This is a genomic window from Salinigranum sp., assembly GCF_041641895.1.
GTDB lineage: Archaea > Halobacteriota > Halobacteria > Halobacteriales > Haloferacaceae > Salinigranum.
In genome coordinates this window covers 1-54271 of record NZ_JBEPXO010000010.1, presented here as the reverse complement: position 1 = coordinate 54271, position 54271 = coordinate 1, and the positions used below count along the sequence as shown (strand labels likewise).

63 protein-coding genes (1 of these 63 cut by a window edge) are annotated in these 54271 nt (G+C 70.1%); 38 read left to right on the top strand and 25 right to left on the bottom strand.

The annotated features are described in order from the left end of the window. The 5 genes from ftsZ to ACESK5_RS03665 form a co-directional block, all read left to right on the top strand. A protein-coding gene (ftsZ, locus tag ACESK5_RS03685; protein ID WP_372910198.1) for a cell division protein FtsZ crosses the window boundary here: on the top strand, positions 1–305 show its 3' end. 829 nt of this gene lie to the left of the window's left edge; only the last 305 of its 1134 coding nucleotides appear in the window; the start codon falls outside the window, past its left edge; it ends in the stop codon at positions 303–305. Between the two features lie 99 nt (positions 306–404). Further along, positions 405–623: a DUF2892 domain-containing protein gene (locus tag ACESK5_RS03680; protein ID WP_372910197.1), complete on the top strand. Its 219-nt coding sequence runs from the start codon at positions 405–407 to the stop codon at positions 621–623. A gap of 174 nt (positions 624–797) precedes the next feature. Continuing rightward, on the top strand, positions 798–971 hold the full coding sequence (locus ACESK5_RS03675; protein ID WP_372910196.1) for a protein translocase SEC61 complex subunit gamma: 174 nt from the start codon (positions 798–800) through the stop codon (positions 969–971). Positions 972–973: 2 nt separating this feature from the next. Then, positions 974–1426: a transcription elongation factor Spt5 gene (locus tag ACESK5_RS03670; protein ID WP_372910195.1), complete on the top strand. Its 453-nt coding sequence runs from the start codon at positions 974–976 to the stop codon at positions 1424–1426. Positions 1427–1704: 278 nt separating this feature from the next. Then, complete coding sequence (locus tag ACESK5_RS03665; protein ID WP_372910194.1) at positions 1705–2043, top strand: hypothetical protein; 339 nt, start codon at positions 1705–1707, stop codon at positions 2041–2043. Positions 2044–2100: 57 nt separating this feature from the next. Here ACESK5_RS03665 and ACESK5_RS03660 read toward each other — a convergent pair whose 3' ends face one another. Beyond that, positions 2101–2403, bottom strand: coding sequence for a hypothetical protein (locus tag ACESK5_RS03660; RefSeq protein WP_372910193.1), 303 nt, complete (start codon positions 2401–2403; stop codon positions 2101–2103). A gap of 222 nt (positions 2404–2625) precedes the next feature. Between ACESK5_RS03660 and ACESK5_RS03655 the strand changes: the two genes are divergently transcribed. Further along, positions 2626–3360 carry a PHP-associated domain-containing protein gene (locus ACESK5_RS03655; protein WP_372910192.1) on the top strand — a complete coding sequence of 245 codons (735 nt, stop codon included), beginning with the start codon at positions 2626–2628 and terminating at the stop codon, positions 3358–3360. A gap of 16 nt (positions 3361–3376) precedes the next feature. Here ACESK5_RS03655 and ACESK5_RS03650 read toward each other — a convergent pair whose 3' ends face one another. Further along, complete coding sequence (locus tag ACESK5_RS03650; RefSeq protein ID WP_372910191.1) at positions 3377–3919, bottom strand: metal-dependent hydrolase; 543 nt, start codon at positions 3917–3919, stop codon at positions 3377–3379. A 466-nt stretch (positions 3920–4385) separates the two neighbouring features. Between ACESK5_RS03650 and ACESK5_RS03645 the strand changes: the two genes are divergently transcribed. Together ACESK5_RS03645 and ACESK5_RS03640 are read left to right on the top strand one after the other, a co-directional pair. After that, positions 4386–5486: a pyridoxal phosphate-dependent aminotransferase gene (locus tag ACESK5_RS03645; protein ID WP_372910190.1), complete on the top strand. Its 1101-nt coding sequence runs from the start codon at positions 4386–4388 to the stop codon at positions 5484–5486. Positions 5487–5541: 55 nt separating this feature from the next. Next, positions 5542–6828 (top strand): ArsA family ATPase, encoded by a 1287-nt coding sequence (locus tag ACESK5_RS03640; RefSeq protein WP_372910189.1) that lies wholly within the window; start codon positions 5542–5544, stop codon positions 6826–6828. A 17-nt stretch (positions 6829–6845) separates the two neighbouring features. Here ACESK5_RS03640 and ACESK5_RS03635 read toward each other — a convergent pair whose 3' ends face one another. The 5 genes from ACESK5_RS03635 to ACESK5_RS03615 all read right to left on the bottom strand — a co-directional run bounded on the left by ACESK5_RS03635 (position 6846) and on the right by ACESK5_RS03615 (position 11450). Next, positions 6846–7676: an SDR family oxidoreductase gene (locus ACESK5_RS03635; RefSeq protein WP_372910188.1), complete on the bottom strand. Its 831-nt coding sequence runs from the start codon at positions 7674–7676 to the stop codon at positions 6846–6848. Between the two features lie 70 nt (positions 7677–7746). Further along, on the bottom strand, positions 7747–8550 hold the full coding sequence (locus ACESK5_RS03630; RefSeq protein WP_372910187.1) for an endonuclease V: 804 nt from the start codon (positions 8548–8550) through the stop codon (positions 7747–7749). Between the two features lie 3 nt (positions 8551–8553). Continuing rightward, positions 8554–9474 carry a rhomboid family intramembrane serine protease gene (locus ACESK5_RS03625; protein ID WP_372910186.1) on the bottom strand — a complete coding sequence of 307 codons (921 nt, stop codon included), beginning with the start codon at positions 9472–9474 and terminating at the stop codon, positions 8554–8556. 360 nt (positions 9475–9834) lie between these two features. Continuing rightward, positions 9835–10839 carry an NAD(P)H-dependent flavin oxidoreductase gene (locus tag ACESK5_RS03620; RefSeq protein WP_372910185.1) on the bottom strand — a complete coding sequence of 335 codons (1005 nt, stop codon included), beginning with the start codon at positions 10837–10839 and terminating at the stop codon, positions 9835–9837. Between the two features lie 77 nt (positions 10840–10916). Continuing rightward, the gene (locus ACESK5_RS03615; protein ID WP_372910184.1) at positions 10917–11450 is read right to left on the bottom strand and encodes an inorganic diphosphatase; all 534 of its coding nucleotides are present in this window, start codon (positions 11448–11450) and stop codon (positions 10917–10919) included. A gap of 267 nt (positions 11451–11717) precedes the next feature. Here ACESK5_RS03615 and ACESK5_RS03610 point away from each other — a divergent pair, with 267 nt between their 5' ends. After that, positions 11718–12077, top strand: coding sequence for a PadR family transcriptional regulator (locus ACESK5_RS03610; RefSeq protein WP_372910183.1), 360 nt, complete (start codon positions 11718–11720; stop codon positions 12075–12077). On the opposite strand, the gene ACESK5_RS03605 is transcribed toward ACESK5_RS03610, so the two are convergent. Continuing rightward, a complete protein-coding gene (locus tag ACESK5_RS03605; RefSeq protein WP_372910182.1) occupies positions 12068–12622 on the bottom strand; it encodes a rnhA operon protein in 555 nt (184 codons plus the stop codon). The genes ACESK5_RS03610 and ACESK5_RS03605 overlap by 10 nt on opposite strands. Next, positions 12615–13208 (bottom strand): ribonuclease HI, encoded by a 594-nt coding sequence (gene rnhA, locus ACESK5_RS03600; RefSeq protein WP_372910181.1) that lies wholly within the window; start codon positions 13206–13208, stop codon positions 12615–12617. The genes ACESK5_RS03605 and rnhA overlap by 8 nt, the downstream gene beginning before the upstream one ends. A gap of 124 nt (positions 13209–13332) precedes the next feature. Between rnhA and ACESK5_RS03595 the strand changes: the two genes are divergently transcribed. The 4 genes from ACESK5_RS03595 to ACESK5_RS03580 all read left to right on the top strand — a co-directional run bounded on the left by ACESK5_RS03595 (position 13333) and on the right by ACESK5_RS03580 (position 16470). Next, positions 13333–14325 carry a transcription initiation factor IIB family protein gene (locus tag ACESK5_RS03595; protein ID WP_372910180.1) on the top strand — a complete coding sequence of 331 codons (993 nt, stop codon included), beginning with the start codon at positions 13333–13335 and terminating at the stop codon, positions 14323–14325. 88 nt (positions 14326–14413) lie between these two features. Continuing rightward, complete coding sequence (locus ACESK5_RS03590) at positions 14414–14800, top strand: hypothetical protein (protein WP_372910179.1); 387 nt, start codon at positions 14414–14416, stop codon at positions 14798–14800. A gap of 84 nt (positions 14801–14884) precedes the next feature. Further along, entirely contained in the window at positions 14885–16153 is a 1269-nt protein-coding gene (nreA, locus tag ACESK5_RS03585) for a DNA repair protein NreA (RefSeq protein WP_372910178.1), read from the top strand. Positions 16154–16221: 68 nt separating this feature from the next. After that, positions 16222–16470: a preprotein translocase subunit TatA gene (locus tag ACESK5_RS03580; RefSeq protein ID WP_372910177.1), complete on the top strand. Its 249-nt coding sequence runs from the start codon at positions 16222–16224 to the stop codon at positions 16468–16470. A gap of 30 nt (positions 16471–16500) precedes the next feature. On the opposite strand, the gene ACESK5_RS03575 is transcribed toward ACESK5_RS03580, so the two are convergent. The 3 genes from ACESK5_RS03575 to ACESK5_RS03565 form a co-directional block, all read right to left on the bottom strand. Beyond that, on the bottom strand, positions 16501–16971 hold the full coding sequence (locus tag ACESK5_RS03575) for a DUF302 domain-containing protein (protein ID WP_372910176.1): 471 nt from the start codon (positions 16969–16971) through the stop codon (positions 16501–16503). Between the two features lie 123 nt (positions 16972–17094). Continuing rightward, on the bottom strand, positions 17095–17658 hold the full coding sequence (locus ACESK5_RS03570) for a type II CAAX prenyl endopeptidase Rce1 family protein (RefSeq protein ID WP_372910203.1): 564 nt from the start codon (positions 17656–17658) through the stop codon (positions 17095–17097). Positions 17659–17790: 132 nt separating this feature from the next. Beyond that, complete coding sequence (locus ACESK5_RS03565) at positions 17791–18075, bottom strand: DUF5789 family protein (RefSeq protein WP_372910175.1); 285 nt, start codon at positions 18073–18075, stop codon at positions 17791–17793. 177 nt (positions 18076–18252) lie between these two features. Here ACESK5_RS03565 and ACESK5_RS03560 point away from each other — a divergent pair, with 177 nt between their 5' ends. Both ACESK5_RS03560 and ACESK5_RS03555 read left to right on the top strand, forming a co-directional pair. After that, on the top strand, positions 18253–19221 hold the full coding sequence (locus ACESK5_RS03560) for a ribonuclease BN (RefSeq protein ID WP_372910174.1): 969 nt from the start codon (positions 18253–18255) through the stop codon (positions 19219–19221). 111 nt (positions 19222–19332) lie between these two features. Next, positions 19333–19716, top strand: coding sequence for a hypothetical protein (locus ACESK5_RS03555; protein WP_372910173.1), 384 nt, complete (start codon positions 19333–19335; stop codon positions 19714–19716). 16 nt (positions 19717–19732) lie between these two features. Here the strand turns inward: ACESK5_RS03555 and ACESK5_RS03550 are convergent, their stop codons facing one another. The 3 genes from ACESK5_RS03550 to ACESK5_RS03540 are packed head-to-tail and all read right to left on the bottom strand — an operon-like array spanning position 19733 to position 22453. After that, a complete protein-coding gene (locus tag ACESK5_RS03550; RefSeq protein ID WP_372910172.1) occupies positions 19733–20263 on the bottom strand; it encodes a Mut7-C RNAse domain-containing protein in 531 nt (176 codons plus the stop codon). 4 nt (positions 20264–20267) lie between these two features. Continuing rightward, the gene (gene polX, locus ACESK5_RS03545) at positions 20268–22019 is read right to left on the bottom strand and encodes a DNA polymerase/3'-5' exonuclease PolX (RefSeq protein WP_372910171.1); all 1752 of its coding nucleotides are present in this window, start codon (positions 22017–22019) and stop codon (positions 20268–20270) included. Beyond that, positions 22016–22453, bottom strand: a complete 438-nt coding sequence (locus tag ACESK5_RS03540; protein WP_372910170.1) for a DUF5788 family protein — start codon at positions 22451–22453, stop codon at positions 22016–22018. The genes polX and ACESK5_RS03540 overlap by 4 nt, the downstream gene beginning before the upstream one ends. A 467-nt stretch (positions 22454–22920) precedes the next feature. Here ACESK5_RS03540 and ACESK5_RS03535 point away from each other — a divergent pair, with 467 nt between their 5' ends. Beyond that, on the top strand, positions 22921–24306 hold the full coding sequence (locus ACESK5_RS03535; RefSeq protein WP_372910169.1) for an alkaline phosphatase family protein: 1386 nt from the start codon (positions 22921–22923) through the stop codon (positions 24304–24306). A 47-nt stretch (positions 24307–24353) separates the two neighbouring features. Here ACESK5_RS03535 and ACESK5_RS03530 read toward each other — a convergent pair whose 3' ends face one another. Next, positions 24354–25463, bottom strand: coding sequence for a tubulin/FtsZ family protein (locus ACESK5_RS03530; RefSeq protein ID WP_372910168.1), 1110 nt, complete (start codon positions 25461–25463; stop codon positions 24354–24356). A 90-nt stretch (positions 25464–25553) separates the two neighbouring features. Between ACESK5_RS03530 and ACESK5_RS03525 the strand changes: the two genes are divergently transcribed. The 12 genes from ACESK5_RS03525 (at position 25554) to ACESK5_RS03470 (ending at position 39272) form a co-directional block, all read left to right on the top strand. Next, positions 25554–26078, top strand: coding sequence for a hypothetical protein (locus ACESK5_RS03525; RefSeq protein ID WP_372910167.1), 525 nt, complete (start codon positions 25554–25556; stop codon positions 26076–26078). Beyond that, a complete protein-coding gene (locus tag ACESK5_RS03520; protein ID WP_372910166.1) occupies positions 26075–26602 on the top strand; it encodes a hypothetical protein in 528 nt (175 codons plus the stop codon). The genes ACESK5_RS03525 and ACESK5_RS03520 overlap by 4 nt, the downstream gene beginning before the upstream one ends. 42 nt (positions 26603–26644) lie before the next feature. Further along, positions 26645–28642, top strand: coding sequence for an ATPase, T2SS/T4P/T4SS family (locus tag ACESK5_RS03515; RefSeq protein WP_372910165.1), 1998 nt, complete (start codon positions 26645–26647; stop codon positions 28640–28642). A 1-nt stretch (position 28643) separates the two neighbouring features. Continuing rightward, on the top strand, positions 28644–30356 hold the full coding sequence (locus ACESK5_RS03510) for a type II secretion system protein (protein WP_372910164.1): 1713 nt from the start codon (positions 28644–28646) through the stop codon (positions 30354–30356). Positions 30357–30389: 33 nt separating this feature from the next. Beyond that, complete coding sequence (locus ACESK5_RS03505; protein ID WP_372910163.1) at positions 30390–30881, top strand: hypothetical protein; 492 nt, start codon at positions 30390–30392, stop codon at positions 30879–30881. A gap of 2 nt (positions 30882–30883) precedes the next feature. Next, the gene (locus ACESK5_RS03500; protein ID WP_372910162.1) at positions 30884–31264 is read left to right on the top strand and encodes a hypothetical protein; all 381 of its coding nucleotides are present in this window, start codon (positions 30884–30886) and stop codon (positions 31262–31264) included. Continuing rightward, entirely contained in the window at positions 31261–32106 is an 846-nt protein-coding gene (locus tag ACESK5_RS03495; RefSeq protein ID WP_372910161.1) for a hypothetical protein, read from the top strand. The genes ACESK5_RS03500 and ACESK5_RS03495 overlap by 4 nt, the downstream gene beginning before the upstream one ends. Next, positions 32106–35168, top strand: a complete 3063-nt coding sequence (locus ACESK5_RS03490; RefSeq protein ID WP_372910160.1) for a hypothetical protein — start codon at positions 32106–32108, stop codon at positions 35166–35168. Before ACESK5_RS03495 ends, ACESK5_RS03490 begins: the two co-directional genes overlap by 1 nt. A 35-nt stretch (positions 35169–35203) precedes the next feature. Further along, a complete protein-coding gene (locus tag ACESK5_RS03485) occupies positions 35204–35632 on the top strand; it encodes a DUF5791 family protein (protein ID WP_372910159.1) in 429 nt (142 codons plus the stop codon). Positions 35633–35634: 2 nt separating this feature from the next. Continuing rightward, complete coding sequence (locus tag ACESK5_RS03480; protein WP_372910158.1) at positions 35635–36510, top strand: SDR family oxidoreductase; 876 nt, start codon at positions 35635–35637, stop codon at positions 36508–36510. Positions 36511–36580: 70 nt separating this feature from the next. Continuing rightward, the gene (locus ACESK5_RS03475; protein ID WP_372910157.1) at positions 36581–37777 is read left to right on the top strand and encodes a bifunctional oligoribonuclease/PAP phosphatase NrnA; all 1197 of its coding nucleotides are present in this window, start codon (positions 36581–36583) and stop codon (positions 37775–37777) included. A gap of 409 nt (positions 37778–38186) precedes the next feature. Next, positions 38187–39272 carry an aldo/keto reductase gene (locus tag ACESK5_RS03470; protein ID WP_372910156.1) on the top strand — a complete coding sequence of 362 codons (1086 nt, stop codon included), beginning with the start codon at positions 38187–38189 and terminating at the stop codon, positions 39270–39272. A gap of 16 nt (positions 39273–39288) precedes the next feature. Here the strand turns inward: ACESK5_RS03470 and ACESK5_RS03465 are convergent, their stop codons facing one another. Beyond that, entirely contained in the window at positions 39289–39459 is a 171-nt protein-coding gene (locus ACESK5_RS03465) for an HVO_0758 family zinc finger protein (protein ID WP_372910155.1), read from the bottom strand. 243 nt (positions 39460–39702) lie between these two features. On the opposite strand from ACESK5_RS03465, the gene ACESK5_RS03460 reads away from it, so the two are divergent. The 5 genes from ACESK5_RS03460 (at position 39703) to ACESK5_RS03440 (ending at position 43780) form a co-directional block, all read left to right on the top strand. Continuing rightward, positions 39703–40881: an MFS transporter gene (locus tag ACESK5_RS03460; RefSeq protein ID WP_372910202.1), complete on the top strand. Its 1179-nt coding sequence runs from the start codon at positions 39703–39705 to the stop codon at positions 40879–40881. A 51-nt stretch (positions 40882–40932) separates the two neighbouring features. Beyond that, positions 40933–42027 (top strand): glycosyl transferase family 2, encoded by a 1095-nt coding sequence (locus ACESK5_RS03455; protein ID WP_372910154.1) that lies wholly within the window; start codon positions 40933–40935, stop codon positions 42025–42027. Continuing rightward, positions 42024–42617, top strand: coding sequence for a hypothetical protein (locus tag ACESK5_RS03450; RefSeq protein ID WP_372910153.1), 594 nt, complete (start codon positions 42024–42026; stop codon positions 42615–42617). Before ACESK5_RS03455 ends, ACESK5_RS03450 begins: the two co-directional genes overlap by 4 nt. Before the next feature lie 84 nt (positions 42618–42701). Beyond that, positions 42702–43301, top strand: coding sequence for a CoA pyrophosphatase (locus tag ACESK5_RS03445; RefSeq protein WP_372910152.1), 600 nt, complete (start codon positions 42702–42704; stop codon positions 43299–43301). 65 nt (positions 43302–43366) lie between these two features. Beyond that, positions 43367–43780, top strand: coding sequence for a VOC family protein (locus ACESK5_RS03440; protein WP_372910151.1), 414 nt, complete (start codon positions 43367–43369; stop codon positions 43778–43780). 179 nt (positions 43781–43959) lie between these two features. Here the strand turns inward: ACESK5_RS03440 and ACESK5_RS03435 are convergent, their stop codons facing one another. Continuing rightward, positions 43960–44493, bottom strand: a complete 534-nt coding sequence (locus ACESK5_RS03435; protein ID WP_372910150.1) for a quinol oxidase — start codon at positions 44491–44493, stop codon at positions 43960–43962. A 285-nt stretch (positions 44494–44778) separates the two neighbouring features. Between ACESK5_RS03435 and ACESK5_RS03430 the strand changes: the two genes are divergently transcribed. Then, positions 44779–45561: a luciferase gene (locus ACESK5_RS03430; protein ID WP_372910149.1), complete on the top strand. Its 783-nt coding sequence runs from the start codon at positions 44779–44781 to the stop codon at positions 45559–45561. 71 nt (positions 45562–45632) lie between these two features. Beyond that, positions 45633–46406 carry a creatininase family protein gene (locus tag ACESK5_RS03425; protein ID WP_372910148.1) on the top strand — a complete coding sequence of 258 codons (774 nt, stop codon included), beginning with the start codon at positions 45633–45635 and terminating at the stop codon, positions 46404–46406. A gap of 85 nt (positions 46407–46491) precedes the next feature. Here the strand turns inward: ACESK5_RS03425 and ACESK5_RS03420 are convergent, their stop codons facing one another. Both ACESK5_RS03420 and ACESK5_RS03415 read right to left on the bottom strand, forming a co-directional pair. Beyond that, on the bottom strand, positions 46492–46965 hold the full coding sequence (locus ACESK5_RS03420; RefSeq protein ID WP_372910147.1) for an Hsp20/alpha crystallin family protein: 474 nt from the start codon (positions 46963–46965) through the stop codon (positions 46492–46494). A 56-nt stretch (positions 46966–47021) separates the two neighbouring features. Continuing rightward, positions 47022–47180, bottom strand: a complete 159-nt coding sequence (locus ACESK5_RS03415) for a hypothetical protein (RefSeq protein WP_372910146.1) — start codon at positions 47178–47180, stop codon at positions 47022–47024. Positions 47181–47282: 102 nt separating this feature from the next. On the opposite strand from ACESK5_RS03415, the gene ACESK5_RS03410 reads away from it, so the two are divergent. Next, complete coding sequence (locus ACESK5_RS03410; RefSeq protein ID WP_372910145.1) at positions 47283–49034, top strand: radical SAM protein; 1752 nt, start codon at positions 47283–47285, stop codon at positions 49032–49034. Positions 49035–49121: 87 nt separating this feature from the next. On the opposite strand, the gene ACESK5_RS03405 is transcribed toward ACESK5_RS03410, so the two are convergent. The 4 genes from ACESK5_RS03405 to ACESK5_RS03390 form a co-directional block, all read right to left on the bottom strand. Continuing rightward, the gene (locus ACESK5_RS03405; protein WP_372910144.1) at positions 49122–49520 is read right to left on the bottom strand and encodes a TRAM domain-containing protein; all 399 of its coding nucleotides are present in this window, start codon (positions 49518–49520) and stop codon (positions 49122–49124) included. 162 nt (positions 49521–49682) lie between these two features. Further along, positions 49683–50417, bottom strand: a complete 735-nt coding sequence (locus tag ACESK5_RS03400; RefSeq protein WP_372910143.1) for a YkgJ family cysteine cluster protein — start codon at positions 50415–50417, stop codon at positions 49683–49685. A 23-nt stretch (positions 50418–50440) separates the two neighbouring features. Continuing rightward, on the bottom strand, positions 50441–51262 hold the full coding sequence (locus tag ACESK5_RS03395) for an MBL fold metallo-hydrolase (protein ID WP_372910142.1): 822 nt from the start codon (positions 51260–51262) through the stop codon (positions 50441–50443). 76 nt (positions 51263–51338) lie between these two features. Further along, on the bottom strand, positions 51339–51611 hold the full coding sequence (locus ACESK5_RS03390) for a MarR family transcriptional regulator (protein ID WP_372910141.1): 273 nt from the start codon (positions 51609–51611) through the stop codon (positions 51339–51341). Between the two features lie 244 nt (positions 51612–51855). Between ACESK5_RS03390 and ACESK5_RS03385 the strand changes: the two genes are divergently transcribed. Together ACESK5_RS03385 and ACESK5_RS03380 are read left to right on the top strand one after the other, a co-directional pair. Then, positions 51856–52614 (top strand): class I SAM-dependent methyltransferase, encoded by a 759-nt coding sequence (locus ACESK5_RS03385; protein ID WP_372910140.1) that lies wholly within the window; start codon positions 51856–51858, stop codon positions 52612–52614. A gap of 45 nt (positions 52615–52659) precedes the next feature. Further along, positions 52660–53583, top strand: a complete 924-nt coding sequence (locus tag ACESK5_RS03380; protein ID WP_372910139.1) for a glycosyltransferase family 2 protein — start codon at positions 52660–52662, stop codon at positions 53581–53583. An 18-nt stretch (positions 53584–53601) separates the two neighbouring features. Here the strand turns inward: ACESK5_RS03380 and ACESK5_RS03375 are convergent. Beyond that, positions 53602–54271: amidohydrolase family protein (locus tag ACESK5_RS03375; protein WP_372910138.1), on the bottom strand; the 670-nt coding region annotated here is incomplete at its 5' end.

Genomic DNA, 54271 nt, shown 5'->3' with positions numbered 1-54271 from the left:
CCGTCAAGAGCGCGCTCCGCTCGCCGCTCCTGGACGTGGACATCTCCGGCGCGAACTCCGCGCTGGTGAACGTCACCGGCGGGTCGGACATGAGCATCGAGGAGGCCGAGGGCGTCGTCGAGGAGATTTACGAGCGTATCGACCCCGAGGCACGCATCATCTGGGGCACCTCCATCGACGAGGAACTCGACGGCTCGATGCGGACGATGATCGTCGTCACCGGCGTGGACTCCCCGCAGATATACGGCCGCACCGACGTCCAGCCGCAGGCGGGCGACGTCGACGACATCGACTTCGTCGAGTAGTCGGCCGGTTCGCGCCTCGCCGTCTCCCCGGTTCCGTCGACTCCCCGGTCCGAGCGCCGGGCACACCGTTTTTCACGTGCTGCACCGTCGTCGAACGGTATGGCCCTCCGCCAGAACATGTCCACAGCCGACCGGGTCGTTCGCGGCGTCGCGGGTATCTGGTTGCTCGCGATGGCCGCCGGTGCCACACTCGGCCGCAGAGGAACCGTGGCCGCCATCACCGGAATCACGGGACTGGGTCTGTTGTCGAACTCGCTGACCGGGCACTGTGGTGGTAACGCGCTGCTCGGCATCGACACCTCCTCCAGCGAATCGTGACGGCGAGTTCGGGACGTACGTTCACGCCCCGGTACTCTCCGGTCACCCGTGGTCGCCCACCGGCCCCTGACCGCCGGCCGCCGGCCGCCGTTCTCGCCCCCTCACGACCGCTGTCGCGTCGACACAGTCATCAATAGATAGAAAAAGCCCGACACCCTAGCGCCGACAACAACCATGGACGTCAAATACGACCTCACCAGCTACGTTCGGGTGTTGAAGCTCGCGTCGACCCCGTCGTGGAACGAGTTCTCACAGATCTCGAAAATCGCCGGCGCGGGCATCTTCCTCGTCGGGTTCCTCGGCTTCGTCATCTTCGCGGTGATGAGCTTCCTCCCCGGAGGCGTGTAGCGATGCCCATCTTCGCCGTCAAGACCACCGCGAGCCAGGAACGCACCGTCGCGGACATGATAGCCAACCGCGAGGAGCCGGAGATTCACGCCGTGCTCGCCCCGGACTCGCTGACCTCGTACGTGATGGTCGAAGCGGACAACAACGCGGTCATCGAACGCGTCCTCGAGGAGATTCCGCACGCTCGCGGCCTCGTCTCCTCGGGCGGACAGGTGGGCCGGTCGTCGATGGCCGAGGTCGAACACTTCCTCTCCCCGACGCCCGACGTCGAGGGCATCGCCGAGGGCGACATCGTCGAACTCGTCTCCGGGCCGTTCAAGGGCGAGAAGGCCCGCGTCCAGCGCATCGACGAGGGCAAGGACCAGGTCACCGTCGAACTGTACGAGGCGACCGTCCCGATCCCCGTGACGGTTCGCGGCGACCAGATCCGCGTGCTCGACAGTGAGGAACGATAGCTCTCGGACCGTACGCGCGGCGCTCCGCGCCCCGACGAGACGACGAGACGACGAGATGACGAGATGACGAGGCTCCTTCGAAACCTTCGAAACGTTCGCCGCCGATGCGAGTCGCTCCCGGAGAGGCGTCGCTCCAGTCCACCTCGTCGACCTGCTCGCCGGCTTCGACCGTAGTGAGCCGCGTCCACCGAGGGCTCAGTTCGAAGCGGTCACCGGACCGGTTTGCGACTGAAGGCCGTCCGTTCACCGGCCGGACCCCGGTACCGAGTCCACAGAGGATGACGAACTACGACGTGCACGAGCCCGGATACTCGGGAACAACGACCGAGGAGTGGGACGCACCGCAGATGGCCGACTTCGACACGGACGACCTCTCCGCGATTGCCGACCACTTCGTCCTCTCGACGACGGGCTTCCCACCGGACGACTTCACCGACCTGAAGTTGTCGGTCGTCGACCCGGACGGCGACCTCACCGAGAACGCCCTGCAGACGGCAGACGGTGGGGCGCACAGCGTCGACGCCAGCGACGGTATCGACGACGAGACACGAGCGGAGGTCGAGGAGCGTCTGGAGACGCTCTCCCGAGAGGAGTTCGACTCGGAACTCGGCGAGTGAGGCGAGCACACCCACCACTGGAACGGGGGCGTACCACCCGCGGCACACCACACCCGCTCAGAGCTGTTCGTCGGTGTCGAGCCGTTCGGCCACCTTCGACACGTCGACCGTCGACTCGACTGCCGTCCGGACCGACTCCCGCTCGCGGATGTCGTCGGGTCCGGCGTCGTACGCCCGGACGTACTCGGCACGGCTGTGCTCCTCGAGGGCGTGGCGGATGGCGAAGTAGCCCTCGGGGACCTCCGCCGAACAGATGCGACAGGTGTGGTAGTCGTGCTCCGTCGCCTGGTGGACGAGCGCGTCCTCGGCGTCGGGGAACTGCGCTCCGCACCCGCGAATCGCACACTGCCAGGGGGACATGGCAGGTGGTTGCGGGCGGACGACAAAACGGTTTCGCGGGGTTGAGGCCGTGACGGAGACGACGCTCGCCCGCAGACCCCGTCACACCTCCCGGCTACACGACGCGGCCTCGAACCCGCGCAGTGACTCGATTCGCGGCGAATAGCAACCACTAACTTACGGCTCGCTCTCTCCTCGCGTGTGACGCGTGAGGTGCCGTCCGTCGACGAGACTCGGGTCGACATGCACGTGAAGGTACTCGACGACCGTGTCGTCGAACGGGCGAAGGCCCGCGGCCTCGACGTCCTCGTCTACGCGCCGCACTTCACCCGCCTCCCCGACGCTCGCGCCCGCGCCCGAGAGTACACCGACGACGAACTCCTCGTCGTCCCCGCCCGCGAAGTGTTCACGGGGTCGTGGCGTGACCGCAGACACATCCTCGTCGTCGGCCTCACCGACCCCGTCCCCGACTTCATCACGCTCGACGCTGCCCTCGCCGAGTGCGACCGGCAGGACGCGGCCGTGCTCGTCCCTCACCCCGGACTCCTGAACGTGAGCCTCGGCCTCGACGACGTCGTCCGCCACCGGAACCACATCGTCGGCGTCGAACGCTACAACGCCAAGTGCTTCCCGTGGCAGAACGCGGCGATGGGCCGCGTCGTCCGGGAGACATCGCTCCCGGCGTTCGGGTCCTCGTACGCCCACCTCCGGTCGACCGTGGGCGAGGCGTGGACGGCGTTCGAGACGGCCATCGACGACGAGACGGACCTCGTGCGCGCGCTGAAGACGGCAGCACCGCGTCGCGTGATGCACCGTTCGGGCCTCTCGCATCGCCTCCGCGGGGCGGTCGAGTTCGCGCACCTCGGCTACGAGAACTCCTGGGGGAAGGTCGACCGCCTCCTCCTCTCGGGGATGGAACCCACCCACCCCGACCACATCGCCTACCGGGGGCGGTTCGAGGACAGCGCGGTGTACTGAGCCGTCCCAAGCGAGGTCAGACGAGGAGACCGAGCCACGCCATCGACGCCGTCACGAGTTCCTGGACGCCCGTGACCCCTGCGTCGAGCGGGAACGCCAGGTAGTGGACCCCACCGAGGACGACCAGTTCGAGGACGGTAATGACGAGGGTGACGGCGTCGGCGTGTTTCGAACTGGTGGTCACGCCCGTCGGGAGGCCGTACTCGGTCTTCGAGAGCGGGTAGAAGAGCGCGATGCCCCGCCGGCTCCCGACGACGTCGAGGAGGTAGTGGGTCGCCACGCCGATCCAGACGAACTGGAGGTTCCCGAAGACGAACGGGAACGCGAGGAACACGCCGAGCATCGGGAGGTTGTGGAGCGTCTTGCGGTGCTTGCCGAAGGCCGTGTCGACGTCGGGGAAGAGCGCCCCGAGCGTCACGGGGACGGAGAGTTCGACGATCCGCGTGAGCCCCTCGACGACGACGGCCGTCGTCGGTTGCGTCGTCGGGTCGACGGTGAGAATGAGTCCGAGTCCGACACCGAGAAGTACCGCGTTCAGCACGTGTCCCTTCTTGTTCACGAGTCCCCGTGCAGGCGCGGGGGACTCAAGCGTTTCGCCCGACGCCGCGGTGGTCGTCGACGGTTCGGCCGCTCCGCGACTCCCGTCGCCCGGGGTCCCTCGGTCGCACACCGTCCGGAGTCGAGACGCCTGGTCGCCAGGGCGGTGTGGCCACGTCCTTCCCAGCCGACTCGGACACCCACTCCTGCGGTCGCTCGCGCCTCGTCCCTCGCGCGGTGTCGGGTGCGGACGGAGCCGCACCAGGCACGCGCCACCGCCCCGTCTCGGCGGGCGGCGTGCGACGGTGAGTGAGCGGCGCGACCGAGTGACTCGTGCCAGGGCCTCGTCCGGGTCCTCTCCCGGGGCGACCGGCCGGCACCGAGGAGGCTTCACTGGTCCGTGTACTGCGCGTCGCGTCCTCACTCGGTCGATTCCCGCGCCGCGGACAGGACGAAAACGCCAACACCCTCCTGTGCTATCCAGGGGTATGGACTACGACGAGCCACTGTTCTTCCACGTCATCCAGTACGCCAAGCGTGCGGACCGGGACGTCGTCGACATGGTGAGCGGTAACCCCGACTGGGACCCGCCCGCCGCCCTCCGGGAGGGGCTACACGAGTACGCCGACGCGCCCACCGCGGCGTTCCAGTACCCGCCGAGCGACGGACTCCGCGAACTCCGCGAGGAGATCGGCGAACGCCGGAACGTCGACCCCGCGCGCGTCATCGTCACCATCGGCGGGGGCGAGGCGAACTACCTCGCGATGGCCCGGGCGATGGAACGCGACGCCGGGGACGAGTTCGTCCTCACCGACCCCGTCTACCCCTACTACCCGGGGAAGGCACAGATGCTCGGCGGGCGCACGCGGATGGTCCCGGTCCACGAGAACGGCCAACTCGACATGGACGCGATGCGCGCGGCCGTCACGGACGAGACGGCCTGCATCGTGGTCAACACGCCGAACAACCCCACCGGAGCGGTGTACCCACGCGAGGACGTTGAGGAACTCGTCTCGCTCGCGGAGGCACACGACGCGCTGCTCCTCGTCGACGAGGTGTACGACCACTTCGACTTCTCCGGCTCGTTCGAGTCGGCGCTGACCATCGACTCCGACCACCGCGTCGTCACCTCGTCGTACTCGAAGACGTTCGCCATCACGGGCTTCCGGGTCGGCTACTCGGTGTTCCCCGAGTCGCTGGTCGAACAGGCCCGGACGCGACACATGCTCGTCAACGTCACCGGCGCGCGGCCGTCGCAGGCGGCGGTGCTCGCGGCCCTGCGGAGTGCGGGCCCCGACTACTACGAGGACGTCCGCGACTCCCTGCGGACGCGCATCGACGCGTTCTGCGACGCGCTCGACGCGGCCGGCGCGGACTACACCCGCCCCGACGGTGCCTTCTACGTGCTCGCGCGCTTCGAGGGGTTCCCGGGGACGATGGAGAACGTCAAGACGCTCGTCGACGAGGCGGGTGTGGCAGGGATGCCCGGCGAGGCGTTCGGCGAGGCGCGCGACGAGTGGATTCGCTTCGCGCTGTGTACGCCCCGCGCCCAGGAGGCCGCGACACGGCTGGCGGACTACTTCGCCTGAGCCGCGAGTGCCCGAGACCGACGGGTACACAAGGCTCGACGGACGAGAGCGAGGTATGAGCGACATCGACGTCGAGGCGGTCGACTCCGTGGACGACGAGGACGACGACGCCCACGTTCACGGCTCCGCCGGGGCGGACGACGGCCAGGGCGGCACCATCGACGTGGAGACCGGTCCCATCGAGGACGCCGAGGCGGACGTCCCCGTCGGTGTCGACGCGCCCGAGTACGTCCTCTACGGCGGGAAGGGTGGCGTCGGCAAGACGACGATGGCGGCGGCGACGGCGCTCGCCTCCGCCGCCGACGGCACGGCCACGCTCGTCGTCTCGACGGACCCGGCGCACTCGCTCTCCGACACGCTCGAAGTCGACGTCCCGCCGCGACCGACGCAGGTTCGCGACGACGTCCCCCTGTTCGCGGCCGAAATCGACCCCGAGGCGGCCGCGCAGGGCCCGTTCGCGGGCGGCGAGTTCGACCCCGGGTTCGGCGCGTCCGAGAGCGACGACGGTCCCGCGGGGGCGACGGCCGGGCCGGGTGGTGCCGCCGGCAGCGACGAGAACCCGTTCACGGGCGACGCGGGGGCCGGCGCGACCGACAACCCGTTCACCGGCGGTGCGGGGGGTGCCGGCGACGACCCGATGGGGATGGGCGGCCTCGGTGACCTCTTCGGCGGCGACTCGCCGCTGAGCGGCCCGATGCCCGGCGCGGACGAGGCGGCGGCGATGCAGCAACTCCTCGAGTACCTCGACGACCCCCGGTTCGAGCGGGTCGTCGTCGACACCGCCCCGACGGGACACACCCTCCGCCTGCTGGAACTCCCCGAGGTGATGGACTCGATGGCGGGTCGCCTGCTCAAGATGCGCGAGCAGTTCTCGGGGCTGATGGACGGCATCAAGGGGATGTTCGGCGCCGGGTCGGGGTCGGAAAAGCCGATGGCCGAACTGGAGGACCTCGCCGAGCGCATCGAGCGCCTCCGGGCGGTCCTCCGGGACCCGGCGAAGACGGACTTCCGCGTCGTGATGGTGCCGGAGAAGATGAGCGTCCTCGAATCAGAGCGCCTCATCCGGCAGCTGGACGAGTTCGGCATCCCGGTCCAGACCGTCGTGGTGAACCAGGTGATGGAGGACTTAGCGGAGGTCACGAGCGACGTCGACCCCGAGTGGGTCGTCTCGCCGGACCTCGAGCACTGTGAGTTCTGCAAGCGGCGCTGGAAAGTCCAGCAGGCCGCCCTCTCGGAGGCGATGGACCTCTTCCGGGGCCACGATGTCAAGCGCGTCCCCCTCCTGGCAGACGAGGTCCAGGGGGAGGCGGCGCTGAAAGTCGTCGCGGCGTGTCTGCAGTAGGGGTGTCGGCGGGAGCGTCAGGACAGCTTTCGAAGGAGACCGAAGGCGCTGTCCCGCAGCGAGTCGGGGACGAACCGGCCCAGGACGGCGAGCGACGCGACGGTCCCGACCGGGTAGCGCGCGGCGGGTTTCGTCGCCGACGCCGCGTTGACGATGTCCTCCGCGACCCGTTCGGGGGACTCCTCCCAGAACCCTCCGTCACCGACCGCCTGCGCGTCGTCGAACGCCTTGTAGAACGAGGCGTACGCCTCGGAGCGGTCGATCTCGCTCTCGTCGACCTCCTCGGCGGCCCGCTGGTCGAACCGCGTGTCGACCGGCCCGGGTTCGACGAGGACGACGTCGATTCCCTCGTCTTCGACCTCGACGCGGAGCGCGTCGCTCATCGCTTCGAGGGCGAACTTCGAACCGCAGTAGACGCCGCCGCCGGGGAAGGAGAGGCGGCCGGCGACGCTGGAGACGTTGACGATGGTGCCCGACTCCTGTGCGCGCATGTGTGGGAGGACGGCGCGGGTGAGGCGGTGCGGGCCGTAGACGTTGACGTCGAACTGCTCGTGGACCTTCCGGGTCGGGACGTCCTCGATGGGGCCGAACTGCGCGTAGCCCGCGTTGTTGACGAGACAGTCGATACGACCGTGCTCGTCGACGATGCGGGAGACGACGCGCTCGACGTCGTCCTCCTCGGTGACGTCCAGTGTGGAGATGTCACAGCCACGCTCGCCCAGCGTCTCGATGTCGGCGGGGTTCCGGGCCGTGGCGTACACCTCCCACTCCTCGTCGAGGAACGCGAGCGCCGTCGCGCGGCCGATTCCTGACGAACAACCGGTGATGAGGACCGTCTTGGGGTGCACGCCGGTACGTCGGAACGCGGACAGTTAAGTGCCACCGATTGCGGAGGTTCCGACGGCTTCTCCGTGCGGTTCAGGCGCTCTCGGTGTACTCGGCCTTCACCTCGTCCGCGTACGCGTCCGCGAGTCGCGTCGGCTCCGGCAGTTTGTACCCGTCACAGCAGCGGAGGACGAGGTCGACGGCCGTCTCGGCCGACACGCGATGGCCGGGGCTGACGTACAGCGGGTTGATCTTCCGAGACGAGTCGTACTGTCTCGACTGGACGGCGTAGCCGATGACGCGGCCGTCGGCGACGTCCACGTCGCTGTTCGCGAGAATCGGCGTCCGCCACCCCTCGGGGCGGCCGTCGACCGACTCCCGGGGGCGGCCGCAGAGGAGCGACTTCGCGACGCCCACGCTCGGGCAGTCGAAGACGACGCCCATGTGCGTCGCGAGGCCGGCCTGTCGGTAGTGGATGCGGCCGCTCCCGTCGAAGAGGAGGAGGTCCGGGTCGGCCTCTACCCGTTCGAGGGCGTCGACGATAGGGCCGCCCTCCCGGAACGAGAGCAACCCGGGCACGTACGGAATCGACAGCTCCGAGACGGCGTACGCGCGTTCGACGACCTCTCCGCCCTGCAGGCAGACGACGGCGCTGACGGCAGCGTCGTCGAGGAACGCCTGGTCGACGCCGGCGACGACGGGGGCGTCCGGAGCGAGTCGGTCCCGCCCTCGGTCGGCGCCGAGCGTCGTCTGCTCGTCGGCCCGGCCGACGCGGATCGGGTCGAAGGTGAACTCGTCGGTGAAGGAGGCCGCCTCGGCGACCCGGCGCTGGAGGGCCTCCATCTCCTCGCGCGTCGCCGAGGGGTCGGGGAGGTACTGGGGGTAGCGCGGCTCCATCGCTCAGAACCGACCGCGACCCGGGCCGCCGGCCCCGCCGCCACCCCCACCGCCACCGAACTGGAGCGACTGCGGCACACCGACCCGCCCCTTCACGCGGCCGCCGTACGCCAGACCGACGAGGAGGCCGACCAGGTGCGCGAAGTGAGCGACGTTCCCGCCGAGGGCGCCGACGCCGCCGGCGACGCCGAAGCCCGCGACGAGGCTGAACGCCGCGAAGCCGAAGGTGAGCACCCACAGCGGCATCGGGATGATGAAGTAGAGGTACACCTTCAGGTTCGGGTTCAACACGGTGAGCACGCCGAGGACGCCCATGATGGCGCCCGACGCCCCGACCACCCCGGGACCGAACGCCCCCTCGGTGAGGAGCGTCGTCCCCACCTGTGCGAGGCCCGCGAGGATGCCGGCGCCGAAGAACAGCGCCGTGAACCGCCTCGTGTTGAGGTAGCGCTCGACGACGGGGCCGAAGAAGTACAGCGCGATGCTGTTGAACGCGATGTGGGTGAAGCCGCCGTGGGCGAAGATGGAGGTGACCCAGGTCCAGACGTACTCGATGTTGCCGGGGGTGAGGACGAAGACGGCCCGGTAGAGCGACGGGCTGAGTCCGAGGAGCTGGAACAGGAGTTGGAGGGCGAACGTGACCCACATCAGGCCGAGGAACAGGTAGCTCATGTTCCCCCGGAAGTAGCCGAGCGGTCCGCCCGTCGACGTCATCCGTTCGAGGACACCCTTCGAACGACCACCTCGGTTCTGCACCGAGTCGTCGAAGTCGCTCTCGAAGACGCCTGCGGGGTCGTTCCAGTCGTTCAGCCCGGGACAGTCGTGGTTCTCGGGGAGGCGGTGTTCCCCGCAGAACGTCCGTCCACAGCGCCGACACTGGTACGGCAAGTTCTCGTGCTTGCCGCACGCGTCACACTTCGCCATTATCCACGCTTAACGTCGTGGTGGTAAAAGGGATTGCCCTCTCCTACACGGCGGCGCACAGACGACAGACCGCCCCGGGGAGCGGCCGCCGACGGGTGAGAGGCGTCCTCGACCCCCGGACGGGGCACCGGGTGTCGACGCCGCTCAGGACGCCTCGTCGTCGACCGGGTCGGGCGTCGACTGCCCGTCCTCGTCTGCCGCCGGTGCGGGCACGACGGTCAGGTGGTCGATGCCGACGCGGGGACGTGTCGAACTCATCTCGGTTCCAGATACGCCTCCCGCCGTGAAAAGATTACCCATGCGCATAATTCATCGCGGGACTGTCCGGAATAACCGTGGCACATGACCGACCTCGTCGACTCACCGGGAGCAGTCTTCGATGGTCGCTCGGGCCGTCGCCGTCAGTCGGTCGACCACTTCACCCGCCGGTGGTGCGTCGGCGACGACGCCGCTGCTCTGTCCCGCGTACAGGGGGAGTTCCTCGACGTCCCCGGTCGCGTCGGGCGTCGCCAGCGAGTCCTCGTAGCGACCGACCGCCGCTCCGTCGACCCGCGCGACGGTGTCGTCCTCGCCCGGTCGTTCCCCACGCGGGGGGCGGCCTGCCGACTCCCACGTCTCGACCGTCTCGTTCCGGACGACGCGGTGGGGGACGTCCGGCCAGCCACGGTCGTACGGCGTCCCGGAGGCGGTGTCCGTCTCGGCCGCCTCGACGACCCGCCGGCGGTAGCGCTCGTGGACGCGAGCCTCCTGTGTCGCGACGAAGCGCGTTCCGAGCCACCCGGCGTCGGCACCGAGCACGAGGACGGCCGCGAGGCCGCGCCCGTCACCGATACCGCCGGCAGCGACGACCGGGCAGTCGACGACGTCGACGACGCGGGGGACGAGCGCCATCGTCGAGACGTCGCTCTGGAGGTGACCGCCCGCCTCGACGCCCTGGACGACGACGGCGTCGACGCCAGCGTCGGCGGCCGCACGTGCCTCGGCCGCGCTCCCGACGGTCTGCCACACGTCGACGCCGGCGTCGTGCGCCCAGTCGACGTACGGTGCGGCGTCGCCGAACGAGAGCGAGAGGACGTCGACGTCGGCGTCGAGGCACGCGTGGACCAGGGCGTCCGTCGGCGTGTCGGTGGCGCCGGGGTCGACGACCACGTTCGCGCCGACGGGGCCGTCGGTTCGCCGCCGCGTCGACGCGACAGTCGCGGGTATCTCGCCGGGGTCTCGCCAGGTCACCGCGAGCGTTCCGAGGCCGCCCGCTTCGGACACGGCAGCGGCGAGTTCGGGACACGTCGCACTCCCGATGGGTGCCTGTACGACCGGTGCGTCGATGCCGAGGCGTCGAGTGAGTGGGGTCTGGAGGGAGGGCACGACTCGTCCCTCGCCGAACAGCAGGAAAAATCCAGTGTGTCCTCGGTCGACCCGTCGTCCGTCGGTCGGGAACGCAGTTAGGCGATGTTCTCCTCGTAGAGGTCCATCGCGTGCTCGATGGCGTCCTTCGCGGCCTGGGCGTCCTCCCAGCCGAGCGTCTCGACCTCTTTGCCCTCCTCGAGGTTCTTGTAGGTCTCGAAGAACTCCGAGATTTCGGCCTTCGTCTGGTCGGTGAGGTCGTCGACGTCGGTGACGTGGTCGTACCGGGGGTCCTCCGTCGGGACGGCGACGACCTTGTCGTCCTTCTCGCCGTCGTCGTCCATCCCCATCAGGGCGACGGGGCGAGCCTCGATGACACAGCCGGGGAAGGTCTGGTCCTCGACGAGGACGAGCACGTCGAACGGGTCGCCGTCGTCATAGTAGGTCCGCGGCATGAAGCCGTAGTCGGAGGGGTAGTGGACGTTCGAGTGGAGGACGCGGTCGAGGACGACGCCGGGGACGTCCTTGTCGTACTCGTACTTGTTGCGCTCTCCCTTCAGACACTCCACGACGGCGTAGACGACGTCCGGGGCGTCCGGACCGGTCTCCATGTCTTCCCAGAGATTGACCATACGTGCCCCCTCCGCTGAACAGCGCAAAAATCCGTCGGTATCGCTGGCCGGGCCGACCACGACCGGAGGTCGGGACGCGCCACCGCTCGGGCCGCGGGTGACAACGTTCATCACGAGTGATTTATGCGGTCACTAACCCGACAGAACGCCGGTCTGAGGCCGTGAGACGGATACATTCGTATGCAATTTTAATATTTTAGCTCTGGAGTTACCGAAATAAATAATGGTATACGAAGTGTTAAGTAGTCGGGTAACTTGTCCAGAAGTATGTCAGAGGCACAAACACTGGGCACAGAGTCTGGCATGGCGCGGGACCTCACCGCGTTCCAACAGAACATCCTCGTCATCCTCGCCGAGGAGCCGATGTACGGACTCGCGATCAAGCGACACCTCGAAGACTACTACGGGACCGAAGTCAACCACGGGCGCCTGTACCCGAACCTCGACGACCTCGTCGAGATGGGGCTCGTGAACAAGAGCGAACTAGACAAGCGAACGAACCAGTACGAACTCACCGACGACGGTCACCAGACCGTCCTCGACCGCTTCAACTGGATGCTGTCGAAGTTCGTCACCAGCGACGAGCGCGCGGACGAGGTCCGTGAACTCGTCGACGGTCACCTGTAACCCGGTCGGTCACAGCCGGCCACGTCGAACAGGAGTCGGAGCGACTCCTCGACCACCGCTTTTTGTTCCGCCGTCGGCCAGGCGTTACGCGGATAGTACTCCTCGAGGAACTCCTTCACTTCGTGCCCCGAGGCCGCCTCGACCCGACGTGTGTAGTGGTTCCCGAGGAAGTCGGCGAACGCGCGTGCGTTCGCCCCGTGGATGGCTCCGTGCTCCTCGTGCACCTGTTCGACGAGCGCGGCGTTGGCCGTCTCGACGGCCCGCCACTCGTCGTCCGCCCCCGCGCCCGACAGCGGTAGCTCGACCGCACGCGAGAGGTCGTCGATGCGGTCGATGTGTGCGACGCCGTCCTCGAACCAGTCGGCCGGGTTCAACACGAGCGTGTCGTCCTCCTCGCGGTACCGTGCGGTGTAGTCGTGTTCGGCCAGGAGTTCGTCCCGGCGGTTCCGGTGGGCCGCCGCCTCGTCGGGGTTCGGCACGTCGCGTGCGAGTCGGGTCAGCCGTTCCACCTCGTCGAGCAGGTCGTCGGGCAAGTCGTCAGCCATCGTCGAGCGCCTCGTTCGCTAGGGAGTCCGCGCGGTCGTTTATCTCCCGCGGAACGTGTTCGAGCGACCAGCGGTCGAACCCCGAGAGCAGTTCGAGCGCGGTGACGCGCCGCTCGCGCAGGTCGGGGTCGTTCGTGTTCCACTCGCCGCGTACCTGTCTGACGACGAGTTCCGAGTCGCCGCGGACGTCGACTTCGTCGAAGCCGTGGTCGCGAGCGACCTCCAGCGCACGAATCAACGCCTCGTACTCCGCGCGGTTGTTGGTCGAGTTCCCGATGCGCTCGTTCCCCTCCGCGACCACCCCGTCGGAGGTGACGATGGCGTAGCCCACGGCGGCCGGTCCCGGGTTCCCCCGACACGCCCCGTCGAAGTAGACGTGTGCGTGGCCGCCGTGCTCGCGGAGGTGTCCGAGGAGGTCGACCGGCGCCGCGCCCTGTACGACCACCTTGTCGTCGTAAGCGACGGCCACGGCTCCCCCGTGCGACGCCCGCCACCGTTCGTACTCGGTGTTCCCCGGTTCGACCTCGACGCCAGCCGCTTCGAGTCGCTGCCGCGCCTCCTCGGGGTCACACGCAACGCTTGGCATCGTCCTCGATTTGGGGAGCACCTACTAAGAGCGTTCGTCATTGGCTCGTCGGTCCTCCCGTGCCATCGCGACCCACACCGGCCCGCACGCTTAAGTGCGAGCAGAAGTGGTAGTGAAAAATGTAATGACACGGCCCACCCGTCAACGGGAGCGCGATGGTGACCGGCGTCGATGGAACCCGACAGGGAGCGCGGACGAAAAGGAGGAGGAGGAGGACACGGAGGCGATCGACCCCGACGAGGTGGACCCGGACGAGATCATCCGGACGGGGGACGGCGAACTCATCCACGAGCCGACGGGACTCATCATCGAAGAGGAGCAGATAGACCCCGGCCCGGAGTGGCGGGCGTTCAACCACTCCGAACGGCAGCAGAAGTCGCGGGTCGGCGCACCGACGACCCAGACGATGCACGACAAGGGCCTGACGACGACCATCGACTGGAAGGACAAGGACGCCTACGGTCGCTCCATCTCCTCGAAGAAGCGTTCGCAGATGCACCGCCTCCGGAAGTGGCAGGAGCGCATCCGGACGAAGGACGCGGGCGAGCGCAATCTCCAGTTCGCACTGAGTGAAATCGACCGGATGGCCTCGGCGCTCGGCGTCCCGCGGTCGGTCCGTGAAGTAGCGTCGGTCATCTACCGCCGCGCACTCAGCGAGGACCTCATCCGCGGACGGAGCATCGAGGGCGTCGCCACCAGCGCGCTGTACGCCGCCTGTCGCAAGGAGGGCATCCCGCGGTCGCTCGAGGAGATTGCCGAGGTCTCCCGCGTCGAGCGCAAGGAAATCGGTCGCACCTACCGATACATCTCCCAGGAACTCGGCCTGGAGATGAAACCGGTCGACCCCAAACGGTACGTCCCGCGCTTCTGTTCCGAACTCGACCTCTCGAAGGAGGTCCAGTCGAAGGCCGAGGAGATAATCGAGACGACGGCGGAGAAGGGACTGCTCTCGGGGAAGTCGCCGACGGGGTTCGCGGCGGCGGCCATCTACGCCGCCTCGCTCCTCTGTAACGAGAAGAAGACCCAGAGAGAGGTCGCCGACGTCGCGCAGGTGACCGAGGTCACCATCCGGAACCGGTACCAGGAACAGATCGAAGCGATGGGCATCCACAACTGAGTCGCCCGCTCGGCGAGTCGGAGCAGACGTCGGCAGGTGGGGAGACGAGGGCGACGCTTCTTGTCGGTTCACGCAGTACTGACGGGTGATGATAGCGTTCCTCTGGGGTGGAGACGACGACGGGGACGGAGGGGAGGACGCGGACGACGCCGACGTGGACCCCCACGCCGAGGCAGTCGTCGTCTGTGCGTTCCTGGACGGCACGCTCGTGGTCTACGAGGACCGGGTGTGCATCGAACGGCCCGCACGCTCGCGGTTCGACGACACGACGGTCCCGTTCGACGACGTCCGCGGCGTCGACTTCGACACCGGCATCACCATCGGCTACCTCCAACTCGAACTGGTCGGGGTCACCCCCGACACGGGCGGCCTGCTCTCGGACCCGGTCAACGAACGGACGGTCCACTTCGGCTGGGGCGACAGGGCGTGTGCGAAGCGGGCACGCGACGCGATTCTGGAGCGGGCACGCGGGTGACGAACGGGACGTCGGGGTCGTCCCCGGCGACTGCGACCCCGTGGCCGACAACCCTTATCATCGAACCGACCTAACCTCCGCCGAATGCGTCTCGACGAGTATCTCGACATCGAGGAGAACGAGCGTGCCGAGCGCCGCCGCCTCGTCGAGGAGAAGTCCTACGCCATCCTCGACCACCTCGAGACGTTCCAGAACCGGTTCGACGAGGTGGTCCAGGGCGACTCGCTGTACGGCGGTGTCTCCCCCTCCATCTTCGTCGGGCGCGCGAACTACCCGCGCGTCTCGACGGGCATCCTCTCGCCCGTCGGTCACGACGAGGACGCCGCCGCGTTCGAAACCTCGGGGCGGTGGTACGACGAGGGCGTCTCCATCTCCGACGTGTTCGAGCGCCGGACCTCGCTCCTCAACTCGAACCAGTCCACGAAAGTCGAGTCCGTCCACGACGCGTGGGACGGCTTCCTCGGCGTCCAGCGGGAGGTGGCCATCTCGGACCGCCCGGTCACCGTCGAAATCGGCCTCGACGGGACGCCCGACCTGGACCTCGACCCCGGCCGTGACGACATCGCCACGCCGACGGGGCCGCGTGCACGTGCCCGGACCGCCCAGTTGGGCGAGAACCCACACGTCCCCCGGCCCGTCGAGAAGGCGCTGGAGGACGACGACTGGAACGCCCAGGGGGCGATGACTTACCTCTACCGCCGGGGATTCGACGTCTACGACATCAACACCATCCTCTCGGCGGGGGCGCTCGGGCAGGCCGAAAACAGGAGACTGGTCCCGACGCGGTGGTCAATCACGGCCGTCGACGACACCCTGGGGCAGTACCTCCGCGGGAGAATCCGCGACGCTCCCTCCGTGGATTCGGTGGAGGTGTACCGCAACGAGTTCCTCGGCAACGCCTTCTGGGTCGTCCTCGTACCGGGCCAGTGGGAGTTCGAACTCGTCGAGATGAAAGCGCCGGGGAGCGTTTGGAACCCGAATCCCGAAGCCGGCGTCTGGCTGGCCGCGGACCGCGAAGGCACCGAGGGTCGGACCGGCTACGTCGAGGAGACGGCGGGGGCGTACCACGCCTCCCGACTGGGCGTCCTCGAACACCTCGAGTCGCGGGGCCGGCAGGCGAAGGCGCTCGTCCTCAGACACGTCTCCGAGGACTACTGGGGACCGTGCGGGGTGTGGCAGGTCCGCGAGAGCGTCCGCAACGCCTTCGACGAGGGGGGCGAAGCGGAGACGCTCGGCGACGCGGTGCGGTCGGTGACGCCGTACCTCCCAGTCTCGCTCCAGCGGTTGCGGCGGAAGTCGGCGATGGTCTCCGGGGTGCAGGCCACGCTGACCGACTTCGCGGCCGGGGAGTAGTCACGCTCGCTCGGCCGTCCCCGGCGTGAAACCAAAGCCGATTACTCTCCGGGTACGAACTGTCGCACATGGTTCCACTCTTTCCCGGCGTCCCCGGCGGGCCGGAACTGCTCGTCGTCCTCCTGCTCCTGGTGGCGCTGTTCGGCGTCCCGGTGGTCGTCGCCGTCCTCGGCTGGCGGTATCTCAAGGGTGACCGCGTCGAGGACCTCGAAGCGCGGGTCGAAGAACTGGAGGCCGAACTCGGCGAGGCGGACGACCGCTCCGTCGATGGGGGCGACGTCACCAGCGCGGACGCGGACGACGACCGACCGAAGTAGCCTCGCGCGAGCGGGTCGCGTCGCCTCGGTTCAGTCGTCGGCTTCCGTCTCGACTGCGGTGTCGAGGTTCCCCCATGCCTCCTCGACCATCTCGCCGGTGGTGTCGACGATGCCGGCCATCTCCTCGTCGTCGGGTGCCATCCCGACCAGTCGAGCGATGCGCATGATGCTCACGTGGTAGACCTCCTGGACGCCGGGTTCGACCTGCCAGACGACGACGTTGCACGGGACGAGACCGCCGAGTCTGTTGTCGGTGGCGTCGAGCGCTCTGTCCGCCACCTCCGGGTTGCACGCGCCGAGGACGTAGTACGGGTCGCGGTCGGCGCCGATTTTCTCGTGCAGGAGGTCGGACAGAGAGAACTCGACGGCCGTGCCGAAGCCCGCCGTCTTGAACGCGTCGCGGACGTGTTCGATGGCTTCCTCGTGGTCCATGTGGAGCGTCGCCCGGTGCTCGCCGATGTCTTCGTCCGTGAGAACCGACGGGTCGATTGGGAGTGTCATCGACTCACCCTTCGATAGCGACGGAGGAAAAGGCACGGTAGTGTGACTGAAGCGCAATAGCACCTGCTGCTCGGTCTCCGACTCACCCGACTCGCCCGACCCACGCTGGGCCGACCCGGTCGCTCACAGCGGAATCGGCAGGAACGACAGCCACTCGATGACCTGTTCGGGGGGGAGCAGCGGCGGGTGGAGGACGAGCCAGTCGAGGAGCACGAGGCCGAGGCCGTGGGCGACGATGGAGGGGAGGATGGAGTTGGCGTCGTAGTCGACGGCGCCGAAGAGGACGTCTGTCGGGCCCGAGAGCAGCAGTTCGATGGGCGGCTTCCCGACGTGGTGCAGCGCGTACACGACCGGCGAGATGAAGACGCTCTTGAATCCCACCTCCTCGCGGACACCGACACAGAGGAGGCCGCGGTAGTACGTCTCGGCGGCGACGACCACGACGAGTTGCTGGAGCGCGTGCGGGAGGAACTCGCCGAGTGCCGTCGACGTCTCCCACATCGGGTAGTACGCGCGGATGCTCGGCAACGACGACCCGACGAGGTAGAAGGGGAGGACGAACAGCGCGACGAGGACGGCGTTCCGCACCGCGCGCCGGTCGATGCGCCAGCCGAGGTGCCGGCCGTGCGTGATGGCGAACGCCGCCGGGAACGCGATGAAGACGACGGTGTCGCGCAGGGCGCGCATCGTGAGGTTCCCGTTCGGGACCTGCCAGGCGCTCCAGAGAACCGAGAGAACGAGACCGACGAGCAGCGTCCGCTGGACCCACGAGAGCTTCTCGAGCCGAGCGGGAGCGAACCGTTCGAGTCGCGTCACACCCTACTCGGTCTGGACCGGGGCGTCCCCGACTGCCTCGATGACGGCCGCCACGAAGGACTGCCGCGTGTCGAAGTACGTGACGTCGACGTCAGCGAGGACGTCCGCGAGCGACTGTGGCCCGTCCGGCGTTCGGACGACGCTCTCCCCTTCCTTCTCGACGACGCGGCTCTTCTCGTGCGGCCAGGTCAGCCGCGAGGCGACTCGTGCGAGCGGCTGTCCCTCGACGGCTTCGCCCTCGCCGAGTTCGACGAGTGGCTCTTCCGGTTCTTCTTCCTCGTCTGCCATACGCGTCGGTTGGCAATCGCCGACAGTAAACCTTCCCTTCCCTCCGCGCCTCCCACCGTCACGCTCGCCCCCGACACGCGGGCCGGCTCCCCACCCACCTCGGCCGAAATCCGACGCCGTCGACGTCTTGCGGACGTCTGACGTACCGTTTTGTGCACGGGTGCCGTATTCGCCCGTATGACCAGTCTCTCGGAGGTGTACACCGGGGAGGGACGGTCGGGCACTCACCGCCCGGACCTCCGGCGGCTGTACGCAGGCGTCAGTCTCTTCCTCGTCGGCGCGCTCCTCGTGCTGAGCGGGATCCTCGTCGCGGCGACGGACCTCCTCTACACGACGGCGACGGTCGAAGGCATCACGAACAGCCGTCACGTCGGCGGCGTCCTCGGCGGTATCGGGGTCCCGGCGGTGTTCCTCGGCGTGTTGACCGTCCTCCCCTCAGCCAGACGCACGCGGATGGCCGCGCTCGTCGGCGCCACCATCGCCGTCCTCGGCGTCGGCATGTTCTGGCACGCCTACCCCTGCCAGTGGTCCGGGTCGAACTGCGGGGCCGGGCTGATGGACCTCACCCTCCCCACCGTCGGCGTCTACTTCTTCGGCGCCATCACGACGTTCTGGTGGCTCTTCGTCGGCATCGCCAACTTCAAGACGCGGAACGCACCCGGCGGCACAGTGAAGATGGAAGTCACCCGCCAGGGCGAGACGAAAGTCGTCGAGGTGCCACAGCCCGGCGCGGGGAGCGTCGGCCTCTTCGGCTCGCAACCCGACGGTGGCGTCGAGACGCAGACCGGATCCGACGGCACTGGTGACGGGGCGTCGTGGAGTTCGGCGATGTTCTCACCGAAGTCGTCCTCGTCCTCGTCTTCGTCTTCGCCGCAGTCGGCTTCGACGTCCTCATCCCCCGCCTCCGACGGCGGAGCGACCACGTCCGACATCCGCTCGCCGCTCGACGGGAGCGGCGACGACGGCACCGAGTTCGTCCCCAACCCTGGTGACGAGCCGATGCCCCGACAGGTCGGCGACCAGTACTGCGGGAGCTGTCAGCACTTCGACTACGTCCGCACCGGTCAGGGAATCCAGCCGTACTGTGGCCTCCACGACGACCTGATGGACGACATGGACGCCTGCGACGAGTGGACGCCGCGCTGACGACTCGGCTCCTTCTCCCGACGACCCCCCGGGCACGCCCCGATTCGCCGCTCCCGACTCCCGAGCGCCGCCGTCACAAGACATGTCCCGCTGCGGTCTGTTCGTCGAGCCGTGCCCGCACCCACCGACGCTGCGGACGACGAGTGGCCCTGGCCGGACTCGCTCGACGCGCTGGCGGCGGCCCCGGACTCACACCGCGTCTGCTTCGAGAACGACCGCGTGCGCGTCGTCGAAGTGGTGGTTCCTCCCGGCGAGACGGAACCGGTCCACACCCACCGCTGGCCCAGCGTGATGCTCGTCGGCAGGGCCGCTCGCGTGCGGTACTACGACGGGGACGGCGACGTCGTCTCCGAGTCGCCGGAGCGACCCGACGACGAGTCCGCCACGCAGTCCCCGCCACGGGTCGAGTGGCTCGAGCCCGAGGGACCGCACGCCGTCGAGAACGTCGACACGGTCCCCTTCCACGCCACGCGGGTCGAACTGAAACGTCGGTGAGTGTTGCCCGTCGCGCTCACAGCCCGGCGAGTGTCTCCCGGACGTCGTCCCAGTGACTCCCCTTCCAGAACACCTGTCCGCAGTCCCGACACCGGTGACACGGCGTGTCGGCCGGGTCCGGCGCGTAGTCGGGGACCGGTTCGCCGGCTTCCACCGGGTCGACGGGACCGTTGCACCGGCCACACCGCGCCGGGTCGTCCGCGAGCGAGAGCTCGAAGCCCGCCGCGCGGAGTTCGCGGAGCTGGTCGTCGACCGCCCGGACGTCGATTCGGACCCCGCCGGGTGCCCGTTCGGCCAGCTGTCGGTCCCGGGTCACGAGCCGACGGCCCTCGTCGCGAGCGAGCGCCAAGAGGGCCTCGTCGGCCTCGACACCGTGGTCGAGCGCGTACGCCGCGTCGTAGCCGCACATCCGGAGGTACCGCGCCAGTTTGCCGAGCATCACGTCGAGGAGGAGTCGTCGGGACGCTGACCCCGCCTCACTTCGGTCCGGCCTGTCTCGCTTCGTCCCGTCTCGACCCGTCCCGTCTCCCTTCGTCCGGTCCTGCATCGTCTCAGTCGTCGAGGAAGGCCCGGACCTCCTCGACGGACCAGGTGTTGACGACGTCGCTCGCCTCGGCCCACCCGCGCCGTGCCGTGTGGACGCCGTAGCGGACGTAGTCGAACTCGCTCACGGAGTGTGCGTCGGTGTTCACCACGACGGGCGCGCCGGCCTCGACTGCCGCCCGGACGCCCGCACCGGAGAGGTCGAGTCGGTGCGGGTTGGCGTTCACCTCCAGTGCCGTCCCGGCGTCGGCCGCCGCGGTCGCGATGCGTTCGTCGTCCAGTTCCAGTCCTTTCCGGCGGTTCAACAGCCGTCCGGTGGGGTGGCCGAGCACGTCCACGGCGGGGTGTTCGACCGCTCGGACTAGTCGCTCGGTCGCCTCCTCGCGGCCCTGGTCCAGTGCGGCGTGTGGCGAGGCGACCACGATGTCCAGGTCGTCGAGGAGGTCGTCCCCGACCGAGAGGCCGCCGTCGGCGTCGACGTTCGCCTCGACGCCGTGGAACACCGCGACGTCGGCGTCGTCGGCCGCCTCGGCGACGACGGCGGCCTGCTCTTCGAGCTCCTCGTCGGAGAGGCCGACGCCGCCGACCATCCCCGCTCCCGTCGCGTGGTCCGTGACGGCGTGGTAGTCGTAGCCGCGTTCGGCGGCCCCTGCGAGCATCTCTTCGAGTGTCGCGCGTCCGTCGGACCAGTCCGTGTGGGTGTGGAGGTCACCCCTGACCTCGCTGGTCGTCACGAGGGCCGGGAGTTCATCCGTCGCCGCCGCGGCGACCTCACCGGTGTCCTCGCGGAGTTCGGGCGGCATCCACGCCAGGTCCAGCACCTCGTACATCTCCTCCTCGGTGCGTCCGGCGACTCGCTCGCCGACGCGCTGGCCCGCGTCGGGGTCGTCGACGTCGGAGACGTCGAAGACGCCGTACTCGTTCATTTTCAGGTCCCGGGCGATGGCCCGGTTGCGGAGCGTGACGTTGTGTGCCTTGCTCCCAGTGAAGTACTGCAGCGCCGCCCCGAACTCGTCGGGGACGACGACCCGGAGGTCGACCCGTTCGTCGTCTGCGCGCACGGCTGCCTTCTTCGTCCCCGACTCGATGACGCTCGACACCTGGTCCCAGTCGGTGAAGGCCGCGACGACCGCTTCGGGGGCGTCCGAGGCGACCAGCACGTCGATGTCGCCGACCGTCTCGCGCCACCGCCGGATGGAGCCTGCGACCTCCGCCTCGACGACGGCGTCCCGCCCGCGGAGGGACGCGAGCAGGTCGTCGGCGACCGGGCGGGCGTCGCCGAGCAGCGACCGCTCGCGGGACTCCCGGGCGAACGGGATGTTCTCGAGGATGTTCTCCTCGGTCTTCTTCCCGAACCCCTTCACCTCGCGTATCCGCCCCTCTCGTGCCGCGGCTTCGAGGTCGTCGAGCGTCTCGACGCCCAGCGCGTCGTACAGCCTCCCGACGGTCTTCGGCCCGATCCCTTCGACGCGCGTCAGGCCGGCCATGTCGACCGGGAGGTCCGCACGCGCCTCCTCGAGTTCCTCGATCTCTCCGGCCTCGAAGTACTCGACGATCTTCGCGGAGATGGCGTCGCCGACGCCGTCTATCTCTTCCAGCGCGTCCTCGCCCTCCGCGGCGACGTCCTCGATAGGCCGGGGGTACTCGCGGATGCTCTCGGCCGCCCGGCGGTACGTGTTGGGCTTGTAGGAGACGTCCTGTGCCTCCAGGAGGTCGGCGAACTCCTCGAAGCGGCTCGCGACTTCGTCGTTCCGGCTCATCGTCGACTCGGCCTGTTGGCGTCCTCGCGACCGAGCGCCTGCTTGAGGAACTTCATCCACCGTTTCTGGTCGGCGGCGTGCTGGGCCTTCGCCTCGCGTTCGAGGTCCGCCGGCCGGAGCTGTTCGAGCGCGTTCAGCGCCCGGTCGATGCCGATGACGCTCTCGACGAGGTCCCGCCCCTCCTCGTACGTCACCTCGTTCCGCTCTATCTGCTGGACGCGCTGGAGGCGCTCGCGCCGGAGGTTCCTCTTCGCCTGCTCGACCCGGTCGCGCTCGCCGGGCGGGATGGTGTCGCGACGCTTGATCTCGAAGACGAACTCCCGGAGGTTCACCTCCTCTCCCTGGACGGTGATGCGGTCGGGGATGTCCGCGCCGACCGTCGCGCCCTCCCGGTTGACGCGTTCCAACAGCTGTTTCTGCTGGTACTCTTTCACACCTGTTCTACTGACGGGTCGGACTTTGCTCCTTCGCCGTTCGCGGAGTGTACTGCAGAACACGGCACGCACTGTGACCACGCGGGACGCGGGCGCGATGTAGACCACACCCTCCCCGGCCGACTCGTTCGCTCGCGTTGCTCGCTCACTCGCCCCTCGCGCGTGAGTCACGCGGACTGACCGCGTGAGTCACACGCCATCGCCCCGCGTCACACGCCAACACCCGGTGTGACACCGCAGCGGTCGGCGCGCGGGAGCGAGGGACCCGGCTAGGGGATAGACCGCAGGTCACCGCGCCCGTGCCTCGCGCGGCCCTCGTGTCGTTCGAGTCCGTCTGTCCTGTCGTCCGGGTGGGGCGGGTCGCAGCGCGCCCGTTCAGAAAACCACTCTCCAGCTACTCTCCGGGGCCGCCGCAAGAACGTCACTGGAAAAGAAGCTTCTTGGGGCCCCCCTCGGAATGGACCGGTATGGGATTGTTCGACCGACTGCGCGGAACGGACCACCCGCGCGTCGCCTTCATCGGAATCGACGGGGTACCCTTCACGCTCCTCTCGGAGCACCCCGACGAGTTCCCCAACGTCGCCTCGCTCATCGAAGAGGGGAGCGCCGGCCCCATCGACAGCATCGTCCCCCCCGAGTCCAGCGCCTGCTGGCCCGCGCTCACCACCGGCGTGAACCCGGGCGAGACCGGTGTCTACGGCTTCCAAGACAGAGAGGTCGGCTCGTACGACACGTACGTCCCGATGGGGCGTGACGTCCAGGCGACCCGCTTGTGGGACCGCGTCAGCCAGGACGGCCGCGACGCCACCGTGCTGAACGTCCCGGTCACCTTCCCGCCGCAGCGGAACGTCCAGCGGATGGTGTCGGGCTTCCTCTCGCCGTCGGTCGACAAGGCGGCGTACCCCGACGAACTGGCGAACTACCTCCAGTCCATCGACTACGCCATCGACGTCAACGCCAAACTCGGCCACCAGGAGGACAAGAGCGAGTTCATGGACGACGCCCACAGCACCATCGACAGGCGGTTCGAGGCGTTCAGTCACTACCTGCAGGAGGACGACTGGGACCTCTTCTTCGGCGTCTTCATGACGACCGACCGGGTCAATCACTTCCTGTTCAAGGACTACGAGCGCCTCGCGCCCGGCGCGTCCGGCGACACCGAGGGCCTGAAAGAGGAGAACCGCGACCTCTTCCTGGAGTTCTACCGCAAGGTCGACGAGTACGTCGGGAAGATTCGCTCGATGCTCCCCGACGACGTGACGCTCGTCGTCGCCTCCGACCACGGCTTCACCTCGCTCGACTACGAGGTCAACTGCAACGCCTGGCTCCAGGAGAACGGCTGGCTCTCGTACGACGACGACGACCACGACGAACTGGGCGACATCTCCGACGACACGCGCGCGTACTCGCTCATCCCCGGCCGGTTCTACGTCAACCTCGAGGGGAGAGAGCCCCGTGGCTCCGTCCCGCAGGACGAGTACGAGGCCGTCCGTGACGAACTCGAGGCCGAACTCGAGGCGTGGGAAGGGCCGAACGGGAAGAAGGTCGCCGCACAGGTCGTCGAGAAGGAAGAGGCGTTCCGCGGCGACCACGACGCCATCGCGCCGGACCTCGTCGTCGTGCCGAACCACGGCTTCGACCTCAAGTCCGGCTTCAAGGACAAGGAGGGCGTGTTCACCCAGGGCCCGCGCAACGGGATGCACTCGTTCGACAACGCGACGCTCATCATCGACGACCCCGACGTCGCCATCGAGGACGCGGACCTGTTCGACATCGCCCCCACCATCCTCGACCTGATGGAACTCGACTACACGCGGACCGACTTCGACGGCGCGAGCCTCGTCCGCCAGTAGCGACACCGCTCTTCCTCGCGTTCGCGCTCGCCGCCGGCAGGGTCAGGTCAGGTGAGGTCGTCGAGTTCGTCGACGGCCCACTGTTCGGACGCTACATCCTCCGACGCCGACCCGCTCGTCGCCGCGTCGTCGGAACTACTTCCGCTCGCCGCCTCACGCGCGCGTTCGAAGAACGACTCCACCCGTGCCGTCCGCTCGATGCCGCTGAGGAGCACGAGCGACGCGATGCGCCCCGAGTCGACGGGGAAGTCGCCGCCGCGGACCTGCATGCACCCGGTCTCCTCTTCGACCCAGCGGCGGGCCCGCTCGACACCTCTCCGCGGGATGGCCGCCGACCGACCCGCCACGACGACGAGCGCCGCGTCGGCGGTGTCGGCTTCGACGGCCGTCCCGGTCAGGAGCGCCCGACGGGTCGTGCTCGTCACGACGTTCACGTTCTCGGCGGCGTCGCGTGCGGCCGACGCGTCCGCGTAGCCGACTGTCGCGAGCGTCCCCTCCCGCAGAGTGTGTATCAACTCCGACGCGTCGACGACCGACTCGGCGACCCCGCTCCCGGTGTCGACTTCTCCCGCCGCGAGCAGGAGGCCGAGACGCCGGGCGATGGCCTCGTTGACCCGCTCGTAGCCCGACTCGAGGCTGTCGCCGGCCTGTCGGAACGCGTCGTTGTCGACGAGGAGGACCGCGTCGGCCTCGCGAGCCAGCGTCTTCAGCGAGCGCCCCGCGTTCACCTGGTAGAGCGCCCCCTCGTCGCGTCCGGGGAGGACGCCGACGGCGTAGACGGGAACGTCGTGGACGCGTCTCAACTCCTGTGCGAGGACGGGCGCGCCGCCGGACCCAGTGCCGCCGCCGAGGCCGGCGACGACGAAGACGGCCTCCGTGGCCGAGTCGACGGTGACGGCCTCCAGGACTTCCTCGCGCGCCTCGCGCATCACCTGTGCGCCGAGTTCGTTGTCGCCGCCGACGCCGTGGCCGGAGACGCGCGACTGGCCGACGAGGAGGGGCTGTACCGTTGCGGGGAGCGAGCGGAGGTCGGCCGAGGCGGTGTTGACCGCGACCGCGTGGCGGACGGAGCCGTGGTTCCCGTCAGCATCGAACGTCTGGAGGGCGCTGACGAGTTTCCCGCCCGCCTGACCGACGCCGATCAGGACGGACTGCATACGTCGACGGACGACCTATCAGTCTATGGTACTTTCGGTGCGCCGCGCCGCTCCGAGCGTTTTTATCCGATGAGGCGGCCACCGGCTGGCATGACGGACGACCTCCGGCCCCGACTCGAAGCGGTCGAGCGGGCGGTCACCGGCGGGGAGACGACCGACCTCGCGAACCTCGCGGACGCCGCCAGCGTGGAGCGACGGCTCACCGCCGTCGAGGAGCGTCTCGACTCCCTCGAAACACGCCTCGACTCCCTCGACGCGACGACGCAGGCGGTGCGTGGCTACCTCGGTGGCGTCGAGGGCGTCTCCGAGGACGTCGAACGGCAGGCGGCACTGGCGCTCGCGAAGGCCGAAGCGGTCGAGTCCCACGTGTTCGACGCCGACGGCGGCCTCGCCGTCGAGCGACTCCCACCGGCGGCGGAAGACCCACAGCGATACCCCGCGGGCCGAACGCGCGAGACCGACCCGGACGGTCGGCGCCCGGTGGCCGCGCGCCCCCAGACCGACGCGCTCGACGCCGACATCGACCGGTCGTCCGCGGGCGCCTCCGACGACAACCGGACCGGTGGCCGTGCGTCGCCGTCGGCACTCGCCTCGCGGCTTCGGGACGCGCTGTGACGGCGGTTCGGACCCTCCTCACCGTCGTCGTCGCGACGGCGCTCCTCGGTGCGTCGCTGCCGGCCGTCGAGGAGGCGCGAGTCGACCGCACCGCGGCGCGACTCGACGCGACGGCCACCCGACTGTCGGACGCCGCCGCCGGCCTCGTCGCCGCCGACGACCCGGTGCCACCTGGTGAGCGAGGTGCGAGTCGGACTGTCGTCGTCGCGCTTCCCGCGGGTGGGTTCGCGGACGCCCGAGCGGACTACCTCTCCGTCGGCGGCCTGCCGAACGACTCCCGGGCGACGACAGTCGGCTACCGCGTCGCTGGCGGGCCTCCGAGACGACTCGAGGCCGGCGTCCGGTTCTTCGTCGGCGAACGTCCGCTCGCCCTCCCGCCGGGGCGACACACGCTTCGACTGACGCTCGTCCGCCGCGGCGGGCACGTCGGCGTCCGCGTCCACGTCGCCGGCCGCGCGGACACCGGAGCGGGGGCGCGGACGGAGACGGCACGCCCGACGACGGCCGGTGGAAGCGGACGCTGACGGGCCGTCACACACTGGTCGGCGACCGATCGTCCCGCGCCGATGGGTGGTCCCCCGGTGCACGAACGTTCAAATACCGGAAGGGGACCACCCCGCCTCGTGACGCTACTCACCACACTCGTCGACCGCTCGCGGGCGCTGCTCGGGACCGACGCCGACGCGGCGTCGGCGTGTTCGTGCGACGTCTCTTTCGAGACGCCGGCCGGAACCCACGCCGACCGCGGGACTCGACTCCGCATCGACGCGGGCGACTGCCCGGGTCGGGGGGACCTGGCATCGTCGGCCGACTGTCGCGCGACGGTGGTCGGCGCACTGACCGACCGCGACGCAGACGTCGTCCGGACGTGCGCCGACGGCGTCGCGCGCACCTACACCGACGAGGCCTGTGCGTTCCTCGTCGCCGCCGGCCGGTTCGCCGAGCGCGCTGCCCACTACGACGAACGCCTCGCTGCGCGGGCGCTGTCCGACCCACTGGGTGCCGCACACGAGGCGAGCGGACGTGCCGGCCCCCTCGCATGCCTCGCGGCCGAGACGGGGCTCGCGCTGGGTGCCGAACGGGTCGATCGAGGGGGCACAAGCGAGGGTGCGGAGGGCGGCTACGACGCGGCCCTCCGGGCGTTCGTCGGACCGACTGTCGCTCGCTGTCGCGTCGGCGTCGACCCGCCTGCCGGGGCGACGCTCCTCGACGCCCGGGAACTCGACTCCGGCGCGCGCGTCAGGCTGTACGCGTTCGACGACGGCCGGCGGCGCTACCACCTGCTCCCGGCGTGGCACTCCTTCGACGGATCGGCGCTCGCGACACTCGCCGCGGCCCGCCGACTGCTCGCGACCGGTGCCGTCTCGGGTGGGCCGCGCGCTCCGCACCGGGCCGTCCGGCGGGTTGCCGACGGTGACGAACCGGTCGAACAGGTAGCCTCGCTCCTGACGAAGCACACGCGCGGTCACGGCGTGCTGGACGACCTCTTCACGGACCCGCGGGTGACCGACGTCTTCGTCACGAGTCCCGCAGACGAGAACCCCGTCAGGGTCGTCGTCGACGGTGACCGGGTCGCGACCAACGTCCGCCTCGCACCCGAGGGAGTGGCGGCGCTCGCCTCGCGGTTCCGACGCGCGTCGGGCCGGGCGTTCTCCCGGGCGACGCCGACGCTCGACGCGACAGTCGACGCCGCGACCGACCGCCGAATCAGGCTCGCCGGCGTCGCCCCGCCCGCCAGCGACGGTCTCGCGTTCGCGTTCCGGGCCCACGACGAGGCCGTGTGGACGCTCAGTCGCCTCGTCTCGCTGGGGACGCTCCCGGCGGCCGCGGCCGGACTCCTCTCCGTCGCCGTCGAGCGCGGGGCCGCGACGCTCGTCGCCGGTCCCCGCGGCGCGGGCAAGACGACCACGCTCGGGGCGCTGCTGTGGGAACTCCCCGAGACGACTCGAACGGTCGTCGTCGAGGACACACCGGAACTCCCGGTCGCTGCCCTCCGCGACCACGGCCGCGACGTCCAGGGCATCCACACCGGCCTCGACGACGGTGCCGCGCTCTCACCCGACGAGGCGCTCCGGGCGGCCCTCCGCCTCGGCGACGGCGCGCTCGCGGTCGGGGAGGTCCGCGGCGAGGAGGCACAGGTGCTCTACGAGGCGATGCGCGTGGGTGCGGCCGACGGCGCGGTCCTCGGAACGGTCCACGGCGTCGGCGGCGACGGGGTCAAGGCGCGGATGGTGACGGACCTCTCGGTCCCGGAGCGCGCCTTCGGCGCGACCGACCTGGTGGTGACGCTCACCGCCGAGTCGGGCCGTCGGGTGACGCGCGTCGAGGAGGTGCGGACGACGAGCGAGGGCGTCCACGCCGTCTCGCTGTTCGAGTTCCCGGCCGGCGACGACCGACTCCGCTCGACTGGCGTCGTCGCCCGTGGCGAGAGCGCCCTCCTCTCGACGCTCGCCGCGCCGGACGAGTCGTACGCCGACGTTCGGGCCCGGGTCGCCGAACGGACCGAGGTCGTCGGGCGACACGCCGAGACGGGGCTCACGGCCCCTGGCGAGCGGGAGTACTGAGATGGCGTCGACGCTCACGCGGGTCCTCACCGGACTGGCCCGCCTGTGGCCGCAGGCCGTCGCGACCGACGAGGTACTCGACCGCCAGCTGGCGTTCCTCGGCGTCCCGTTCCAGTCCGACGTGGTCCTCCGCGCCGGCTACACCGCCGGCCTCGTCACCGCCCTGCTCGTCGGCGCCGGAGGAGTCGCTCTCGGTGGTCCTGTTCAGGCCGCCGTCCTCGCCGCCGCGGCCGTCGGGACGACAGTCGTCCACCTCGTCCACCGGGGTCCGGCGGCGCTCGCCGCCGTCGAGCGGACGCGCGCGCTGTGTGCGGCGAGCGACCTCGTCGGTCGAATCGTCCTCCACGCTCGGCTCACCCCGGCGGTCGAACCGGCCGTCGTCTTCGCCGCGCGGACCGGGAGCGGTCCGCTCGCGCGGAGCCTCGACGACCACGTCCGTCGGTCGGTCGGGACGCCGGCGACGGGACTCGACGCCTTCGCCGCAGCCTGGCGGCCGTGGTTCCCAGCGCTCGAACGCGCGGCCGACCTCGTCACGACGGGGATCCACGCGCCCGCGTCGGACCGCGCCGACCTGTTCGACCGTGCGCGGGCGACTGTCGTCGAGGCGACGCAGGAGCGGATGACGTCGTTCGCCGCGGACGTCCGCGGGCCCGCGACGGCCCTGTACGCGTTCGGCGTTCTGCTCCCGCTGGCGCTCGTCGGTGTCCTCCCGGCGGCGGGCGTCGCTGGCGCGTCCGTCTCGCTCACGGCACTCGCGCTCGGCTACGACGTCTTGCTTCCCGCGGTGCTGCTCGGCGCGTCGGGGTGGCTCCTCGTGCGTCGACCGGCCACCTTCGCGACGCCGGCGGTGCCGCGCACGCATCCGGACGCACAGGTGCCGTGGTGGCGGCCGGTGCTCGCCGGCCTCGTGACTGCGGCCGCCTTCTGGGTCGCGGCCCCGGCCGTCGTCGGTGCCTGGGCCGCGCCGGTGGTCGCCGTCGGAACGGGTGCCGGCGCGGCGCTCGTGGTCCGGTTCCGTCCCGCCGTCGCGGTCCGGCGACACGCCCGCGCGGTCGAAGACGGCCTGCCCGAGGCGCTCGCGCTCGTCGGTCGACACGTCGGCGACGGGGTGTCCGTCGAGGCGGCCGTCGAGACGGTCGGCGAGGACCTGTCGACCGAGACCGGAGCGGCGTTCGCGGCGGCGGCGGGCGTCCAGCGGCGCCTCGGCGTCACGCTCCGGGAGGCGTTCCTGGGTGAGTTCGGCGCGCTCGCCGACCTGCCGAGTCCGCGTACCCGCGCGGCTGCGTCGCTACTCGCCGTGGCCGCAGTCGAGGGTCAGCCAGCCAGCGGGACCATCGTGGGGATGGCTACCCAGCTCCGGGACCTCGAACGAGCCGAACGGGCCGGTCGACGGGAGCTCGCGGCGGTGAGCGGGACGCTCGCCAACACCGCGGCCGTGTTCGGTCCGCTCGTGGGCGGTGCGACCGTCGCCCTCGCTGCGCGTATCGCGAGCGTCGAGACGGGTGCGAGCCTCGGACCCGCGTTCTCCGTCGCCGGACTCGGAACAGTCCTCGGAGGGTACGTCCTCGTCATGGCGGCGACGCTGACCGTGCTCGCGACCGGGCTCGAATCGGGGCTCGACCCGACACGCCTCGGCTACCGGGTCGGTCTCGCGCTCCTCTTGGCGGGAATCAGCTTCCTCGTCGGCGTCGTCGCCGCCGGTCTCCTCGTCTGAGCTTTTTTGTACGAGAGCGCGGCCAGAGCGCTCATGTTCGACACACCCGTCGACGCGTGGTACGCGTGGCTCGGCGTCTCGGCGGCGGCGCTCGTCGTCTTCGGCGTCGTCACGTCGCTCCCGACGACGCCCCCACCGGACGCCGCTGGCGCCGCCGAGACGGTCGACGCCGTCGCCGCGGCGGAGTACGACACGACAGCCGTCCGCGCACTCGACGCACGCGCGGTCGACGTCGACTCACAGCGCATCGGCCTCCGGAACGACGCCGGAACGACGCACGCGACGCTCGGCTATCGCGTCGTGCCCGTGGGGGACGACGCTCGACTCGCCCGCGTTCTCCGGGGCGCACCCCCGAGAACGGTCTTCGCCGCCGCGACAGCGTTCAAGCGGGCGGCGAGCGCCGCTCGCGCCGGTGACTCGGCGTGGCGCCCCGCGGGCGACTATCTGGTCGCCCGCCACTGCTCGTGGGGCGACGTCGACGTCACGCTCGTCGGGACGCTGGACGCGAGACCGGGAGGGCGCTGAGCGTGTCCGAACGCAGGGCCCAGGTCGAACCGCTCGCGGCGCTCACCGCGCTGTTCGCCGTCGGCGTCGGACTGTCGACGTACGCCCTCGTCGTCGCCGACGCGGCTCCCCCGACCGACCGCGACGCCGCCGGCCCGGCGCTCGCTGCCGTCCACGACGAGGTCACCGTCCGCGGCGTCGTCCGTCCCGCCCGACTGGACCGGGCGCTCGACGCCCGGCCGCTCGGTGCCCGTCTCAACGTCTCGCTCACGGCGGGCGGACGACGGTGGGGGGTCGGACCGACGGCCGCCGTACACGGGGACCGTGCGTCCCGCCCGGTGAGCGTCCGTCTCGGGCCGGGGCGCATCCGTCACGGTCGGCTCGGGGTGGTGGTGTGGCGATGAGTCGCCGCCAGCGAGGCATCAGTACGGTCGTCGACGTGTCGGTGTTCCTCCTCCTGGTGAGCGCCGCGGCCTACTCGGTCGTGACCGCCACCGGCGGAGCGGTCGACGTGACGGCGACTCCCGACCGAGACGAGACTACGGCCGAGATGCTCGCGACGACGACGGCGACAGTCCGGTACGACCTCGGCGTCGACGACCGGACGGGCGACCCCGTCGAGCGGGTCCGCCACGGGACGCTGGTCGAACTGCTCGCGACGGCCGCCGTCGCGAACGTCTCGGTCGACGGGGCCCGACCCTCGCCGTACGCCGGCCGGTTCGTCGAGGCGGTCCGCGCCTCCGTCGCGCCGGCCCTCGGCGGACGAGCACAGGTGACCGCGACGTGGCGACCGGTTCCGGGGAGCGGCCTCGACGGCGTCGTCCGCGTCGGCCCGGCACCACCGCCCAGCGCGACAGTCCACGCGGCGACGCTGACCGTCGACAGCGGCGTACCCCCTGCCCGCGACGCGGCGCTCGCCGCCTCGACAGGTGGATACGGACACGTCGCGGACGTCGTCGCGCGGCGGACCGTCGCTGGCCTGTTCCCCCCTCGTGAGACGCGGGTCGCTCTCCAGGGCGGCGGCGCCGACGCCGTCGTCACCCGGGAACGGTTCGCGTCGATGCGGTCGGCGTACGGGTCGGAGACGGCTCTCGATGCGGAGGTCGAGCCGGCGACGAACGACCTCGCAGTCGCCGTCTCGGGGCACACCGAGGAGGCGCTCGAACGACGGTTCGAGACGCCGCGAGCGGCAGCCGAGTCGGTTCGTGTCGGCCGCGTCACCGTCGTCGTCAGGACGTGGTCCTGATGCGGTTCGCCGACGACAGCCGCGGGCGGGTCCCGTTCGCGCTCATCGGCGTGTTGCTCCTCCTCGGGAGTACGACGTACGCCACGACGCTCGCGACAGAGGGCGTGAGAGTCGACAGGGACGTCGAGGTAGCGATGGACCGGGCGACGGCCGCCTCCGAGACGGCGCTCCGGGTCGCCGTCTCACGTTCCGCTCGCGACGCCGCCCGCACGCCCGTCGTCGAGCCGGCTGACAGCGCCTGGGGGGACGTGCTGAACGACTCCCGGCCGTTCCGCGACAGTCTCCGGGTCAGAATCTACGTCGCGGCGCGCGCGGGTTTCGAGCGCGCCGCGTACACTCACGGGGACGTCACGGCCGCCGCGTCGCTGCCACCGACCTCCACGCCCGGCGACTTCTCTCGGGAACTCGAACGTGTCAGCGTTCGCAGCGTCGAGAACGGCACCGCTGTCGAGGTCAGCGTCCGCGACGTGTCGGTGGTGGCTCGGCGAGGCGGAGCGGTCGTCGCCCGCGAGACGACGAACGCGACGATCACCGTCGCGACGCCCGTCCTCGCGCTCCACGACCGGACTGTCCGGTTCGAGGAGTCGCTGACGCGCGGACCGCTCGAGGGACCGGGTCTCGGACGACGGCTGACCGCTCGGCTCTACCCCGTCGCCTGGGCGCGCGGCTACGGACAGTGGGCCGGGGCCCCCATCAGTAACGTGGTCGGGACTCGCCACGTCGGTATCGCAACCAACGGAGCCGTCCTCCAGCTCCAGCAAGCGGCGTACGGACGCGCCGACCCCACCGGGCGCACGGCACAGCGGCGGGCGCTCGAGCGACTGCTGCTGGCCGACGCCCGCGCCGGGATGAGTACCCCCGGGACGACCCTGGTGACGAGCGTCGCCCCGCCCCCGACCCCCGACCCCGACGACGTCCGGCGGGATGTGCCACAGCTCGCCCGCGCCGACGCACCGACGCCCGACCGCGAGACGGTCGTTCGGGTCGACGACACGGCCGACCGCGCGTACGTCGCGCTCCAGTCCGGGGACGGGGGACCGTCGCTCGACGAGGTGCTCGAACGCGCCTACGGGGTGAACCTCACGCTCCGCACGGAGACGACGCTCGTCGACGCGGAGCCGTGGCCACACCCACGACCACCGGGGCCCCGGGCCACTCTGGTCAACGAATCGGTGTCGTCCAGCGCGACGGTCGAACCGGGGTCGGCGTCATTCCCGTCACGGACGCCCAACGCGACCCGGTTCCGGGCCGCGACCCGGCACGTCACGGTCCGCCATCACTTCCGACGGACCTGGCGGCGAGGGAACACGACCGTCGAGACCACCGCGACGGCGACCGAGCAGCACGCCGTCGGCGTCACCGTCGACGGAACGCTCCGGACGCTCGACGGCGTCCCGACCAACCCGGTCGTCCCCGCGTTCGAGGCCGGCGGCGCGCTCGACGGCCCCAACCTCGCCGGCGTCCCCGCGGAGGCGGACGCGTTTCTCGCGGCGCGCGGCGGCGTCGAGAACGTCGTCGCCCAGCGGGTGCTCGACGGGCCGGAGGCGCTCAACCGCACCGAGACCGTCACGGGTGAGCGACCGGCAGCCCTTCGCGAGTGGGTCGTGGCCGACCTCCTCGACCTCCACCAGATCGTCCGGAACACCTCGACGTCGGTCCGGATGGGAGACGCCGCCACGGCGCGGGCGAACCCGTCCGCGAACCTCACGGAACGACTCGACGCCCGCCGGGACACACTCGTCGACGCGCCGCCACGGTACGACGGCGTCGCGGACCGTGCGCGCGTCGCCGCCCGAGTCGCGTACCTGACACGGGTCGACGCGCGCCTCTCGGACCGCTCGAACGCGACGGTGCGGGCGAACGACCGCCTCGCCGCTGTCCTGCGGCAACGACACGTCGACCTGGACGGCTGGGCGGCCGAAGTCGTGTCCACCCGGACTAGCCCCCCGCCGGACCCCCGGCCCGTCGGCGGTCCACTCGGTGGCGAGGACGTCTTCGTCCCGCAGGGCGGCCCGCCCTACCTCGACGTGCAGGGCGTCGACCGTGCCGACGCGCCGTGGACGGCGCGTCACGGGACCGAACACCCGCTGCGGACGCGGAACGTCAACGTGTTCACGGTCCCGTACGGCGACGCGGTCGACGGGGTCTTCGGCGGGAGTCGGGAGACGGTCCGGCTCCACACCGCGGCCGTGACGCTCCGCGCGGCCGAGCGCACCGACGCGTTCGCGACGACGAACCGACCCGACACGCTCCGGAACGAGGTGGCCGAGTCGATCACGTACGTCGGCGACCGAACCCGGGCCGTCCTCGACCGCGAGACGACCCTCTCGCGGGCCGAGCAGCGGCGAGCCGTCGACGACGCCTTCGCGACGTGGAACCGGACCTCGGCGAAGGCGCTCGCCGTCACGAACGGGTCGTTCGTCCCGCGAGTCGTCGCCGAGGCCGGCCTCTCCGGGCGGGAGGCCGAGCGGGTCAGGGTCCACCTCCGGGTCGCCGTGGCTGCGGCGCGCGACAGCGACGACGTGCGCGTCCACCGCGACCACGTCGACGGGACGGCCAGCGCCGTCCGTCGGATCTCGAAGACGGCGGCCACCGAGGCGCTCGGGACGGCCGTCGCGAACGGCACGGACCGTCTCGCGGCGCGCACGGAGGGGAAGGCGGTCGTCCTCCCGGCGGGTCTCCCGCTGCTCCCCACGCCGACCAACTGGTACGCCACCGTGAACGTCTGGGACGTCCACGTCCGCGGATACTACCCGCGATTCGTCGTCCGGACCCAGCGGGGCGGTCCCGGGGAGACGGTGACGTACGTCCGCGACGGGGGCTGTGCGGCTCTTGACCTCGACGAGGACGGTGCCGACGAGGAACTCGGCTGTGCTTCGCGGGTCGACATCTCGGTCCGCACTGTCGTCCTGGTCGCCGTCCCGCCCGGGAAGACGGGTGTCGGCGACACGGACGGACAGGCCGTCGAAGACTCGCCCGGGTGGGGGACACCGTACCCCTGGGAGCGGCGTCGCGCCACGGACCGACGACCCAGGGCGGGGGGGTTCGGTACGTCAAAGTGACAACCGTTTTCATCCCCCCAACTCCACACACCGGTATGTTCTACGACGTTGTCGACGACCCGGCGTCACACGAGGCGTCGGAACTCCGTGCCGCGTACGAGCGAGCGCTCGTCGACGTCATCGACGACCACGGCTCCGAGACGGTCGCCGCCGACTCCGGCGTCGACGCGGAGCGCCTTGACGCGTTCGCCGCGGGCGAGACGGTCGACTTCACCGTCGAGGAGGCGATGGCCGTCCTCGCCGTCGACGCGGACCTCGACGCCGAGACGATGACGCTCGAACTCCAGGACCGCCTCCTCATGGGGATGACGACGGGCGTCCTCGACGTCGACACGCTCGCCGCGGAGACCGGCCTCGACATCTCGGGCCAAGAGGTCCAGCAGTCGCTCGAGGGGCGTCGACAGACGACGCTCGCCGAACTCGCGGCCATCCACCGCGTCATCGCCGTTCGGAACGACCGCTGACGATGCGGGTGGTCGTCCTCGGCTGTGGCTACGTCGGACTGGAACTCGGCCGGCAACTGCGCGAGGACGGACACGACGTCGTCGGCGTCCGTCGCTCCGACTCGGGGCTCGACGCCGTCGCCGACGCCGGTCTCGACCCCGTCCGTGCAGACGTCACCGTCCCCGAGACGCTCGCCGACGTACCGGACGCGGACTGGCTGGTCTTCGCGGCCAGTTCGGGCGGCCGCGGCGCCGCCGCCGCGCGCCGGGTGTTCGTCGACGGCCTCCGGAACGCCGTCGACGAGTTCGCGACTCGTGAGTCGCCTCCGGGACGGCTCGTCTACACCTCCTCGACGGGCGTCTACGGCGACCACGACGGCGACTGGGTCGACGAGGACACGCCGCTCGACCCGACCACCGACAAGACGCGCGTCCTCGCCGAGGCGGAGGACGTCGCGCTGTCGGCGCCCGTCGACTCGACGGTCGCTCGGTTCGCCGGCCTCTACGGCCCCGACCGGTACCGGCTCGAACGCTACCTCGACGGACCGGTCACCGAGGGGTATCTGAACATGGTCCACCGCGACGACGCCGCCGGAGCCGTGCGGTTCGCGCTCGAGGAAGGCGTCGACGACGTCCTCCTGGTCGTCGACGACGAACCCGTCTCGAAGTGGGAGTTCGCCGACTGGCTGGCCGACGCGTGCGGCGTCGACAGACCGGAGAAACGGACGAAAGCGGAGCGTCTCGCTGCCGGCGACCTCTCGGAGGCCGCCCGTCGGCGAATCCTGACCAGCAAGCGCTGCTCGAACGGTCGGCTCCGGGCGCTCGGGTACGAGTTCGCGTATCCGACGTTTCGGGCGGGGTACTGTGCCGCGGTCGACGCGTATCGGGGCGACGGGTGACCCGTTCCTGTCCCCGCTCGTTGGACACAATGTGGGAATCTTCATGACCCGTGGCACAGACAGGGTGGATATGTCCGCGAGAATCGAGCCTCCCGTTCTCCTCCAGGACACCGGGTCGGTTCTCGACGGGGCCGAGTCGTTCGTGCGGACGTACCCCGAACTCGCAGTCGCCGTCGTGTTCGCCGTCGTCGCACTCGTCGGCGGGGCGTACGCCCTCCTGCGGTTCAAGCGCCCGATGGGGATGCGCTTCCTGGAGACGCTCGCCAGCCGCGACGAAGTCGTCGTGCTGATGCATCCGAACCCCGACCCCGACGCGATGGCCGCGGCCATCGGCGTCGCGTGCCTCGCCCGGCAGGTCGGCACCGCGGCGACGCTCCAGTACACCGGGCAGATCCGTCACCAGGAGAACCGCGCGTTCCGGACGGTGCTCGACCTCGACATGGAGGCTATCGACCACGTCTCCGACCTCACGGCGGAGTCGGTGGTCCTCGTCGACCACAACGAACCGCGCGGGTTCGCCGGCGCGGAGGGCATCCTCCCGTTCGCCGTCGTCGACCACCACCCCGGCGACGGGACGGGCGAGGCGTTCACCGACGTCCGGACCGGCTACGGCGCGTGTTCGAGCATCGTCTCCGAGTACTTCCGCGACGTCGGCGCGACGCCCGTCCCGCCGGACATGCACGCCTCCGAGATCGCGGCCGAGTACACCCTGCCGTCGACGATCTCGACGGGTCTCCTCTACGGCATCCTCACCGACACCAGCCGTCTCACCGCCGGCTGCTCGGCTCCGGACTTCTCGGCGGCGGGGTATCTGTACCCCGGTATCGACGAGGACCTCCTGAACCGCATCGCCAACCCCGAGGTGTCGAAGGAGGTACTCGAGGCGAAAGCGCGCGCCATCGCCGGGCGGCAGGTTCAGGGGCCGTTCCTCGTCAGCGACGTCGGCGCGCTGTCGAACCTCGACGCGATTCCGCAGGCCGCGGACGAACTCATCAAGATGGAGGGCGTGACCGCCGCCGTCGTCGTCGGCGAGAAGAAGGGTAACATCTACCTCTCGGGTCGGTCGCGCGACGACCGGGTCCACATGGGTCGGACGCTGGAGACGGCGCTGGCGGACGTCCCCGGGTCGTCGGCGGGCGGCCACGCGCGGATGGGCGGCGCACAGATCACCCACAGTGACGGCGTCGTCGACACCGATGGGGGGGTACGCATCGAGCGCGAGGCGCTCGTCGAACGGCTGTTCGAGTCGATGTCCGGCGAGACGTGAACTGTCTGAAACGGCTGTCGGAGTCGGTCCGTTCGGGCGACGCGACCGTGTCCCGCGACTGTTCGTCGTGCGAGCCGGACCGTGACCGCGCAGTGCACGGGCGCGGTGTCCGTCTCGGACCTCCCCAGCCGGTCGCTCGCACACGGAGGTGCTCGCGGACCCCTCGTGCGCTGTTCGCTCCCGTTCGGTCGCTCACTCCCGCGCGCCGGCCGCACCGATGCGGTGGCACGTGACGTCACGCCGTTTCTCCACGGTTCGCGCGCGAGGGAGACCGTGCGGCATCTGCGCGGTTCATGCAGGCATCCTCGGTGTCGGTTGCCCGTGTCTCCGAGACGTCACCGAGCACGTCCCCTGTCTCCGGCCATCCAGAACACGAACCCCTATCCATCACCGTCGCGTTCGCTCGGACATGGCCACGCGTGAGGGAACCTGGCGGTACCGGAACCGCTTCGGCGACAGCTTCGGTCGCACCTACTTCCGGCGGTTTCCCCCCGGCGTCGTCTCCTCCGTCGGCATCGGCACGTACCTCGGCGACGCCACGGATGCCGTCGACGAACGGTACCACGACGCGCTCGTGACGGCGTTCGAGAGCGGCGTCAACCTCGTCGACACCGCGGTCAACTACCGCTGTCAGCGCTCCGAGCGCGTCGTCGGCCGGGCGCTGTCGGCCGCGGAGGTCGAGCGCGACGAGGTGGTCGTCGCGACGAAGGGCGGGTTCGCCCCCTTCGACGGGGCCCCCCCAGAGAACCCCTCGCAGTACGTCAGACGGGAGTTCCTCGACACGGGCCTCCTCTCGCCCGACGACCTGGCACGCGGCAGCCACGCGCTCGCCCCCGCGTTCGTCGACGCGATGCTCGACCGCTCGCTGGCGAACCTCGACCTCGACCGAGTCGACCTGTACTACGTCCACAACCCCGAGACGCAACTCCACACCCGCTCGCGCGGGGCGGTGTACGACCTCCTCGAACGCGCCTTCGAGCGACTCGAACGCCGGCGCGCCGACGGCGACGTCGGGGCGTACGGTGTCGCCACCTGGAACGCGTTTCGGGTGCCGGCCGACCACGACCAGTACCTCTCGCTCGCCGAAGTTGTCGCCCGCGCCGAGGCGGCCGCCGAGCGCGTCGGTGCCGACGAGTCGGGACTCACAGCCGTCCAGTTGCCGTTCAACGTGCGGATGGCCGACGCGTTCACCCGCCGGGCCCACGGCCCCGACGGCACACAGAGCGCGCTGGAGTACGCTCACGAACGGGGCCTGCACGTCTTCACCTCGGCGAGCATCGGGCAGGGTGACCTCGCCCGGTCGCTCCCCGCCGACGTCGACGCCGAACTCACGGGCGACACGGCCGCCCAGCGCGCGCTCAACTTCGCCCGGTCGGCCCCGGGCGTGACCGCGTCGCTCGTCGGGACGTCGACGCGGGCACACGTCGCCGAGAACGTCGCCGCGGGGACGTTCGACCCGCTCGGGGCACGGGCGTTCGACGCAGTCTTCGAGTGACCCGGTCTCGCCCGCGCTACCGCAGTTCCTTCCACTGTCGCCCGCACTCGGGACAGGTCCGGACGGAGAACACCTCGTCGGGGTCGTTCTTCTTCTTCAGCGTCTTCTCACAGTCGCTGCAGACGAGGCGTTCGTAGTTGTCCTTGTGCAACTGACCCTCGCGAAGCCCCTTCCGCGTCGATTTCATACGCGGCCGTTCGAGACGGCAGGGGAAAAAGACCCCACCCCGCGTCTGACACCGAGCCGACGGGGTCGTCCGCACCGGCGTCTCCCGCAACCGTCGTCCGGTGGGGGCGAGTCGTCGGTGCGCGCTCCACCACGGCTGTCACGCAATCGCATCGCACGCACACCGACGAGTCGCAACGCTTGTCGTCCTCTCGGGTCAATCCGGAGCGTGAGCAGACGTCCCCTCTTCGGTACCCTCTGTGCGATGGTGTTCCTCGTGAACCTCGCACGCGTCGTCTTCGCCCCGCTCGTCGGGGAGTTCATCACGGTGTTCGCCATCGGCGAGGCCACCGCCGGTGCCATCGCGACGGCGGTGTGGCTCGGCAGCGCGCTCCCCCGCCTCCCGGCCGGGTGGCTCCTCACGCGCGTCCCGCGCCACCGTGTCATCCTCGGGACGGGGCTAGTTCTGGCTGTCGCCTCGGCGTTCACTGCGACCGCCGACTCGGTTCTCACGCTCGCGTTCGGCGCGCTCCTGATGGGTATCTCGTCGGGCGTCTACTTCGTCGCCGCCAACCCGCTCGTGAGCGAACTCTACCCCGGACGCGTCGGCCGGGCGATGGGCATCCACGGCATGGCCGCACAGGTCGCCGCCGTCGTCGCCGCACCCCTCGTGACGCTCGTCCTCTGGTACTCGTGGCGCCTCGCGTTCGTCTGTATCGGCGTCGGGGCGTTCGTCGTCACCGTCGCCCTGTTCGTGACCGCGCGTCGGACGACGCTCCCGGACGCGGGCGCCGCCGACCGTGACCTCGTCGCCGGTATCAGGCGGGAGTGGAAACTCGTCGTCGTCGGCGTCGTCATCCTCGGGACGACGGGGTTCGTCTGGCAGGGGCTGTTCAACTTCTACGAACTGTACATGCGGACGAAGGGGCTCTCGCCCGCGATGGCGAAGAACACCCTGACGGTCGTGTTCGCGGCGGGCGTCCCCGCCTTCTTCGTCTCCGGCCGACTCGCGGACCGTCTCCCCCACGTGCCGTACGTCCTCGGCATCGTCGCGGCGTTCGCCGCCTGTGTGTTCGCTCTCACGACGACGACCGGCCTGCTCCCGCTGTTCGTCCTCACGGCCGTCATCGGCTACGTCATCCACAGCCTCTTCCCGGCGATGGACACGTTCCTGCTCGACACCCTTCCCGACGAGACGCGCGGGAGCGCCTACGCCGCCTACTCGGCCGGGATGATGTTCTCGCAGGCCGGCGGCTCCAGCGCCGTCGGGACGCTCGTCGAACGCGGCGTCGCCTACGACGCGGTGTTCGCCAGCCTCGCGCTCGGCCTCGTCGGCCTCGTCACGGTCCTCGGGACCCTCCGGGCGCTCGGCCGTCTGCCCGGGACGGCCGCGAGCGAAGTCGCCACGGGTCCGTTCGCCGACCCGGAGTGTGAGTGCGACTGAGGCGCGCGGTCGGTCGCGGGACTTTTGCCACTCGGTTCCCTGAATCGGGTGATGGAGTACGTCCAAGAGCGGGTCACGACGCTCCACGACCTCGGCGACGCCACGCCCCATGCCCCGGTCGACCGGGCTGCGGTGGTCGTGCCGATGACCGAGCGCGAGTACGCCGGCCTCGCCGCCGAGCGCGTCCTCTCGTCGCTCGAACGCGTCGCCCCCGCCCGCGTCGTCGTCCCGCTCCGCGCCTCGGCGGACCGTGCGGGCGCCTTCGCCGACTGGCTCGCCGAGTACGACCTCCCCCTCTCCGTCGTCTGGTGTGACGGTCCGCAGGTAGCGGCGCTCCTGGCGGAGCACGACCTCGACGGGCACCGGGGCAAGGGACGCGACGTCTGGCTCGCGCTCGGTGCCGCCCTCTCCGAGGAGTTCGTCGTGTTCCACGACGCCGACACGAAGACGTACGACGCCTCGTACGTCCACCGGCTCCTGTTCCCGCTCGCACACGGTCACGCGTTCTCGAAAGGGTACTACGCCCGCGTCGAGAACCGCCGGCTGTACGGTCGGCTCTTCCGCCTGTTCTACGCGCCGCTGGTCCGGGCGCTCGCCGACGCCCACGACGCCGCCGTCCTCGACTACCTCGCCGCGTTCCGCTACGCGCTCGCCGGGGAGTTCGCCGCGACGCGTGACCTCGCGTCCCGTCTCCGGATGCAGCGCGACTGGGGGCTTGAGGTCGGCACCCTCGGCGACGCGTTCGCTCACGCCGGCTTCGACGAGAGCGCACAGGTCGACCTCGGCGCGTACGAACACGACCACCGCGCCGTCTCGGGGCCAACGGGCCTGTCCGACATGTCCCGTGGCGTCGGCCGAGCGCTCTTCACAGCCGTCGAAGAGCACGGCGTCACGCCCGACTACGACAGCCTCCCCGACCGCTACCGGGAGACCGCCCGCCGGTTCGTCCGCGCCTACGGGACCGACGCGGCGTTCAACGGCCTCGACTACCCCACCGACGAGGAACGGTCGCAGGTCGAGCGGTACGTGGATGCCGTCGCCCCACCCACCCGCGACGACCGCCTCCCCGCGTGGGCGGACGCCCCTATCGCGCCGCGCGACGTCCGCGAGTGTTCCGAAGCGGACCTCCGGGAGGTACGAGGGTGACCGCCGACCCGTTCGACGCAGCGGTCCTCCCCGTCGCCGACGCCGACGAACTCGCGGGCGTGGTCGACCTGTTCGGTGCACTCTCCGCCGACGAGGTGGTCGCGGCGCTCGTCGAACTCGCCTACCGCCAGCGCGGGAGTGTCGACGAGGACCGGGTCGAAGCGACGGCCATCGACGCCGTCGAGTGGGCGGTCGAGCGGTACTACCTGGTGGAGTACGTGCCGGCGGACCTGACGGGTGCGGACGACGCGGCGGCGGGAACGGTCGACGCGGACGGGTCGGACTCCGGCCACGACGCGCTCCTCACCGTCGGTCCCGTCGCGTTCCCGACGCTCCCGGCGGAGGCGGAGGACCTCCCGCACATCCTCGGCTTCGAGACCAAGTCGGTCTCGCGGGAGTCGCTCGCGCGGGCGGTCGAGACACGACTTCGCGGTGACGCCGCCCGCGCCGTCGTCGCCGAGGACGAGGCGCGCATCCGACACCTGTTCGACGTGACCTACGACCTTGAGGCGTGGGCGCCCGTCGAGGTGGGCGAGGTGCGCGAGCGACTCGAGGACGCGCTGGCGGCGGCCGACGACGACGCGTCGTAGTCGCCCGCAGCGCGGGTGCCGGCTCGGGACCCAAGCGTTGCCCCATGCATACAGGGTTAAGACCTTCGGCCCGCTGTGTCGAGTATGGACCTCTCCGGCGTCGGTCGGCACACGCCCGCTTCGCTCGAGGGGATGTCGCGGCAGGCGGCGGTCGTCGCGCCCGTCGTCGCCCGCGGTGACGAGGACCACCTGTTGTTCACCAAACGCGCGGACCACCTCGGCGAGCACGCCGGACAGATGAGCTTCCCCGGTGGCGGCCGGGAGCCGAGCGACGAGTCGCTGGAGACGACCGCCCTCCGCGAGGCGAACGAGGAAATCGGTCTCCGACCCGCGGAGGTCGAACTCTTCGGCCGACTCGACGACATCGAGACGGTCACGGACTACTCGGTCCGACCGTTCGTCGCGCGGGTGCCCGACCGCGAGTACACGCCCGACGAGCGCGAGGTTGCCGAAATCACCGTCCTCTCCGTCGCGGCCCTCACCGACCTCGCCAACTATGAGTCCGAACAGCGCGACCACCCCCACTACGGCGAGATTCGCATCCACTTCTTCCACGTCGACGGCTACACCGTCTGGGGCGCGACCGGTCGGATGCTCGTCCAGCTCCTCGAACTCACGACCGACTGGCGGATGCCGCCCGAGGTCGACCGGATAGTCGACCCCGACGCGGACCTGCCGGTCTGACGTAACCGCCCATACGCCCATGCAAGGCGTGCGGTGAAGGGAGGGCGTCCGCTACCCGGACGCACATGATCGGTTCGCTGTCGCAGGTGACCCTCGTCGTGGCGAATCAGACCGACGCCGCGACGTTCTACACCGACAAGCTCGGCTTCGAGAAGCGAGCGGATGAACCGATGGGTGAGGACAACCGCTGGGTAACCGTCGCGCCGCCGGGGGGCGACGTCGAAATCGTCCTCCAGTCGCCGGACTGGTTCGAGGGCGAGGAGGTGGTCCGGCGACGCTCGATGATCGGTGAGAGTCCCGAACTGGCGTTCGCCGTCGACGACTGCCGGGAGACGCACGAGACGCTCACCGACCGCGGGGTCGATTTCCACACCGCCCCCGAGTCGGTCCCGTGGGGGGTGCAGGCGGTGGCGTACGACCTCTACGAGAACCGCCTCGTCCTCATCGAACGGAACGACGACGGAGCGGGGGACGAGTGACGGCCGGTCGGTCGAGCCGGCCGCGGAACCTCACGCCTCCGCGTTCGTCTGGCTGAGTCGCTTCCGCGCTCCGCGGAGACGTTCCGTCCGTCCCGGAGACACCATCCGTACCCGGCGGTCGAGCCGAACGGTCGGCGAGTGCGTGAGTCAGAGAGAAAGAGCGGTCGACTCGGGCACCGTCACCCGAGCAGGTACTTCAGCGCGGGGCGCTGGCGGACGAACTCGGTCGCCTCGAGGATGCGGTCGAGGCCCATGATGCGGCCCGCGGCGAGGGTGGCGACGAGCACGAACAGCAGGAACCCGAACAGGTCCCCGTTGACGTAGCCGTGCGCCCAGTCGGCGTTCCCGAGGTAGAAGAACACCATCAGGAACGCGCCCCAGAAGGCGGCGAACCGGGTGAGTGCGCCCAGGATGAGCGCGAGGCCGATGAGCGTCTGGCCGACGGGGATGGCGAGGTTCGTGAAGCTGAGTAGCCACGGCGTCTCCGCAGCGAAGACGAAGAAGCCGTGGATGGGGCTGCCGGCCGTGCCGTGTGCGAGCCAGCCGGCCGCACTGAACGCTTCGCCCGAGACGAAGGCGTACTTGCTCACCCCGGCGTTGAGGAACCAGTAGCCGGTGATGAGCCGCACGATGACCGTTACGTATCCAGTGAGCGATTCGTCGTACGCGAACTCGATGGGCTTGCCAAACCACTCGACTCTGTTAGTAGTCATGATCGTTCTCCACTTCCTCCTACTCCCGTAGTATGAGTATAACCATTCTATGGCTCTCACAATCCGAGAAACGAACGGGTAGGGCCGCTAAAACGCCGGTAACGGATTCACGAGACGTTAATCGTGACGTTGTAGTGTCGGGCCCCGACGGTCGGTCGTCCGAGCCGACTCGGCACAGAACGACAACGTTTTGTCCCGAAACTCGTCAGTGGTCGTATGGTCGCACAGACGATTGATCGCGTTCCGCGACGACTGTGAGGTTCCCTTCGCTGGAGGTGTCCCGAGATGTTGACCGGTGAGCGTGCCGTCGCCGAGACGGGGCTCGACGCGCTCGCACTGAAACCCGCCGAGTGTGACGTCCGCCGCGCGCTGGACGTCCCGCTGTCGACGGTGGCCATCGACTACGAGGGGCACGACGTGCTCCCCTCGTCGGCGGTGCTCGAACGCCTCGCCGCCGAGAAGACGGTGAGGCTCACGATTCCCGTCCGGGCCGATGGCTTCGACCTGCTCGGCGACGACTCCCGCTGGGAGTCGGTTCCCGAGTCCGTCGACCGGGTGCTCGTCGCGGGTCACGGCGCGTATCTCACCGACGACGAGAAGCGACGCGCCGTCGCCCCGCGACTCCGTGCGGCACGCGAGCGAGCGCCCGACGCCTGGGTCGGCACCGAAGGCATCGAGCGCATCGCGCTGGCCGCCGGCGGGACGCAGTACGAACTCCTCTCACGGTCGACAACGCGCGACGTCCGTGCGCTCCGTGCCGCGGGCTTCGACGGCCAGGTCGCGCTGTACGCCCCGACGGTGCTGACCGACGACGAGGACGCCGTCCTCGACGCCGTCGGCGCGTACGCGGCCCGGCGTCGGCCCGTCGCTCGCGCGCTCCCGGACGACGCGTCGATCGACGCGACGGCCACCGGACGCGCCCGGGAGGTCCTCTCCGCCGCGGTTCGCGACTACGCGCTCGTCGGAGCGCCCGACACCGTGCACGAGCAGGTCAGCGAACTCCGCGAGGCGGGCGTCGACCTCGTCGTCGGCTACCCCGCCCGCGGGGTCGACGCGTTCTGCGACTGACCCCCTCTCGCGCCGCGGTCGACCCCCCGTCTTTCGCCGTCGATAAGTCCTCACCCGCCCGAGCGTCTCGCATGAGTCCACCACCGCTCGCGGACCGCTCGACGACCGAGGCGGCCGACCTGCTCGCCGACGTCGACGTGGCGCTCCTGCCGACGGGCGCGACCGAACAGCACGGGCCGCACCTCCCGCTCGGAACCGACACCCGGGCCGCGCTCGGCGTGACAGAACGACTCGACCGCGACGACTGCGTGGCGCTGCCGCCCGTCACGGTCGGCGTGAGCGACCACCACCGACAGTTCCCCGGGACGCTCTCGGTGTCGCCCGAGACGTTCGCGGCCTACGTCGGAGAGGTGGTCGAGAGCCTCGCGGCACACGGGGTACGGAAGGTCGTGGTGGTGAACGGCCACGGTGGGAACGACGACGCGCTCCGACGGGCCGCCCGCCGACTCCGCCGCGAGGAGACGGCCTTCGTCGTCCCGTGGAACTGGTGGTCGAACCTCGGGGACGAACACGAGGCCCTGTTCGGGCGCGACCACGTCGGCCACGCCGGTGCGGCCGAGACGAGCGTCGTGAGTGCGCTCGCGCCCCACCTCGTTCGCGACGACGTGCTCGCCGAGGCGGACGCCGGTGCGGCCGACGTCTGGGGCGTCCACGTCGGGGGTGCGATGGTGCTCGACGACGTCGCGGACTTCTCGGAGAACGGTGCCGTCGGCGTCCCCTCCGACGGGGGGACCGAGGCGGGCGAGCGGCTCCTCGACGCGGCCGTCGCTGACCTCGACACGCTGTGTAGCTGGCTCGCCGAACGGTCGTTCGACTCGCTCTTACCTCCCGAGCGGACGGGGTAGCGGGGTCGGCGAACCGAGAACGGTTTCGGACGCGGCTCGAGGGAGGCCGGACGCCTCAGGCGGCGCCGACCGGCGGGCGCGTCGGTTACGACTCGTCGGCGTGGGTGTCGCCCACGTCGTCCACGTCGTCCACGTCGTCCACGTCGTCCACGTCGTCCTGAACCTCGACGTCCGTCGCGCGGTCGTCCTTGGGGATGCGAATCCGTAGGGTCCCGTTGTCCGCGAGGGTCGCGGACGCCCCGTCGGCGTCGACGGCCGCGTCGTCGGGGAGCGTCACCTCGCCGTCGAGCGAGAGGCCACGGCCGGGGAAGCGCATGTCGAAGCCCTCGTAGAACTCCCGGAAGCGGTCGATGCGGACCTGCACCTCCCCGTCGAGGAAGCGGACCTGGACGTCCGAGCGCTGGACGCCCGGGGCGTCGAAGACGACCAGATACGCGTCGTCGCTCTCGAGGAGGTCGTACGGGAGGGGTTTGCGCTCCTGGACGCGGCTCATCCCGCGACCGACCCGCTCGAGGACCGTGTTGGCGACTGACTCACCTATCTCGCGAATTCCTGTCATCGTTCGTGCGTGAAGCTAGTGGCCGCCGGGAGAAAAGCGTTGTTCGATGGCGCTGCTTACAGTTCGATGCGCTCGAGCGTGTCGGTCTCCCCGCAGTAGGGACACCGCAGGTCCGCGACGGAGAGGTCGTCGGGGACGTCGTAGGTGTAGTGGTTCTCGAACATATCCAGCTCACAGTCGGCGTTGAGGCACCTGAATTCCTCCGTCTTCGGCATGTGCCACGCTTGCGCCGAGAGGCGGATACGCTTTTCGGAGCGTCCCCTCACGGGCGCGCGCGGACCGTGCCGTTTACCCACGCCGGGAGCGAACCGGCGGGTATGACACAGGCTCCGGCATCGACGCCGTCGAGCGGCCCACGCGACCCGGCGTCGCTTCAGGTCGTCATCGTCGACGGGTACGTCGACGAACCGGCCCACTTCGGGGTGCCGCCGTACGTCTCTACGTACCCCCGATACACGGCCGGCGCGCTCGTCGACGCCGGCGTCCCGCCCGGACAGATTACGTACCACACCATCGACGAACTCCGCGACGAGCGGGGGAAGTGGCGCGCCGTCGCCGACGCCGACCTCCTGGTGTACGTCGGTGGGATGACCGTCCCCGGGAAGTACGTCGGCGGGACGCCCGCCGAACCCGACGAGGTGAAGGAACTGGCGTGGACCGCCGACGGGACGACGCTGATGGGCGGCCCCGTGAAGTTCGGCGTCGGCGACAAGAACGAGGGCGCCTCCGACACCGAACGGAAGGACCTCGACTACGACTTCGTCGCGAAGGGCGACGTCGAGGCCGCCGCGTACGACCTCGTCGCCTCCGGACTCGAGGGGTTCGGCGACCGGATGCGCGAGTACAGCGAGGTGGATCGCTGGGCCGCGCTCGGCGCGTTCGTCGTCGGACAGCACCCGAACCACCCGGACTACCTCATCGCCGAACTGGAGACGTCTCGTGGCTGTGCCTACCGCTGTTCGTTCTGTACCGAACCGCTGTACGGCGACCCGAGCTTCCGAACCGCCGAGTCGGTCGTGCGCGAGGTGGACCGCCTCGCAGACGCCGGCGTCAGGCACTTCCGTCTCGGCCGGCAGGCGGACATCCTCGCGTTCGGTGGCGACGGCGAGGCGCCCAACCCCGACGCGCTCCGCGAGCTGTACGGCGGCATCCGCGACGTCGTCCCCGACGTCGGGACGCTCCACCTGGACAACATGAACCCGGTGACCATCGTCGACTACCCCGACCGGTCGCGGGAGGCCATCCGGATCATCGCCGAGCACAACACCCCCGGGGACACGGCGGCGTTCGGCCTCGAGTCCGCCGACCCCGTCGTCCAGGAGGAGAACAACCTCCTCGTGAGCGCCGAGGAGTGTCTCGAAGCCGTCCGCGTCGTCAACGAGGTAGGCGGGTGGCGCCCCGGCGACGAGGAGAAGCGGGGACCGAGCCTCGAGGGCGACCGCCTCCCGAAACTGCTCCCCGGCATCAACCTCGTCCACGGCCTGATGGGCGAGCGCCCCGAGACGTACGAACACAACAAGCGCTTCCTGCAGCGAGTGTACGACGAGGGGCTGATGCTCCGCCGCATCAACATCCGGCAGGTGATGGCGTTCGCGGGGACGGAGATGTCCGAGACGGGCGCGGACATCGCGAAGGAGCACAAACAGCAGTTCAAACCGTACAAGCGCGCGGTCCGCGAGGAGATCGACCGCCCGATGCTGAAGCGCGTCCTCCCACCGGGGGCGGTGCTCGAGGACGTCCACCTCGAGTACCACCAGGACGGCAAGACGTTCGGCCGCCAACTCGGGACGTACTCCCTGCTCGTGGCGGTCCCCGGGGAACGCCCGCTCGGTGAGACGCTCGACGTCGCCGTCGTCGACTACGGCTACCGTTCTGTCACCGGCGTCCCCTACCCGCTGGACCTGAACGCGGCGTCGATGGACGAACTCACGTCCATCCCGGGCGTGGGGAGACGGACCGCCGGCGACATCGTCGTCGGGCGCCCGTACGCCGCCGTCGACGAGGCGCCCGGCGGCGCGGACGTCGACCTCTCTCGGTTCGCGACGGTCTCGTCCGGGCGGGCCGACTGACCTCGGATACGGTCACGGTCACACGGTGACGAGCGGTCCGACGCGACACGACCCGCTCCCGCGTCGCACCGCGACGGCCCGTCCCGCTCAGAAGTCCTCTTCGATGATCTCGCCGACGGCGAAGTTCGACTTGACCTCCGTCACCTCGACCTTCACCCGTTCGCCGACTTCCGCGCCGGGGACGATGATGACGTATCCGCGCTCGACGCGAGCGATACCGTCCCCCTGCTTGCCGATGTCCTCGATTTCGACGTACCGGAGTTCGCCGACCTCCACCGGTGGCTGTGGCTCCGACGTGTCGGTCTGTTTTCGCTCGGGGCGGGACTCCGTCGCTTCCTTCCGGGAGATGAGGGCGACGCGGTAGATTTCGCCCGGGTCGACGCTTCCCGTCTCGACCTCCCGACGGGGGACCTCGACGACGTACTTGTCGTCCTCGGCCCGGACCTCGGCGTTGAACAAACACAGGAGCTTATCTGAGATTTCCATAGTGAGACCTCCACTCTCTCCCACACCGGCCGTCATCAAAGAGGTACCGACCGTTCTGGCCGCTGCAGCGGGTTTCGTCCCCCGTTCGTTCGGTTTCCCACCCGAGGTCAGACGGTCAACGTCGGGCGACCGGACGGTCTGCGGTCGCCCGTGACCGTCCGGCTACGTGCCGTCGTCGAGCGGACGCCCGTCGGGTCGCTTCTGCCCCTCGGAGTCGTGGACGACCACGCCCGGTGTGTCCGTCGGTCGGTAGTTGTCCCGGACGCCGATGGCCTCCTCCAGTTCCCGCACCGCACGCGCCTTCAGCGCCGAAGCCAGTTCCTCGGCGTCCGCCCGCGAGATGTCGCGGCCGAGTCCCTCACACTCGTGGGCCCGGACCATCCCCTCCCCGTCGACCGCCTCGCCCATGGGCTGACTCGTCCCGCCGAGCGCGACGCTGAACGGGTACGTTCGACAGACGAGCGGCCGGTCGTCGTGGACCGCACACGCGCCCGTCCCCTCCGTCTCACGGTAGAACGTGCAGTCTCCGCAGTCGTCGGTCTGGAGCGCCCACTCGAACGTCTCGCCTTCGGTCCCCGCCTCGCCCTCGCTGAGGCCGTACGGCATCGGTCGGGCGACGTCCCGCCAGTCGTACGTCCCGTCCTCTCCCGCCGCCATCAGCCGACGAACCTCGTCGGGAAACACCGTCGCCGTGTGTGGCTCTCGCTCGCTCGTCTGTTGGTTCTCGTCGCCCTCGTCACCGTCACTCCCGCACGTCTCGTACCCCTTGCAGCAGGCGCCACAGCGGGTACACTCGAAGCCGATGGACTCGATGGCGTCGGCGAGTGCGGCTTCGTCCAACTCGCGGGCGCGGGCCAGTTCGGCCTCCAGCGAGGGTGACGGCGACGGCGATGACACACCCGCTCTCGGGTCGGCCCGAACTAAACCCCGTCGCTCGGGTCGACCCGCCCCGTCGTCGCGTCCCATCGCACCCGTCGCTCGACGGCGAGTTTCTCGAGGTGGGCGCGGACCGTCGCGCGTGCGAGGCCCCGCACGTCCGAGACGTCCTTGTCGTAGGCACCGTCGACGACTTCGTCGAGCGTTCGCGCGCCGGCGTCCACCGCCCGCTGGACGCGACGCTCGCGCGCGAGTCGGTGGTGGATGAGGCGGTCCAGCGTCGCACGCGGGTCGTCGACCGGTGGTCCGTGGCCCGGGTGCAGCCGCGACGGTGACCGCGCGCGGAGGCGACGCAGACTCGTCAGATACGCCCGCATGTCGCCCTCGGGCGCCCCGACGACGACGCTCCCCTCGGCGACGGCGAGGTCACCACAGAGTACGCTGCCGTCGCGCTCACCCCCGCGTCCGCGTTCACCCCCGAACTCGAGCTCGAACGCGACGTGGTCGCGTGCGTGACCCGGTATGTCGAGCACCGTCACTGCCCCGGCGTCGGTGTCGACGACGGTCCCCTCGCGCATCGTCCGGTCGGGAGTGACGCCCGTCGCGGCCTCGAACGCGCGTTCGTGTCCGTGGCGTGCCCACACCGTCGCGCCCGTCTCGGCCGCGTAGTGGGCGACGCCCCCGACGTGATCCGGGTGGGTGTGCGTCACCGCCAGGTGTTCGACCGTGCGTCCGGCGAGGAGGGCGTCGACGTCGGCGTGCCGCGCTGGCGGGTCGACGAGGAGTGCGCCGTCGCTGCCGACGAGGTAGCAGTTCGTCGCGCCCGTCGGAACGGGACGGTCGACGGGGACGGCGGTTCGATGCACGGAGAAGGGTGGGTGCTTGGTCAGTCGGGCGTGCGGTTCGCCCGCGGCGTCCGGTGCAGAGTGCGTCGCCCCACGTTCAGGTGTTGAGGTAGTACACCTGTTTCCGGGCGTCCTTGAAGCTGTACCGCGAGGAGACGAGTTCGGACTCCTCGAGACGGTTGAGCGCGTAGCGGACGGTCCGGTCCGGCAGCAGCGACTCCTCGGCGAGCTGTCCCTGTGAGAGCGGTGCGTCCATCTGCAGGACTTTGGCGACGAGTTTCGCACTCGGTGGGAGCTCGCGGAGCCGTTCGCGGAACTCGGCCTCCGACAGGAGTTCTTCGGCCTCTCCCTCTGCAGTACTGGTGCTCATACCAGATGCGGGGTTCTGCCGTATGGTAAAGGTTAGCTACATGTGTGACAAAACAATCCGTACACCTTATACACATAATAACAACACGTGTCCGACGGACGATCGTCGAGCCGGCCGGCGACCCGCGGTGCCCGTCGCGTCCCGTCGGCCCCGAACGGTGTGGCCGCGACGACGACTGGCGAGCGTTCGCGTGGCACAGCGTTCCAGTACGTTCATAGTGGAGGCGCGCACAGAGCCGGTACGAGTGAAAGGAAAGGAGTGGTACAAGGCGGACGACGTCGCCGAAGAGTACGACTCGAAACGCTTCTCGCGCGGGGGTCGACTCATCGACCGCCGGGAGAAGGGCGCAGTGCTCGATGCGCTCTCGCCAGTCGACGGGAAGCGGGTCCTCGAAATCGCGTGCGGGACGGGGCGGTTCACAGTCATGCTCGCCGAGCGCGGCGCGGACGTCGTCGGACTCGACATCTCCCGAGCGATGCTCACGCAGGGCCGCGAGAAGGCCAAGGATGCGGGTGTCGACGACCACATCACGTTCCTGCTCGGCGACGCCGCCCGGTTGCCGTTCCCGGACGACTACTTCGACGCCGTCTTCGCGATGCGTTTCTTCCACCTCGCGGACACCCCCGCGAAGTTCCTCGCGGAGATGGCCCGCGTCTCGAAGCGTCAGGTCTTCTTCGACACGTTCAACGACTTCTCGACGCGAGTCGTCTACAACTGGCTCCTCCCGATGGGCTCGCATCTGTACTCCCGCGAGGACGTCGAGCGCCTCGTCGACGGCGCTGGTCTCTCGCTGGCCTCCGAGTCACACGACTTCGTCGTCCCCTACGGCTTGTATCGGAAGATACCCAACACCATCGCCTCCGACATCCGCTCCGTCGACACGGCCGTCGGGGACACGAGCGTCGGCGAGCGACTCGCCTCCGTCTCGTACTGGTGCGCCGAAGTCCCGGACGCGGGCGAAGAGGCCGACGAGGCGGTCCAACGGGCCAGCGAAGCCGAGTAGATACGGAGCGGCCGGATTTAAGTGTCCGCTCGCCGACGGACGGACATGGACCTCTCGGTAGTCGTCCCGACGCTCAACGGGCGCGACCGGCTAGCTACCAGCCTCGACTCGCTGGCCGCTCACGCCCCCAACGCCGAGGTGGTCGTGGTCAACGGCCCCTCGGCGGACGGGACCACCGGGATGGTGCGCGACCGTGACGACGTCGACGTCCTCGTCGAACTCTCCGCGCGGACGCTGAATGTCGCCCGGAACGCCGGTATTCAGGCCGCGAGCGGCGACGCTGTCGCCTTCCTGGGCTACGACTTCGCGGTCGACCCGGAGTGGGCCGACGCCGTCGACGCCCGACTCGCCGAGGACCCGGTCGTGACCGGGCCGACCCGCCGCCGGGTCTACGGCGGACAGACCGCCGACGCTCCCGAGCGGCGGCGAATCTGCAAGCGTGACGTCGCGTACTTCGACGGCGGCAACGTCGCCTTCCGGCGGTCGGTCCTCGACGACCTCGACGGGTTCGACGAGTACCTCCAGACGGGCGGCGCCCGCGACGCCGCTCACCGTCTCGCGGGCCTCGGCTACAGCGTCGCGTGGGAGCCCGGGATGCAGGTGTCGCTCGAACACGAGACCGACGGTGGCGTCGAGACCCGCGACTGGGAGTGGAAGTACCGTGCGCTCGCGTACCGCCTCGTGAAGAACTACGGCGTCCGACCCGAGGTGGCCCGCCGGACGCTCCGCCACGCCGGGTCGGACGCGCTGTCGACGGCGAAGGACGTCCTGCGGGGGGAGTCGGTGCCGACGTCGTGGTTCGGCACCAGCCGCTCGGTCACCGTCGGCATCGTGACCGGGTTCCGCCACGGCCTCGTCGCTCGCGCCCGCGACCGGTCGCCGAGTCGCAACCCGCGCGGTGTCTCGACCCGCACCGACCGCGCCGTCGCACAGTACGACTGGCGACAGTCTTCTTCCTCTTCGCCGTAACGCCCCTTCCTCGACGGTTCACGCGGACGGCGCGAGCGCCGGGAACACCCGCGCCGCGTTCTTCTCGAACGCGCGGCGCATGAGGTCCTCGCTCACGTCGAGCGTGAGCAGTTCCATCACGCTGACGTTCGGATGCGTCGCCGGCGCGCCGGACCCGAACAGGACCCGGTCGGGGTGTTCGAGGAGTCCCCGTTCGAGGACGTCCCGGTAGCGAACGAAACTCGTCTCGACGTAGAGGTCGTCGTGCCGTTCGAGGAGGTCGACCGTCGCGTGCATCCCCTCACGGTCGAGGGGGTAGCCGCCGAACCGTTCGAGCACCACCGGGAACGAGTATCGGAGCAGCGTCGCCTCCACCGCCGCGAGGGAGAACCCCGCCCCGGCACGAACCATCACGGGCAGGCCCACGCCGTCGAGTCGTTCGAGCGTCTCCTCGTCCGGCAGGCCGTCGCGTGCCGGGTCGAGGGTGAAGCCGTGGAACCGGTCGCCGTAGCCGTACTGTTCGACGTCGTCCGGCGAGGTGTGGTGGTCGGCGCGCGAGGCGGTGAGGTTCCGGAGTCGGGCGGCGGGGCGGTCGCTCGGGTCACGCGGGCCGGCGAGTCGCGCCAGCGGGACGAACGGTCGGTCGACGCTCAGTCGCGCCACCGCGTTGTTCACCCGGAGGTACCCCTCTCCCTCCGGACGGGGGCTC

What these genes read in the sequence shown, in the direction of transcription:
- ACESK5_RS03680 (WP_372910197.1), top strand. Translation starts at nt 405, where the DNA reads ATGGCCCTCCGCCAGAACATGTCCACAGCCGACCGGGTCGTTCGCGGC.
- ACESK5_RS03675 (WP_372910196.1), top strand. Translation starts at nt 798, where the DNA reads ATGGACGTCAAATACGACCTCACCAGCTACGTTCGGGTGTTGAAGCTC.
- ACESK5_RS03670 (WP_372910195.1), top strand. Translation starts at nt 974, where the DNA reads ATGCCCATCTTCGCCGTCAAGACCACCGCGAGCCAGGAACGCACCGTC.
- ACESK5_RS03665 (WP_372910194.1), top strand. Translation starts at nt 1,705, where the DNA reads ATGACGAACTACGACGTGCACGAGCCCGGATACTCGGGAACAACGACC.
- ACESK5_RS03660 (WP_372910193.1), bottom strand. Translation starts at nt 2,403, where the DNA reads ATGTCCCCCTGGCAGTGTGCGATTCGCGGGTGCGGAGCGCAGTTCCCC.
- ACESK5_RS03655 (WP_372910192.1), top strand. Translation starts at nt 2,626, where the DNA reads ATGCACGTGAAGGTACTCGACGACCGTGTCGTCGAACGGGCGAAGGCC.
- ACESK5_RS03645 (WP_372910190.1), top strand. Translation starts at nt 4,386, where the DNA reads ATGGACTACGACGAGCCACTGTTCTTCCACGTCATCCAGTACGCCAAG.
- ACESK5_RS03640 (WP_372910189.1), top strand. Translation starts at nt 5,542, where the DNA reads ATGAGCGACATCGACGTCGAGGCGGTCGACTCCGTGGACGACGAGGAC.
- ACESK5_RS03630 (WP_372910187.1), bottom strand. Translation starts at nt 8,550, where the DNA reads ATGGAGCCGCGCTACCCCCAGTACCTCCCCGACCCCTCGGCGACGCGC.
- ACESK5_RS03625 (WP_372910186.1), bottom strand. Translation starts at nt 9,474, where the DNA reads ATGGCGAAGTGTGACGCGTGCGGCAAGCACGAGAACTTGCCGTACCAG.
- ACESK5_RS03615 (WP_372910184.1), bottom strand. Translation starts at nt 11,450, where the DNA reads ATGGTCAATCTCTGGGAAGACATGGAGACCGGTCCGGACGCCCCGGAC.
- ACESK5_RS03610 (WP_372910183.1), top strand. Translation starts at nt 11,718, where the DNA reads ATGTCAGAGGCACAAACACTGGGCACAGAGTCTGGCATGGCGCGGGAC.
- ACESK5_RS03605 (WP_372910182.1), bottom strand. Translation starts at nt 12,622, where the DNA reads ATGGCTGACGACTTGCCCGACGACCTGCTCGACGAGGTGGAACGGCTG.
- rnhA (WP_372910181.1), bottom strand. Translation starts at nt 13,208, where the DNA reads ATGCCAAGCGTTGCGTGTGACCCCGAGGAGGCGCGGCAGCGACTCGAA.
- ACESK5_RS03595 (WP_372910180.1), top strand. Translation starts at nt 13,333, where the DNA reads ATGACACGGCCCACCCGTCAACGGGAGCGCGATGGTGACCGGCGTCGA.
- ACESK5_RS03590 (WP_372910179.1), top strand. Translation starts at nt 14,414, where the DNA reads ATGATAGCGTTCCTCTGGGGTGGAGACGACGACGGGGACGGAGGGGAG.
- nreA (WP_372910178.1), top strand. Translation starts at nt 14,885, where the DNA reads ATGCGTCTCGACGAGTATCTCGACATCGAGGAGAACGAGCGTGCCGAG.
- ACESK5_RS03580 (WP_372910177.1), top strand. Translation starts at nt 16,222, where the DNA reads ATGGTTCCACTCTTTCCCGGCGTCCCCGGCGGGCCGGAACTGCTCGTC.
- ACESK5_RS03575 (WP_372910176.1), bottom strand. Translation starts at nt 16,971, where the DNA reads ATGACACTCCCAATCGACCCGTCGGTTCTCACGGACGAAGACATCGGC.
- ACESK5_RS03570 (WP_372910203.1), bottom strand. Translation starts at nt 17,658, where the DNA reads ATGCGCGCCCTGCGCGACACCGTCGTCTTCATCGCGTTCCCGGCGGCG.
- ACESK5_RS03565 (WP_372910175.1), bottom strand. Translation starts at nt 18,075, where the DNA reads ATGGCAGACGAGGAAGAAGAACCGGAAGAGCCACTCGTCGAACTCGGC.
- ACESK5_RS03560 (WP_372910174.1), top strand. Translation starts at nt 18,253, where the DNA reads ATGACCAGTCTCTCGGAGGTGTACACCGGGGAGGGACGGTCGGGCACT.
- ACESK5_RS03550 (WP_372910172.1), bottom strand. Translation starts at nt 20,263, where the DNA reads ATGCAGGACCGGACGAAGGGAGACGGGACGGGTCGAGACGGGACGAAG.
- polX (WP_372910171.1), bottom strand. Translation starts at nt 22,019, where the DNA reads ATGAGCCGGAACGACGAAGTCGCGAGCCGCTTCGAGGAGTTCGCCGAC.
- ACESK5_RS03535 (WP_372910169.1), top strand. Translation starts at nt 22,921, where the DNA reads ATGGGATTGTTCGACCGACTGCGCGGAACGGACCACCCGCGCGTCGCC.
- ACESK5_RS03530 (WP_372910168.1), bottom strand. Translation starts at nt 25,463, where the DNA reads ATGCAGTCCGTCCTGATCGGCGTCGGTCAGGCGGGCGGGAAACTCGTC.
- ACESK5_RS03525 (WP_372910167.1), top strand. Translation starts at nt 25,554, where the DNA reads ATGACGGACGACCTCCGGCCCCGACTCGAAGCGGTCGAGCGGGCGGTC.
- ACESK5_RS03515 (WP_372910165.1), top strand. Translation starts at nt 26,645, where the DNA reads ATGGGTGGTCCCCCGGTGCACGAACGTTCAAATACCGGAAGGGGACCA.
- ACESK5_RS03510 (WP_372910164.1), top strand. Translation starts at nt 28,644, where the DNA reads ATGGCGTCGACGCTCACGCGGGTCCTCACCGGACTGGCCCGCCTGTGG.
- ACESK5_RS03505 (WP_372910163.1), top strand. Translation starts at nt 30,390, where the DNA reads ATGTTCGACACACCCGTCGACGCGTGGTACGCGTGGCTCGGCGTCTCG.
- ACESK5_RS03495 (WP_372910161.1), top strand. Translation starts at nt 31,261, where the DNA reads ATGAGTCGCCGCCAGCGAGGCATCAGTACGGTCGTCGACGTGTCGGTG.
- ACESK5_RS03490 (WP_372910160.1), top strand. Translation starts at nt 32,106, where the DNA reads ATGCGGTTCGCCGACGACAGCCGCGGGCGGGTCCCGTTCGCGCTCATC.
- ACESK5_RS03485 (WP_372910159.1), top strand. Translation starts at nt 35,204, where the DNA reads ATGTTCTACGACGTTGTCGACGACCCGGCGTCACACGAGGCGTCGGAA.
- ACESK5_RS03480 (WP_372910158.1), top strand. Translation starts at nt 35,635, where the DNA reads ATGCGGGTGGTCGTCCTCGGCTGTGGCTACGTCGGACTGGAACTCGGC.
- ACESK5_RS03475 (WP_372910157.1), top strand. Translation starts at nt 36,581, where the DNA reads ATGTCCGCGAGAATCGAGCCTCCCGTTCTCCTCCAGGACACCGGGTCG.
- ACESK5_RS03470 (WP_372910156.1), top strand. Translation starts at nt 38,187, where the DNA reads ATGGCCACGCGTGAGGGAACCTGGCGGTACCGGAACCGCTTCGGCGAC.
- ACESK5_RS03465 (WP_372910155.1), bottom strand. Translation starts at nt 39,459, where the DNA reads ATGAAATCGACGCGGAAGGGGCTTCGCGAGGGTCAGTTGCACAAGGAC.
- ACESK5_RS03460 (WP_372910202.1), top strand. Translation starts at nt 39,703, where the DNA reads ATGGTGTTCCTCGTGAACCTCGCACGCGTCGTCTTCGCCCCGCTCGTC.
- ACESK5_RS03455 (WP_372910154.1), top strand. Translation starts at nt 40,933, where the DNA reads ATGGAGTACGTCCAAGAGCGGGTCACGACGCTCCACGACCTCGGCGAC.
- ACESK5_RS03445 (WP_372910152.1), top strand. Translation starts at nt 42,702, where the DNA reads ATGGACCTCTCCGGCGTCGGTCGGCACACGCCCGCTTCGCTCGAGGGG.
- ACESK5_RS03440 (WP_372910151.1), top strand. Translation starts at nt 43,367, where the DNA reads ATGATCGGTTCGCTGTCGCAGGTGACCCTCGTCGTGGCGAATCAGACC.
- ACESK5_RS03435 (WP_372910150.1), bottom strand. Translation starts at nt 44,493, where the DNA reads ATGACTACTAACAGAGTCGAGTGGTTTGGCAAGCCCATCGAGTTCGCG.
- ACESK5_RS03430 (WP_372910149.1), top strand. Translation starts at nt 44,779, where the DNA reads ATGTTGACCGGTGAGCGTGCCGTCGCCGAGACGGGGCTCGACGCGCTC.
- ACESK5_RS03425 (WP_372910148.1), top strand. Translation starts at nt 45,633, where the DNA reads ATGAGTCCACCACCGCTCGCGGACCGCTCGACGACCGAGGCGGCCGAC.
- ACESK5_RS03420 (WP_372910147.1), bottom strand. Translation starts at nt 46,965, where the DNA reads ATGACAGGAATTCGCGAGATAGGTGAGTCAGTCGCCAACACGGTCCTC.
- ACESK5_RS03415 (WP_372910146.1), bottom strand. Translation starts at nt 47,180, where the DNA reads ATGCCGAAGACGGAGGAATTCAGGTGCCTCAACGCCGACTGTGAGCTG.
- ACESK5_RS03410 (WP_372910145.1), top strand. Translation starts at nt 47,283, where the DNA reads ATGACACAGGCTCCGGCATCGACGCCGTCGAGCGGCCCACGCGACCCG.
- ACESK5_RS03405 (WP_372910144.1), bottom strand. Translation starts at nt 49,520, where the DNA reads ATGGAAATCTCAGATAAGCTCCTGTGTTTGTTCAACGCCGAGGTCCGG.
- ACESK5_RS03390 (WP_372910141.1), bottom strand. Translation starts at nt 51,611, where the DNA reads ATGAGCACCAGTACTGCAGAGGGAGAGGCCGAAGAACTCCTGTCGGAG.
- ACESK5_RS03380 (WP_372910139.1), top strand. Translation starts at nt 52,660, where the DNA reads ATGGACCTCTCGGTAGTCGTCCCGACGCTCAACGGGCGCGACCGGCTA.